The 55,227-nt window shown below is 67.0% G+C and carries 62 protein-coding genes (1 of these 62 only partly in view); 9 read left to right on the forward strand and 53 right to left on the reverse strand.

Translation table 11 applies throughout. The features are described 5' to 3' along the window. Positions 1-164: 164 nt before the first annotated feature. The 3 genes from D457_RS37660 to D457_RS0100020 all read right to left on the reverse strand — a co-directional run bounded on the left by D457_RS37660 (position 165) and on the right by D457_RS0100020 (position 5,996). Positions 165-1,094 carry an N-acetylmuramoyl-L-alanine amidase gene (locus D457_RS37660; protein ID WP_017578594.1) on the reverse strand — a complete coding sequence of 310 codons (930 nt, stop codon included), beginning with the start codon at positions 1,092-1,094 and terminating at the stop codon, positions 165-167. Between the two features lie 317 nt (positions 1,095-1,411). Beyond that, positions 1,412-2,419 carry a UDP-glucose 4-epimerase GalE gene (galE, locus tag D457_RS0100015; RefSeq protein WP_017578595.1) on the reverse strand — a complete coding sequence of 336 codons (1,008 nt, stop codon included), beginning with the start codon at positions 2,417-2,419 and terminating at the stop codon, positions 1,412-1,414. A 73-nt stretch (positions 2,420-2,492) separates the two neighbouring features. Then, positions 2,493-5,996 carry a bifunctional glycosyltransferase/CDP-glycerol:glycerophosphate glycerophosphotransferase gene (locus D457_RS0100020; RefSeq protein WP_017578596.1) on the reverse strand — a complete coding sequence of 1,168 codons (3,504 nt, stop codon included), beginning with the start codon at positions 5,994-5,996 and terminating at the stop codon, positions 2,493-2,495. Between the two features lie 510 nt (positions 5,997-6,506). Here D457_RS0100020 and D457_RS0100025 point away from each other — a divergent pair. Then, positions 6,507-7,907, forward strand: a complete 1,401-nt coding sequence (locus D457_RS0100025) for a polysaccharide pyruvyl transferase family protein (protein WP_017578597.1) — start codon at positions 6,507-6,509, stop codon at positions 7,905-7,907. 159 nt (positions 7,908-8,066) lie between these two features. Beyond that, positions 8,067-9,074, forward strand: coding sequence for an SGNH hydrolase domain-containing protein (locus D457_RS31630; protein WP_152514091.1), 1,008 nt, complete (start codon positions 8,067-8,069; stop codon positions 9,072-9,074). A 102-nt stretch (positions 9,075-9,176) separates the two neighbouring features. Here the strand turns inward: D457_RS31630 and D457_RS0100035 are convergent, their stop codons facing one another. From D457_RS0100035 to D457_RS0100055, 5 genes are read right to left on the reverse strand one after another with little or no spacing between them, the layout of a single operon-like run. Then, positions 9,177-10,850, reverse strand: coding sequence for a right-handed parallel beta-helix repeat-containing protein (locus tag D457_RS0100035; protein WP_017578599.1), 1,674 nt, complete (start codon positions 10,848-10,850; stop codon positions 9,177-9,179). After that, the gene (locus D457_RS0100040) at positions 10,850-12,016 is read right to left on the reverse strand and encodes a hypothetical protein (RefSeq protein WP_017578600.1); all 1,167 of its coding nucleotides are present in this window, start codon (positions 12,014-12,016) and stop codon (positions 10,850-10,852) included. The genes D457_RS0100035 and D457_RS0100040 overlap by 1 nt, the downstream gene beginning before the upstream one ends. A 1-nt stretch (position 12,017) precedes the next feature. After that, positions 12,018-13,001: a hypothetical protein gene (locus D457_RS0100045; RefSeq protein ID WP_017578601.1), complete on the reverse strand. Its 984-nt coding sequence runs from the start codon at positions 12,999-13,001 to the stop codon at positions 12,018-12,020. A gap of 54 nt (positions 13,002-13,055) precedes the next feature. Continuing rightward, entirely contained in the window at positions 13,056-13,919 is an 864-nt protein-coding gene (locus tag D457_RS0100050) for a phage distal tail protein (protein WP_017578602.1), read from the reverse strand. Next, on the reverse strand, positions 13,919-16,612 hold the full coding sequence (locus D457_RS0100055; protein WP_017578603.1) for a phage tail protein: 2,694 nt from the start codon (positions 16,610-16,612) through the stop codon (positions 13,919-13,921). Before D457_RS0100055 ends, D457_RS0100050 begins: the two co-directional genes overlap by 1 nt. A 797-nt stretch (positions 16,613-17,409) precedes the next feature. On the opposite strand from D457_RS0100055, the gene D457_RS0100060 reads away from it, so the two are divergent. Beyond that, a complete protein-coding gene (locus D457_RS0100060; protein ID WP_051072826.1) occupies positions 17,410-19,536 on the forward strand; it encodes an acyltransferase family protein in 2,127 nt (708 codons plus the stop codon). A 6-nt stretch (positions 19,537-19,542) separates the two neighbouring features. Here D457_RS0100060 and D457_RS0100065 read toward each other — a convergent pair whose 3' ends face one another. Beyond that, positions 19,543-20,133, reverse strand: coding sequence for a DUF6309 family protein (locus D457_RS0100065; RefSeq protein WP_338042963.1), 591 nt, complete (start codon positions 20,131-20,133; stop codon positions 19,543-19,545). Between the two features lie 251 nt (positions 20,134-20,384). Between D457_RS0100065 and D457_RS36090 the strand changes: the two genes are divergently transcribed. Then, on the forward strand, positions 20,385-20,546 hold the full coding sequence (locus tag D457_RS36090; RefSeq protein ID WP_160167381.1) for a hypothetical protein: 162 nt from the start codon (positions 20,385-20,387) through the stop codon (positions 20,544-20,546). Between the two features lie 216 nt (positions 20,547-20,762). Here the strand turns inward: D457_RS36090 and D457_RS0100075 are convergent, their stop codons facing one another. After that, on the reverse strand, positions 20,763-21,173 hold the full coding sequence (locus D457_RS0100075) for an ATP-binding protein (protein ID WP_017578607.1): 411 nt from the start codon (positions 21,171-21,173) through the stop codon (positions 20,763-20,765). A gap of 284 nt (positions 21,174-21,457) precedes the next feature. On the opposite strand from D457_RS0100075, the gene D457_RS0100080 reads away from it, so the two are divergent. Both D457_RS0100080 and D457_RS34360 read left to right on the forward strand, forming a co-directional pair. Then, positions 21,458-22,261, forward strand: a complete 804-nt coding sequence (locus D457_RS0100080) for a helix-turn-helix domain-containing protein (RefSeq protein ID WP_051072825.1) — start codon at positions 21,458-21,460, stop codon at positions 22,259-22,261. After that, positions 22,258-22,431 carry a DUF397 domain-containing protein gene (locus D457_RS34360; RefSeq protein WP_017578609.1) on the forward strand — a complete coding sequence of 58 codons (174 nt, stop codon included), beginning with the start codon at positions 22,258-22,260 and terminating at the stop codon, positions 22,429-22,431. The genes D457_RS0100080 and D457_RS34360 overlap by 4 nt, the downstream gene beginning before the upstream one ends. A gap of 101 nt (positions 22,432-22,532) precedes the next feature. Here the strand turns inward: D457_RS34360 and D457_RS0100090 are convergent, their stop codons facing one another. From D457_RS0100090 to D457_RS0100100, 3 genes are all read right to left on the reverse strand, one after another. Next, on the reverse strand, positions 22,533-23,627 hold the full coding sequence (locus tag D457_RS0100090) for a DUF6716 putative glycosyltransferase (RefSeq protein WP_017578610.1): 1,095 nt from the start codon (positions 23,625-23,627) through the stop codon (positions 22,533-22,535). Positions 23,628-23,753: 126 nt separating this feature from the next. Beyond that, a complete protein-coding gene (locus tag D457_RS0100095; RefSeq protein WP_017578611.1) occupies positions 23,754-24,518 on the reverse strand; it encodes a crotonase/enoyl-CoA hydratase family protein in 765 nt (254 codons plus the stop codon). 9 nt (positions 24,519-24,527) lie between these two features. Next, positions 24,528-25,301, reverse strand: coding sequence for an SDR family oxidoreductase (locus tag D457_RS0100100; protein ID WP_017578612.1), 774 nt, complete (start codon positions 25,299-25,301; stop codon positions 24,528-24,530). A gap of 202 nt (positions 25,302-25,503) precedes the next feature. Between D457_RS0100100 and D457_RS0100105 the strand changes: the two genes are divergently transcribed. After that, positions 25,504-26,085, forward strand: a complete 582-nt coding sequence (locus tag D457_RS0100105; protein ID WP_017578613.1) for a Uma2 family endonuclease — start codon at positions 25,504-25,506, stop codon at positions 26,083-26,085. A 107-nt stretch (positions 26,086-26,192) separates the two neighbouring features. Continuing rightward, positions 26,193-26,813: a Uma2 family endonuclease gene (locus tag D457_RS0100110; RefSeq protein WP_051072827.1), complete on the forward strand. Its 621-nt coding sequence runs from the start codon at positions 26,193-26,195 to the stop codon at positions 26,811-26,813. A 3-nt stretch (positions 26,814-26,816) separates the two neighbouring features. Here D457_RS0100110 and D457_RS0100115 read toward each other — a convergent pair whose 3' ends face one another. The 4 genes from D457_RS0100115 to rplM all read right to left on the reverse strand — a co-directional run bounded on the left by D457_RS0100115 (position 26,817) and on the right by rplM (position 30,503). Continuing rightward, complete coding sequence (locus tag D457_RS0100115; RefSeq protein WP_017578615.1) at positions 26,817-27,836, reverse strand: ROK family glucokinase; 1,020 nt, start codon at positions 27,834-27,836, stop codon at positions 26,817-26,819. Between the two features lie 168 nt (positions 27,837-28,004). Then, complete coding sequence (gene glmM / locus D457_RS0100120; protein WP_017578616.1) at positions 28,005-29,342, reverse strand: phosphoglucosamine mutase; 1,338 nt, start codon at positions 29,340-29,342, stop codon at positions 28,005-28,007. Between the two features lie 161 nt (positions 29,343-29,503). Beyond that, a complete protein-coding gene (rpsI, locus tag D457_RS0100125) occupies positions 29,504-30,016 on the reverse strand; it encodes a 30S ribosomal protein S9 (protein ID WP_017578617.1) in 513 nt (170 codons plus the stop codon). A 37-nt stretch (positions 30,017-30,053) separates the two neighbouring features. Next, complete coding sequence (gene rplM / locus D457_RS0100130) at positions 30,054-30,503, reverse strand: 50S ribosomal protein L13 (RefSeq protein WP_026116168.1); 450 nt, start codon at positions 30,501-30,503, stop codon at positions 30,054-30,056. A 1,141-nt stretch (positions 30,504-31,644) separates the two neighbouring features. On the opposite strand from rplM, the gene D457_RS0100140 reads away from it, so the two are divergent. Beyond that, positions 31,645-32,892, forward strand: coding sequence for a hypothetical protein (locus D457_RS0100140; RefSeq protein WP_239645970.1), 1,248 nt, complete (start codon positions 31,645-31,647; stop codon positions 32,890-32,892). A 155-nt stretch (positions 32,893-33,047) separates the two neighbouring features. Here the strand turns inward: D457_RS0100140 and truA are convergent, their stop codons facing one another. The 36 genes from truA to rpsL form a co-directional block, all read right to left on the reverse strand. Next, positions 33,048-33,923 (reverse strand): tRNA pseudouridine(38-40) synthase TruA, encoded by an 876-nt coding sequence (gene truA / locus D457_RS0100145; RefSeq protein ID WP_086002173.1) that lies wholly within the window; start codon positions 33,921-33,923, stop codon positions 33,048-33,050. A gap of 122 nt (positions 33,924-34,045) precedes the next feature. Beyond that, positions 34,046-34,564: a 50S ribosomal protein L17 gene (gene rplQ / locus D457_RS0100150; RefSeq protein WP_017578621.1), complete on the reverse strand. Its 519-nt coding sequence runs from the start codon at positions 34,562-34,564 to the stop codon at positions 34,046-34,048. 65 nt (positions 34,565-34,629) lie between these two features. Next, complete coding sequence (locus D457_RS0100155; RefSeq protein WP_017578622.1) at positions 34,630-35,652, reverse strand: DNA-directed RNA polymerase subunit alpha; 1,023 nt, start codon at positions 35,650-35,652, stop codon at positions 34,630-34,632. A gap of 178 nt (positions 35,653-35,830) precedes the next feature. Beyond that, complete coding sequence (gene rpsK, locus D457_RS0100160) at positions 35,831-36,235, reverse strand: 30S ribosomal protein S11 (protein ID WP_017542982.1); 405 nt, start codon at positions 36,233-36,235, stop codon at positions 35,831-35,833. 69 nt (positions 36,236-36,304) lie between these two features. Continuing rightward, positions 36,305-36,685, reverse strand: coding sequence for a 30S ribosomal protein S13 (rpsM, locus tag D457_RS0100165; protein WP_017542983.1), 381 nt, complete (start codon positions 36,683-36,685; stop codon positions 36,305-36,307). A gap of 218 nt (positions 36,686-36,903) precedes the next feature. Then, entirely contained in the window at positions 36,904-37,017 is a 114-nt protein-coding gene (gene rpmJ, locus D457_RS34365) for a 50S ribosomal protein L36 (protein ID WP_082206327.1), read from the reverse strand. A gap of 54 nt (positions 37,018-37,071) precedes the next feature. After that, complete coding sequence (gene infA, locus D457_RS0100170; protein WP_017578623.1) at positions 37,072-37,293, reverse strand: translation initiation factor IF-1; 222 nt, start codon at positions 37,291-37,293, stop codon at positions 37,072-37,074. A gap of 373 nt (positions 37,294-37,666) precedes the next feature. Beyond that, positions 37,667-38,110, reverse strand: coding sequence for a DUF1707 SHOCT-like domain-containing protein (locus D457_RS0100175; protein WP_017578624.1), 444 nt, complete (start codon positions 38,108-38,110; stop codon positions 37,667-37,669). A gap of 87 nt (positions 38,111-38,197) precedes the next feature. Continuing rightward, complete coding sequence (gene map, locus D457_RS0100180; RefSeq protein ID WP_017578625.1) at positions 38,198-39,022, reverse strand: type I methionyl aminopeptidase; 825 nt, start codon at positions 39,020-39,022, stop codon at positions 38,198-38,200. Continuing rightward, the gene (locus tag D457_RS0100185) at positions 39,022-39,681 is read right to left on the reverse strand and encodes an adenylate kinase (RefSeq protein WP_193374407.1); all 660 of its coding nucleotides are present in this window, start codon (positions 39,679-39,681) and stop codon (positions 39,022-39,024) included. The genes map and D457_RS0100185 overlap by 1 nt, the downstream gene beginning before the upstream one ends. Next, on the reverse strand, positions 39,682-40,995 hold the full coding sequence (secY, locus tag D457_RS0100190; protein ID WP_017578627.1) for a preprotein translocase subunit SecY: 1,314 nt from the start codon (positions 40,993-40,995) through the stop codon (positions 39,682-39,684). A gap of 293 nt (positions 40,996-41,288) precedes the next feature. Continuing rightward, positions 41,289-41,753 carry a 50S ribosomal protein L15 gene (gene rplO / locus D457_RS0100195; protein ID WP_017578628.1) on the reverse strand — a complete coding sequence of 155 codons (465 nt, stop codon included), beginning with the start codon at positions 41,751-41,753 and terminating at the stop codon, positions 41,289-41,291. Next, a complete protein-coding gene (gene rpmD, locus D457_RS0100200; protein ID WP_017578629.1) occupies positions 41,750-41,935 on the reverse strand; it encodes a 50S ribosomal protein L30 in 186 nt (61 codons plus the stop codon). The genes rplO and rpmD overlap by 4 nt, the downstream gene beginning before the upstream one ends. A gap of 2 nt (positions 41,936-41,937) precedes the next feature. Next, positions 41,938-42,540 carry a 30S ribosomal protein S5 gene (gene rpsE, locus D457_RS0100205; RefSeq protein ID WP_017578630.1) on the reverse strand — a complete coding sequence of 201 codons (603 nt, stop codon included), beginning with the start codon at positions 42,538-42,540 and terminating at the stop codon, positions 41,938-41,940. A 51-nt stretch (positions 42,541-42,591) separates the two neighbouring features. Further along, positions 42,592-42,972, reverse strand: a complete 381-nt coding sequence (rplR, locus tag D457_RS0100210) for a 50S ribosomal protein L18 (RefSeq protein WP_017578631.1) — start codon at positions 42,970-42,972, stop codon at positions 42,592-42,594. A gap of 2 nt (positions 42,973-42,974) precedes the next feature. Further along, positions 42,975-43,511 (reverse strand): 50S ribosomal protein L6, encoded by a 537-nt coding sequence (gene rplF, locus D457_RS0100215; protein WP_017578632.1) that lies wholly within the window; start codon positions 43,509-43,511, stop codon positions 42,975-42,977. 18 nt (positions 43,512-43,529) lie between these two features. Continuing rightward, positions 43,530-43,928: a 30S ribosomal protein S8 gene (gene rpsH / locus D457_RS0100220; protein WP_026116173.1), complete on the reverse strand. Its 399-nt coding sequence runs from the start codon at positions 43,926-43,928 to the stop codon at positions 43,530-43,532. Between the two features lie 271 nt (positions 43,929-44,199). Then, the gene (locus D457_RS31640) at positions 44,200-44,385 is read right to left on the reverse strand and encodes a type Z 30S ribosomal protein S14 (protein ID WP_017588433.1); all 186 of its coding nucleotides are present in this window, start codon (positions 44,383-44,385) and stop codon (positions 44,200-44,202) included. Positions 44,386-44,398: 13 nt separating this feature from the next. Next, positions 44,399-44,974, reverse strand: coding sequence for a 50S ribosomal protein L5 (gene rplE / locus D457_RS0100225; protein WP_017578634.1), 576 nt, complete (start codon positions 44,972-44,974; stop codon positions 44,399-44,401). Further along, positions 44,974-45,279 carry a 50S ribosomal protein L24 gene (rplX, locus tag D457_RS0100230; RefSeq protein WP_017578635.1) on the reverse strand — a complete coding sequence of 102 codons (306 nt, stop codon included), beginning with the start codon at positions 45,277-45,279 and terminating at the stop codon, positions 44,974-44,976. The genes rplE and rplX overlap by 1 nt, the downstream gene beginning before the upstream one ends. A 3-nt stretch (positions 45,280-45,282) precedes the next feature. Further along, entirely contained in the window at positions 45,283-45,651 is a 369-nt protein-coding gene (gene rplN / locus D457_RS0100235) for a 50S ribosomal protein L14 (RefSeq protein ID WP_013156121.1), read from the reverse strand. 104 nt (positions 45,652-45,755) lie between these two features. Continuing rightward, positions 45,756-46,028 (reverse strand): 30S ribosomal protein S17, encoded by a 273-nt coding sequence (gene rpsQ, locus D457_RS0100240; protein WP_017578636.1) that lies wholly within the window; start codon positions 46,026-46,028, stop codon positions 45,756-45,758. Beyond that, a complete protein-coding gene (gene rpmC / locus D457_RS0100245; RefSeq protein WP_017578637.1) occupies positions 46,025-46,279 on the reverse strand; it encodes a 50S ribosomal protein L29 in 255 nt (84 codons plus the stop codon). Before rpmC ends, rpsQ begins: the two co-directional genes overlap by 4 nt. Continuing rightward, positions 46,279-46,692, reverse strand: a complete 414-nt coding sequence (gene rplP, locus D457_RS0100250) for a 50S ribosomal protein L16 (RefSeq protein ID WP_017578638.1) — start codon at positions 46,690-46,692, stop codon at positions 46,279-46,281. Before rplP ends, rpmC begins: the two co-directional genes overlap by 1 nt. Positions 46,693-46,695: 3 nt before the next feature. Further along, positions 46,696-47,484 (reverse strand): 30S ribosomal protein S3, encoded by a 789-nt coding sequence (rpsC, locus tag D457_RS0100255; protein ID WP_017578639.1) that lies wholly within the window; start codon positions 47,482-47,484, stop codon positions 46,696-46,698. Continuing rightward, positions 47,484-47,852 (reverse strand): 50S ribosomal protein L22, encoded by a 369-nt coding sequence (rplV, locus tag D457_RS0100260; protein ID WP_017578640.1) that lies wholly within the window; start codon positions 47,850-47,852, stop codon positions 47,484-47,486. The genes rpsC and rplV overlap by 1 nt, the downstream gene beginning before the upstream one ends. A gap of 74 nt (positions 47,853-47,926) precedes the next feature. Then, complete coding sequence (gene rpsS, locus D457_RS0100265) at positions 47,927-48,205, reverse strand: 30S ribosomal protein S19 (RefSeq protein WP_017543003.1); 279 nt, start codon at positions 48,203-48,205, stop codon at positions 47,927-47,929. Between the two features lie 12 nt (positions 48,206-48,217). Further along, positions 48,218-49,057: a 50S ribosomal protein L2 gene (rplB, locus tag D457_RS0100270; RefSeq protein ID WP_017543004.1), complete on the reverse strand. Its 840-nt coding sequence runs from the start codon at positions 49,055-49,057 to the stop codon at positions 48,218-48,220. Positions 49,058-49,117: 60 nt separating this feature from the next. Then, a complete protein-coding gene (rplW, locus tag D457_RS0100275; protein WP_017578642.1) occupies positions 49,118-49,408 on the reverse strand; it encodes a 50S ribosomal protein L23 in 291 nt (96 codons plus the stop codon). Continuing rightward, positions 49,405-50,076, reverse strand: coding sequence for a 50S ribosomal protein L4 (gene rplD / locus D457_RS0100280; protein ID WP_017578643.1), 672 nt, complete (start codon positions 50,074-50,076; stop codon positions 49,405-49,407). Before rplD ends, rplW begins: the two co-directional genes overlap by 4 nt. A gap of 3 nt (positions 50,077-50,079) precedes the next feature. Then, the gene (gene rplC / locus D457_RS0100285) at positions 50,080-50,730 is read right to left on the reverse strand and encodes a 50S ribosomal protein L3 (protein ID WP_017543007.1); all 651 of its coding nucleotides are present in this window, start codon (positions 50,728-50,730) and stop codon (positions 50,080-50,082) included. Between the two features lie 12 nt (positions 50,731-50,742). Further along, positions 50,743-51,051, reverse strand: coding sequence for a 30S ribosomal protein S10 (gene rpsJ, locus D457_RS0100290; protein WP_013156110.1), 309 nt, complete (start codon positions 51,049-51,051; stop codon positions 50,743-50,745). Between the two features lie 257 nt (positions 51,052-51,308). Further along, positions 51,309-52,502, reverse strand: a complete 1,194-nt coding sequence (gene tuf, locus D457_RS0100295) for an elongation factor Tu (RefSeq protein WP_017578644.1) — start codon at positions 52,500-52,502, stop codon at positions 51,309-51,311. Positions 52,503-52,585: 83 nt separating this feature from the next. After that, the gene (fusA, locus tag D457_RS0100300) at positions 52,586-54,697 is read right to left on the reverse strand and encodes an elongation factor G (protein ID WP_026116174.1); all 2,112 of its coding nucleotides are present in this window, start codon (positions 54,695-54,697) and stop codon (positions 52,586-52,588) included. Positions 54,698-54,742: 45 nt separating this feature from the next. Further along, positions 54,743-55,213: a 30S ribosomal protein S7 gene (gene rpsG, locus D457_RS0100305; RefSeq protein ID WP_017543010.1), complete on the reverse strand. Its 471-nt coding sequence runs from the start codon at positions 55,211-55,213 to the stop codon at positions 54,743-54,745. Between the two features lie 2 nt (positions 55,214-55,215). Then, positions 55,216-55,227: the 3' portion of a 30S ribosomal protein S12 gene (gene rpsL, locus D457_RS0100310; protein WP_014912437.1), read on the reverse strand. Its footprint extends 360 nt past the window's final position; only the last 12 of its 372 coding nucleotides appear in the window; its start codon lies off the right edge, out of view; it ends in the stop codon at positions 55,216-55,218.

Raw genomic sequence — 55,227 nt, forward strand, 5'->3', positions numbered from 1 at the left:
ATCCGCGTACGCCCACACACTCGCGTTAGCCGTGTTACCCATACTGAACAGATCCCTTCACTGGGTGATCTTCGTGATCTCTTTTTGAAAAGCCCGGGGTTTCAGGCCCCGGACATAGGAAAAGCCCGGTCGATGCCGGGCTTGGTCTTTGTCTTCTTCCTGGTTCAGATCTGCCAGCGCAGCGACTCGGCGCGCGCGAAGGCGATGGTGACCTCGTCCGACGGGGTGTCCGGGAGGAGCACCTCGACGCGGACCTCGGAGCCCGCTGTCAGGTGCCCGTTCCAGGTGTGCATGATGTGGTCGTCCGGTCCGGGGCGGAAGGACTCGACCGGCATGGCGGTCCAGCGCTCGGTCCCCCCGCCCGAGGCGGGCCGGTGGTAGGCCAGCCGGACACGAAGTTCGGCGCCGGGGTCGATGCCCTGCACCCGGAGCGCGACCGAGGTGTTGTACATCGCCGCTCCGAACAGGCAGCCGGGTTCGGCGGGTCGGAGCTGCCAGGCCGAGCCCGTGTGGTGGCGGTTGAAGGTGACCTCGGTCCACTGACCGGGGATCAGTGCCTGCTGGTGTGCGGCGGTGGTGGAGTAGAGGATTCGGTTGGGTACGCTTCCGGCCGCCGGAGGGATGATGTCGGTGGACATACCGCCCTGGGTCCAGGTCCGCAGGTCGATGCCCGGGCAGAGCGTCGACTGCCCGGGCAGGCCGCTGTGCCAGGTCTGGGCGAGGAGGCGCCCGGCCCGGTGGCAGGCGTCGACGTACAGGTCGCGGATGGCGGTCTTGGCGGCCGGGGTGGCGTCACCGTCACTGCCGATGAAGCAGACGCCGATGTGCGAGGTGTTGTTCGGGGCCGCGTGCGCGCCGACGACCAGCCAGCCGCGGCCTTCATAGATGGTTCCTTCCTGGTCGACCAGGAAGTTGTAACCGATGTCGTCCCACCCGCGGTCATCCATGTGGAAGTCCTGGATCTGACGGGGGGTCTGGCTCGGTGGGCCCGCGGAATAGTGCACCGTGAAACCGATGCGCTCGGACCAGTCCGTTGTCGTGGTCGACCTGGGGGAACGGGCTCCCCAGCCGGATCGGCTGACAATGGTGGGCATGTAAGGAAATCTCCTAGGCATGACGAATAGCCGGCCTGTCGAGCCGGTGCGAGAGGAAGAGAAGAGCCGCGGCCGAGGGAATCGGGGCGGCACTGGTTTCCGGGAAACGTCACCGGAAACAGAAAAACCCGGCAGGGCCGGGTTGAGAGCACAACTGTGGTGCTGGAGAAAAGCGTGCCACACTGGCGGCGGTTGGCGCAAGCTCATCCGCGAAAATCATCGAAGAAAAGTGGTTTCCGCAGATCACGCGGGTGCGGAACGGTTGTCTCAGCGGTCCGGGCAGGCCTGTCCGGACCGCTGAGACGCCCCGAAGGGGGTCAGGCGTAGCCGTCGGGGTTGGCCGACTGCCAGCGCCAGGCGTCCGCGCAGGCCTGGGCCACGGTGTGTTCGGCCCGCCAGCCCAACTGGCGGTTGGCCTTCCCGGGGTCGGCGAAGCAGGTGGCGATGTCACCGTCACGACGCGGTCCGACCCGGTAGGGGATGGGATGCCCGCAGGCCTCCTCGAAGTGCCGGACGGCCTCCAGCACCGAGGTACCGGTACCGGTGCCCAGGTTGAAGACCTCCAGGCCCTCCTGGTCGCCCAGGTGGTCGAGCGCGGCCACGTGCCCCCGGGCCAGGTCGACCACGTGCAGGTAGTCCCGCACTCCGGTGCCGTCGGGGGTGTCGTAGTCGTCGCCGAAGACGTTGAGCTCAGGGAGTCTCCCCGCGGCGACCTTGGAGATGTAGGGGAAGAGGTTGTTGGGGATGTCGTTGGGGTCCTCCCCGATCAGCCCGCTGGGGTGGGCCCCGACCGGGTTGAAGTAACGCAGGAGGGTGATCCGCCAGTCCGGGGAGGCGGCCGTCAGGTCCTCCAGGATGCGTTCCCCGAAGAGCTTGGTCGCGCCGTAGGGGTTGGTCACCCGCAGGGCGCTGGGCTCGGCGATCGGCACCGTCTCCGGGTCCCCGTAGACCGTCGCCGAGGAGCTGAACACCAGGTCGCGCACCCCGGCCGCGTCCATGGCCTCGGCGAGGGTGAGCAGGGCGTCCAGGTTGTTGCGGTAGTAGCGCAGGGGCTGGCTCACGGACTCCCCCACGGCCTTGAGCCCGGCGAAGTGCACGACCGCCTCGATGTCGTGTTCGGCGAAGACCCGTTCCACGACCTCGCGGTCGGTGCAGTCCCCCACCACCAGCGGGACCTGCTGGCCGGTGATCTTCTCGACCCGGCGCACCGCCTCGACGCTACTGTTGACCAGGTTGTCGAGGACGACCACCCGGTGTCCTCTGTCCAGCAGTTCCACGGCCGTGTGCGAGCCGATGTACCCGGCCCCGCCAGTCAGCAGAAGCACTGTGTCCGTCCCCTTCTCCGCGGGGCCGGCGCACCGGCGCCGACCCCTCTGATTCGTTCGACCCCGACCCGGGTCAGAGCAGCTTGCCGAAGACCTTCTCCACGACCCGCGCGGCGGCCTTGCCGTCGTCCAGCGGGCAGAACTGCTTGACGAACGCGTCGTAGCGCTCCGCGTGCTCGGCCCGGACCCCGTCGATGCCGCGGATCGACTCGATCACCTCGTCCGAGGTCCGCAGCAGCGGGCCGGGCGCGGTGGTCTCGAAGTCGAAGTAGAACCCGCGCAGGTTGTCCCGGTACTCCTCCAGGTCATAGGTGAAGAAGAGCATCGGACGGCCCGTGTTCGCGAAGTCGAACATCAGCGACGAGTAGTCCGTGACCAGGATGTCCGTCACCAGGAACAGTTCCTGGATCTCCGGATAGGACGAGACGTCGTAGACGAAGTCCTTGCCCACCGTGGGCACCCGGTCCACGATGTTGGGGTGGCGGCGCACCAGCAGTACGTGGTCGTCTCCCAGTTCCTCGTACAGCCGCTGCAGATCCAGGTTCAGGTCCAGCTTGTACTTGCCGGGCCCGTAGAACTTGTTGTCCCGCCAGGTGGGCGCGTACAGCACGACCTTCTTGCCCTCGGGCAGCCCCAACCGCCCCCGCACCCGCTCGGTGAGCGCCTCGCGCTCGGGCCGGTGGAAGATGTCGTTACGGGGGTAGCCGGTCTCCAGGATCTCGCCCTCGAAGCCGAACGCGCTGCGCAGGATCGGTGTCGCCCACGGGCTCGGCGAGACCAGGTAGTCCCACTGGTTCGTCTCGCGCTTGAGCCGCTCGTGGTAGTCCCGGTTGCCGAACTGGACGTCGCTGATGTCGAAGCCGATCCGCTTCAGCATCGATCCGTGCCAGGTCTGCACGATGGTCTGCCCGGGCCGCTTGTCGAACCACACCGGCAGGTGGGCATTGGAGACGATGAACTCGCTCCGGGCCAGTGCCTCGTAGTACTCCCGGCTCGAGACCCGAACCGTGTTCAGCCCCTCGGGCAGCGGCACCTGCAGGTCCCGGACGAGCCAGGACAGGGGCGCGTCCACCCCTCGCTCCCGAAGCTCCTCGCTCATCCCACGGGGGCTGTCGGAGTACTGCTTGCCGGAGTAGGAGTCGAAGAGCACGCCGGGTGTGACGGGCTTGCCGCGCAGCGAAGGATAGGTCTTCTCCCGCAGGAGCTGCTGTGCGTAGGCCCCCTTCTCCTGGGGACGCAGGAACCATCCCACCCGAAGCCAGGGATGCCCCTGGGGGTTGGCCTCGACACTGATATCGAAGTCGTCACCGGGCATGTCCACCGGGATCTGAGACAGCAGGGTGGCGTCCAGGCGCAGGGAGACGTCCTTGAACCGCCCCTGTTCCTCTTCGTTGCGCATGCAGAACTTGTAGCTGCCCGGAGACAGCGGCAGGAGGTTCCCGAAGGTCGGCAGGTCAGCAGGGGAGAACCTCACCTGGAAGCCGGATCCCTGGAACTCGACCGGGAAGAGGTACTCCTCCACCCTTCCCTTCGCGGACAGGAGGAAGGTGGTGCCCTCGGTCTCCCCGTAGTGTTCACCGGACAGGACGAGTTCCCGGTTGTTCCAGGCAACCTCGGTGATCACCGACGGCTGCCGCTCGACCCGCAGGGACAGCTCCCGGTTGTACTCCGTGCTGAGGAGCACGGCGAGGCCGTCGAAGCGGTGGTAGTCAGTGGGGAGGACGCCGCTGTTGGTGATCTCCTTGGTCTTGTCCCCGGCCACGATCTGGGCCCGCCAGCTCTCGGCCTCGATGGCTCCGGGGATCAAGGCACGATCGACGTACCCCTCGGTGATGACGGAAAGGTCGACCTCGGCTTCGAAGGTGCGCCCCCGCACCGACAACGGAAGGGAGATCTCGACGTCACCCGGGGACCGAAGCAGGCGCAGCCTCGCCTCGACTCCCTCCATCGCAGCGGGCAGCTCACCGGTGATGGAGAGCGTGCCGCCGTCGAACCCGTGGCGGGTGAGGCGGACGGGGTCGTGGTCCACGGACAGCTGGAAGGTATGCCCGTCGATCCAGCGGGGACGGACCCACACGTTCGGTTCCACCTCGGCCGGGCCCACGCGCCGCACCTTGGACAGACCGGGGGCTGCGAGGCGCGCGGTCCTACGGTAACCGCGGTTGAACACCGCCAGCTCGATCTGCCAGTCGGAGTCCTGACCGGCGCTGGTCCAGCCGAGGGCCTTGGGGTCGACCGTGATCTCATACCCTCCCCAGTCCTGGCGGGAGGTCGTGGTGCGTGCCGGAAGCCGGAACTCGTTGGCCAGATGGCTGCTGATCGGCAGCCGGACCCGGCGCCCGGTGCGGGTATTCACCGCGACGGCGCGCACGTGCTGCTGAAGCCGTTTGTTGGGGCGGAGGAACTTGAGGCAGACCCGGCCCCGGATAACCAGGCGCCCCTCGGACCAGGTGAGGTCCTCCACCTTCTGGCGCAGCTGGAGCTCGCGGTCGAGCCTGTAGACCGAGCGCGGGACCTTGTGCTCGGGGTCGTCCTTGAAAAGGTAGTCGCCGTAGAAGCGCACCCCGTGGCGCACCGTGCGGGACTGCCGGAACTGCGGGCTCTTGCTGAAGGCGACGGCCTGTTGGAGCAGTTTCCCCTGGCCCTGCCTGATGAAGTGCCACTTGAGCCGTTCGATCGCGGAGAGCTCCCGGAAGACCCGGCCGTCAACGGTTTCCAGGTAGTTCGAGGCGAGCTTCAGGAAACGCTCCACGAACTCGTCGTCGGCCTTGTCCAGGACCTGCACGAAGGCCCGCAGGTCCTGACCAAGAGCCACAGCGTCCCAGTCCCGCTTGTCCTGCGCGCGCATGTTCTCGGTGACGAAGTCGCTGACCGAGGTCACCGCGGTGAAACGGTCCTCCATGGCGTTGGGCCGGAAGCGGTCCTGGGTGATGGACTTGTCGTCGCTGGGACGCTGCCGCCACAGGTAGACGGGCTGGGAGAGGATGTCCACGGATTCGGCGAGGAAGTGCAGCGGAATGGCGACTGCTTCGTCCTCGTAGAGTACGCCCACGGGGAATGACAGCCCGTGCTTGTCCCAGAAGTCCTTGCGCCAGACCTTGTTGGTGGCCAGCCGGTCCACGAGAAGGCTCTTGTCGCGGGTGACGTGGGTCTTCGACCGGCTTTCCCGGAAGATGTCCCGGTGCATGGGTGACTGGCTGATGGACAGCTCGGTCAGCAGGTGCACGTTTCCGCTGGAGAAGTCGGAGCCGCTCTGCCTAAGGCTGTTCATGTGGTAGCCGAAGGCGTAGGGCGGAATGATGTCGTCGCTGTCCACGAAGGTCAGGAACTCACCCCGCGCATGTCTCGTACCCGTGTTGCGGGCGGCGCCCAGGCCGCCGTTCTCCTGCTGGACCAGGCGGAACCGGGGGTCCTGCTCCACGTACCGCGCGGCGATGTCGGCGCTGCTGTCCTTGGAGCCGTCATCCACCATCACGACTTCGAGGTCGGTCCACGACTGCACCTGCAGTGAGCGCAGGCAGGCATCGAGATACCGCTCGACGTTGTAGACGGGGACGATGACGGTGAGGGCTACCACAGACGACTCCAAGGCTTGGCACGTCTACACACACTCAAGGCACAGCGCTGCCGAGGGCACACAACTAGGCCGAGGTGGGAAGGAGATGACGAGTCAGGGATCCCAAGCCTGCTGGTCCGCAGACAACGGACAAACGAAAGGCTAGGACAAGGTATACAAAGTTACTACTGAGGTTAACCCATGACATTGAGGGGCCACACACCTCAGTCCCAACAGAAGCCGCGAACCACGCAAAGCACCGAAGCCGACGCGGATAGAAGCACAAGGTTCACGTGGGATCGATCAAAAATTTCGGCAAAAGATCACACGGATAGAGATCGGGAATTCCCCCGAACGCAAGCCCCCTCCTGGAAAGCCCCGAGCCCCAGACAACACTTTCCGTCACAAGGGAGTGACACCTTGCATTCGCCGAGGTGATGGGGCTACGCGGCTATCATCGTTCCGACTTGTTCCCTTGGCGGCATCGACCTCCTCCAGACACTTTCCCATCCTCCAGCCACCGGAGTCCCCGTGACGAGAATCCTCCTGCGCTCCAGCAAGACGCCCTTCGAGGCGGCGACCACCGAGGAAACGCTCCAACAGAAAATGGGCGGCAAGAACCTCGGCAACCTGGTCTTCAGTGACTCCGCTTACAAGATGCTCCATCTCCCGGGCACCGAGATCGACACGACGGGGTTCCGTACCGCCGTTCCCGAGCCGGAGCAGATCAACGAGGAGTACGACTACTTCGTTCTGCCCTTCGCCAACGCCTTCTCCCCCGGCTTCCACAAGCAGCTCGACTACTGGACCAGCGTCATCGAGAAGGTGACCATTCCGATCATGGTCCTGAGTGTGGGGGCCCAGTCCTCCCTGGACTACGACCTCGACCGCATGCGCCCCCTGGACGAATCGGTCAAGCGCTTCGCCTCGGCCGTCCTGGACAAGGCCCCCTCCATCGGTGTGCGCGGCGAGTTCACCCAGCGCTACCTGAACCACCTCGGTTTCAAGGACGTCGAGGTCATCGGCTGCCCCTCGATGTTCCGCTACGGACGTTCCCTGTCCGTGGAGAAGAAGACCCCGGCCCTGAACACCGACGCCCGCATCGGTATCTCCACCACCAACGGCACCATGGGCGACCTCGGTCAGATCGTCATGGACAACTACGAGCGGTACCCCAACCTGAGGTACATCGCCCAGGACATCCCCGACCTGGAGACCCTCTACTGGGGGGACACTTCCCGGGCCGCGGGCAGGCACAAGGCCATGCCCGCCCTGCGCAGCCACCCCCTCTTCGAGGAGAACCGGGTCCGTCTCCACCTGGACCCCATCACCTGGATGCGTGAACTGCGCGAGTACGACTTCGTCTTCGGTACCCGCATCCACGGCAACATCGTCTCCCTCCTGGCCGGCACCCCCTCGGTCGTGATGTGCCACGACTCACGCACCCTCGAACTCAGCAAGTACTTCGAGATCCCGCACCGCCTGATGACCGAGCCCTCCGAAGAGTTCGACGCCGCCAAGCTCTACGAGCAGGCCGACTACTCGGCACTGGTCAAGGGGCACGATGAGCGCTTCGACCGCATGATGGGTTACGTCGAGAAGCACGGCGTCCCGCACATCTTCCAGCCCGACCAGGACGGCGGTGCCGCGTTCGAGGAGCGCATCAACAGCATCGAGTTCACCCCACCGGTCGAGGCCTGGTCCGACGAGGACGGCGGGATCGGCTACCGCATCGGATGGCTCAAAGAGAGCGTCCGTGACCTCAACCAGCAGTACAAGAAGGCCCAGCGCCAACAGGCTTCGCTCGAGAAGAAGATCGCCCAGATGAACAAGCGCCTGGTCGCCTTGGAGAAAGGGTCCAAGATGAGCGCGTACCGGCGTGTGCGCCGCACCGGTGGGCGTGCCCTGCGCCGTCTCGGCCTGCGCAAGTAGGCCCTGAGCGCCGTCGAGCAAGAGAAGCGTTTCGTCTTCCCGCCCCGGGTCGGGCACGTGACACGTGCCTGGCCCGGGGCAGCTTTGCGGCCGTCCACCCACACCGTGTTCTCCAAGACCCGAGGCCCTTTCTGTGGCCTTGTGCCCATCCAGGGCCCCGTGCGCGACGTGATTCGCAGCCCGGTGATCCCCACCGGCAAGAAACGCCGCGACGACATCGAGGGACTGCGTGCGGTCGCGACACTGCTCATCGCGGGCTCCCTCTGGAGCGGCGTCATCGAACGCGACCGGCAGCGACAGCTCAAGCTGATAGCGGACTTGACGGCTTGCCCGGGAGCCGTGGTCCATCTCAGCACAGAACTGACCGACGCCCTGCCGGACCTGCCGGTCCGACCCGACACAGCCACCACCATGAAGGACACGGTGGTGCTGACGCGTGACTGCAACGCCGTCGCCGTGGACACCGAGCTGTTCAGGTGCGACCGCGGGTCCCCCGATGCCGAACACACGATCGCCCTGGTGGGCAGCTCACACGCGCGGCACTGGTACCACGCCCTGGAGGCCCTGAGCGAGAAGCACGGTTGGCACCTGGTCACCATGACCAAGAACGCCTGCCAGTTCAGTGCGGAGGACCACCTACGGGTGAACGGCAACCCGTTCTGGGAATGCGACGAGTGGAACGCCGAGGCCATGGCGGAGATCGTGGATCTCCAACCCGACGCCGTGTTCACTCTGGGCACCCTCACCAGGGCGGAAGACGACACCTCGGAGCGCGTGCCGGACGGGTTCGTGGAACGGTGGCGGGAGCTCGATGCACTGGGCATCGACGTGATCGCGGTACGCGACACGCCCCGGTTCTCCTTCTCGGTCCCCGCCTGTGCGGACCAGAACGAACCCGACACGTGCACCGAGGAGAAGGCGAAGTCGATGTCGGAGACCCCGCCCTACGCCGAACGCTCCAACCAGCCGGGCAACACGGCCTTCCTCGACATGACCGACTACCTGTGCCCGGACGGTGTCTGCTCCGGGGTCATCGGAAACCAGCTGGTCTTCTATGACTCAAGTCATTTCACCTACACCTTCTCGGAGTCCCTGGCCGTCCCCATGGAGCCCCACCTCCTGGAGGCCCTGGGACTCCCGCCGGGTGAGACCGTCACCGGGCGGTGACGGCACACACGAAAACGGCTCCGCGCCCCTGTGGGACGCGGAGCCGTTCCGGTGTGTTCATGCCTGCTCAACGTGCTCGCGGTGCCTGCGGCGTCCGCCGGATCAGACCAGGTCGCCGGGGTCCGTGACGGAGTCGGGGGAGGCGTCGTCCAGACCGTCCGAGCCGCGCAGGTCGTTGCCGTGGCGCACGACCTCCCGGCAGGTGTTGGTGATGGAGAGCCCTTCCGAACCGCTGACCACGCGGTTTCCCGTGAAGGAGAAGCCGGTGGTCCCCGTGCTGACCCGCACGCCGTAGTGGTCGGCCCCGCCGACCTGGTTGTCACTGACCTTGATCCGTCGGCCTGACTGCACGTGCAGGCCGTTGTGGCCGATCCCACGCAGGGAGTTCGCGGACACCACGGCGTCCTCGGCCCCGATCAGGTACAGGCCGGTGCTGCCGGTGTCGACGAACGTGTTCGCGCTCACGGACATGCCCGCGACCCCCTCGACGCGGACCGCGGACAGGGAGGTCCCGGTCAGCAGGTTGGCCGAGCAGACCAGACCCCGTACCCGGCGGCCCTCGAACCCGTAGGAGGTGCTGCCGTTGACAGTGTTTCCGGTGAGGCTGACGTTGTCGATCCAGCCCCCGTTCGGATACCCCTCGAGCCGCACCGCCGAGTGTGACCCGGCCCCGGTGAAGGTGTTCCCGCTGATGGTGACGTCCGAGACCGGCTGGGAGCGCCCGGTCGGATCGCCCCACCCCGGCGGGCGGGTGTCGTTGGCCTTGGTGTCGATGATGGCGGCCACCGCGACCCCGCCAGAGCAGTTCAGGAAGGTGTTTCCCTGAACCGTCACCCGGTCCCAGACGTAGGCGTGTACCCCCTCCCTTGTGCAGTCCTCGAAGTGACAACCCAGGATCCGCACGTCGCTGTGGGTGCGGCCCAGGGTGGCGGCGTGGGAGCCGATCCCGCGCGGCCAGGGGCCAACGCCCGGAGTGTCGGATCCGGTGAAGGAACAGCCGGAGAACGTCACGTCGGCACAGGGGGTGTCGTCGTAGGGCCCGAACTCCCCGAAGTAGGCGCTGGCCTTGGCCAGGTCCAGCTGGACCCCCTCCGTGAAGGAGCGGCTGCCCTCCGGATCGGCGACACCGGCGCAGCGCAGGTTCACCACCCGGGCGTGCCGGACCGCGTTGAGTTCGAGCGCGTGGTAACCGGGGACATCACGGATCACCGTGTCGCGCACGGTGATCCCGGTGGCGTGCCCGAAGGAGAGGATGTTGTTGTACCTGGGCACCCCGACCGCGTTGCCGTCCCACACACCTCCTTCCACCAGGATGTTCCCGTGCCCGCTGTAGCCGGGCAGGTTCTGGCCCTGATCCCCGTTGGTGAGCAGGGTGCGTCCCCCGTCGCGGCGCACGACCGCGTCCGGGGCCAGCACCAGCCGGGTGTTCCGGTAGATCCGCAACGGCGGGTTCTGCACCGAGTAGGTGCCGCCCGGCAGGTAGACGGTTCCCCCGCCGTTGTCCCGCGCGTGGGACAGGGCGGCCTGGAGGGCCGCCGTGTCGTCACTGGTCCCGTCGCCGACGGCACCGAAGGAGCGCACGTCGTGAACCCCGGTGAGCACGCTCTCCGAGGGCATGAAGTGCGCGGGCAGCCTCCCGTCCTCGTCGAGTCGGGCCAGACTGCCGGGTCGGGTCAGGGGACCGCGCCGTTGGGACGAGGTGTAGGTGGCCCGTACTTTTCTGCGCAGACCGGCCCACTCAGTGGCCAGGTCGGGTGGGTAGCTGGGTAGCGGCATCAGTCCGTGCCCTCCGTTCCGGGTTCGGTGTCGGTGGGTTCCTCAAAGATCAGCGTCGCCGTGTCCTGCCCCTGGCCGCGGGTGGCCGGGGTGACCTCCACCCCGATCACCCGCCAGCTGTTCGAGAAGGTGGGGCGCCCGTTGACCAGCGGAAACCAGTCGTTGACCAGGGTGAGCCGGGCCCGGTCCCCCAGGTGGTCCGGGGTGAACGTGCTCTGCTCGTCCAGTCGGACCGTCACCTGCGGGAACCGCACCGCGCCCGAGGAACGGCGGGCCCACCAGCGGGCGTGGTCGTCCAGGGTGTCCCGGTCGGTGATCCCCGGAGCGTCCACTGTGCGGTCCAGGAGCGGCCAGCCGTTCTCGGCGAAGCGGGGGTCGGCCCAGATCCGCGACAGGACCTGCTCCGCCTCCTCCTCGGGGTCGGTTTCGGGCGCGTCTCCGCGAGCCTGCCAGGAGGTCGCCGCGTCCGTGGCGTCGGCCGGGTAACTCCAGCCCAGGACGTTGCCGGGCTGGGTGAACACGTGCTCGGTCTGGGTACTTCCCAGCCGCTGCGCGACCACGAACTCACGGATCCGTTCGCCCCCGCGCACCACCGTGCGCACCATCCACTCGGGCCCCTCCTCGTGTGAGGACAGGTCCTCCAGGGCGTCCCCGTAGGTGAGTGCCTCCGAGGCGAGGTAGACGGCGTCGCGCACCACCCCTGAGTTCCGGGCGTCGGCGGGGACCAGACCGATCGGCCGGGACGCCTCCATCCGCTGAACCAGGGTGCGCGCGATCCGTAGCTGATCGACGCCGGCGAAGCTGGTGTCGGAGCGGATCTCGCGGTGGTGCAGGTAGCTCTCCAGGGAGGCGCCGTTCAGGTCCACGGTGACCCTGCCCTGGGCGTCGGCCTTGGGCTCGGCGGACCAGATCAGGTAGGTGCCCCAGATGCGGTCGCCCCGCCAGACGTGCACGACGGTGCGACCCGGCCCGCTGGTCAGGTCGTTGTCGCGGCGACCGGCCACCTTGGCGACCTTGTCGGCCACCTCGGGGCTGGTGACCGGGACCGAACCGCTGAACGCGCCCGCCTGGCAGATCCTGCGGTCGAAGCGGACCCCGCCGAGGTCGAGTTCGGCGATGGGGCGGTCGGTGACCAGGTCGCAGAACTGGTAGCGGTAGAAGGACATGTCAGGTCCCCACCGCCGTCCAGGTCACCGTGTGCGTGCCAGTGTCCGAGCGTGCGCTGTAGATGGTGAACCCCTCGTCGCTGTCGTCCAGGAAGGAGGCGATCATGGCCGTTCCCGGGTACGCCGAACGAACGGCAACGGTGATGGTCGGCGTACTGGAGAAGAACCCGGAGGGGAAGGTCACCCGTTGGGTACCGCGCCGGAACACGCCGTTGTACAGCCGGTGCGTATGGTCCACGTCATGTGTGATCCTCACCCCGCCGTGCAGGATCTTCGGCACCCCGAGCGGCTCGTAGCGGTTGTCCAGGGCCGCGTCGGCCGCGGGCCCGGCGACCGGACGCCAGTCCCCCGCGTCCCGTATGTACAGGTCACGGGTGGCGCCGACGTGCACGATGGTGCCGTCGCGGACGTCGCCCATCCGGTTGCGCGCGGACACGCTCGGCACACTGACCACTCCGCCCGCCGAGGATGTGTAGTCGCGCAGGTCCCGGATGTTGCCGGGGAGTGAGGCACCCGGCTGACTGGGCCAGTTGATCCCGTCGGTGCCCGTACTGGCGCCCTGGGACACGACGATCTCGAACAGGGGCAGGTAGGTCTCGTCCTCCTCGGTGTCGACCACCCGGATCTCGGCCAGCACCTCGTCGGAGTCGTCGTAGAGGTCGTCCTTGACCACGACGCCGACCACATCGGTGCGGCTGCCCGAGGTCGGGCCGTCCTCCAGCCGGATGTCGACGTCCTCGGTGCTGACCACCAGGTAGCTGCCCTGGAGCGGGGAGGAGCGGCCGGTCACGGCCGCGGAGAAGGGTCTGATGGTCGCCGTCATCCCGGAGCCGCTCAGGTCGGCGGCTCCGGGGGCGTACATGAGGCCGCCGCGCCGGTGCAGGGGCCAGGGGTCGTCGGCCGCCCCGAGCAGCGAGCCGATGAGCAGTCGGTGGTCCTCCGCCGAGGTCTCCCCGGAGCGGAGGGCGAGGGTGCGAACGGACATGGTTCTCCTTCGGTGATGGTGTTCGTGGATGCGGAGTCGGGGTGCGCCCCCGGATCAGATGTGGGCGTCGTTCCAGACGACGCTGGCGCCCGCGCCGTGCCCCGAGGTCTCGGGGCGGAAGTGGACCGGGTTGGAGCCGGGCTCCAGGGTCCAGTGCTCGGGCGGGACCGACACTGTGCTCAGGGTGTGGAAACCGTCGTTGCTGTTGACGGTGACCGTGCCCCGCTCGCAGTCGACGACCAGGGTGTCGGTCTCGGCCAGGGCCAGGTGGAACTCCAGGGTCCGGCCGGTGTTCCGGTTGATCAGCCGGGGTCGGGCGCAGGGGCCGGTGATCGTGACGACCGGGTGGGTGGCGGTGTCGCCGCCGTTGGTGAGGACCGCCGACCCTCCCCGCGCCGGTTCTCCGTAGTCGAGCGGGTACTCCAGCGGATACTCCAGGCCGTCATCGCTGGGGCGGGGCGCGTTGATCTGGGTGGCCCGGCCGCGCCCGTACCGGCGGGGATCGGGACAGGTCCACTGCACGACCACGGTGGGCCGGGCCGCCTGGTAACCGGGGCCGCCGGGGATGGACCTGGCGCTGACCTGCCCGTGGGCGGTGAGCGTCTGCCCGCCGACCCGGATGCTGAGCGGGTGTTGCCGGGCGTCCCCGGACAGGGTCAGGGCCCGGCGCAACGGGGTGAGCACGGCGGACATCGCTTGGAGGTTCCGTGCACTGGTCAGTACCCCGGTGGCGGTGACGAACCGCTGTCCCGCCAGGGCCCGGCCGGGCCAGGCGCCGTGGCGTGAGGGGCGCTCGACGTTCCCGCTCTCCACCTCGGGCAGGTCGTCCCAGCCCTGGAGGTCGACCAGGGCCAGGTCACGGCCGTCGAACAGCAGGCGGTCCCGCCAGCGGATCTGGCCTTCGGTCAGGTCACTCATCACATACCTCTCGATCGCATCAGGAACATCAGTCGCTCCCCCACCTCGTGCGGGGACATCCGTTCGGTCGCCTCGAAGTGCTCGATGTGCACCGCGGGGGTTCCCGGCGAGAGGGGGGACGTCGACCGGGAGACCGCGTGGCGGCGGACCTCCGGGGAGGGCGGGACGATGCGGCTGCTGATCTCGCCGGTGACGTTCCCGAGCTGTCCGCGCAGGTTGGGCAGCTTGTCGTCGATACCGCCCATCAGGCCGTCCATGATCATCCGACCCGCCGGGGTCAACAGGCGCCGGTCCACCCGACGCGGCCCCTTCCAGTCCGGAATCATCCCGGTGACCTTGGAGAACTGGTCCTTGAGCGAACCGATCATGTTCTTCACACCGTCGATCAGACCGGTGATGATGTTCTTACCGGCCTGGAGCAGGAAGGTCTTGGCGTTGGAGAACGCCTCCTTGACCTTGTTCGGGATGTCCTTGATCGTGCTCATCAGACCGTCGATCCGGTCCCGCACCCGGTCCCGCATGGCCGAGAACGCCTCCACCGCCCGATCACGGGCACCCGTGAAGGTGCTCACGATCCGCTCCCGGATCGCGGTCACGATCGCCACCGCCCGATCACGCAAAGCGCTCACGATCGCCACAACCCGCTCCCGGACCGCCGTGAAGATCTCCTGAGCACGCGTGCGCACCGCCGTGAAGATCTCCACCACCCGGTCACGGAACGAGGCGACCCGGTCCACCACCCACTGCACGGCCGAACCCACCAGAGCCAGGATCGAGTCCCAGGCCCCCGAGATCAGGTCCGTCACCCACGTCCAGGCGGCCTCGACCGCCGAGGTGATGGAATCCCAGATCCCACTCAGGAAGTCCGCGATCCCCTGCGCCCCCCCGGTGATCGTCTCGATGATCGAGTCCCACACCTGAGTGGTCTTCCCCACCAGCCAGTCCCAGACCTGCCCGATGACCTCCTTGATCTCGTCCCAGTAGGTGAACAGGATGACGAACGGGTGGTGGGCGATGATCGCCTTGATCCACTCCCAGGCGGTCTCGATCAGACCGACCAGACCGTCCCAGAACTCCTGGGCCTTCTCCTTCAGCGCCTCCCACATCCCGGGAAGGGTCTCGGTGAAGAAGCCCATGACGTCCTCGGCGATGTCCTTGACGAAGGAGAACACCGCGTCCACGACCTCCCGGAACGTCTCACTGTTGTTGTAGGCGTAGACCAGACCCGCGGCCAGAGCGGCCAGGGCTGTCACGATCAACCCGATCGGGTTGGCGCGCATCACCGTGTTCAGCACCTTCTGGGCGGCGGCCAGGCCCTTCTTGCCCACCGCGGCGACTTTGCTCGCCGCGCCGGCCATCGTGAGGTTCCGGGAGAACCCGGAGGCGCTGGAGCCCGCCGAGCGGAACCCGGAGGCCATGTTGCGCAGGGCGTCGGTCCCCGCGGAGAAGCCCTTGGAGACCACCGGACCGGCCGTGTCCACCAGCTTCCCGGCCAGGGCGCGGCCGATCTGCTCACCCGCGTCCGGCAGCGTGGCGCTCAGGGTCTCGCCCACCTGGGAGCCGAACTGCTGTACCGCCGGGGGCATGTTGGAGAGCCCCGACTCGATCATCTCGTTGGCCTTGCTGGCCAGTTTCTCGCCGCCCTGGCGGCCGGCGTCGGCCGCGCCCTCGGTGACCTTGTCGACCAGGAGCTTTCCGGCCTTGCCCCCCAGGTTGTCCACGATGTCGGGCAGGGCGTCCAGGCCGTCGCCGATCAGTCCCATCGCGGTGTCGCTGAGCTTGGAACCCAGCTCGGAGCCACCGCTGAGCCCGATCGAGGGCATCTCACCCTTGAACAGACTGCCCATGGTGGAAGTAACCCCGTCGATGATCCCCGGCAGACCCTCCACACCGCTCTCGATCAGCGACACGGCACCGTCGGCGACCTTGGAGCCCAGCTCCTCACCGGCCTTGGCCCCGTACCCGGGCAGGGTCTCACTGAGGAAGTCCCCCGCCCGCTGCCCCAGAGCCTGAACCGAAGGAGGCATCCCCGACAGGCCCTGCGTGATCAGGTCATTGGCACCATCAGCCAGCTTGGTGCCCAGCTCACGACCCGCGTCAGCACCGGCCTCCGGCAGCTTCTCCTGCAGAATCTGCCCCGCCTGGTCCCCCAGGTTCGACACCACACCGGGCAACTGCTGCATCCCCGACTCGAACAGCCCGGTGGCGGCGCTGCTCAACCGCGAGCCCAGCTCCTGCCCGGCCTGCGCACCGGCCTGGGGCAGCGTGGTGGTCAGGAAGTTCGCGGCCTGGGAGGCCGCTTCCGAACCGGCCTGGGGCAGCGTGCTCGTCAGGAAACCGGCGGCCTGGGAGGCGGCACCGCTCGCGGCCGAGGGCAGCCCGTTGAACATCGCCTGCACGCTCGGCGAGACCCCGTTGATCAGCGTCGAGCCCAGCTCGGCGCCCACCCGCTCGCCCGCCCCCACGATCGAGGAGCTCAGTGTGGACCCGACCTGGTCTCCCAGGGCCTGCACCGCGGGCGGGGTGCCTGATAACGCCGAGGAGATCTGCCCGGTCACCGCGTTCGCGAACTGTGTACTGACCTCGTTGCCCGCCTGCTGGCCCACCTTGGGCAGCGTGGCCAGATCCTTCTCCACCTCCTTGCGGATCTGGTTACCGATGCTCTGAAACTCCGGAATAAGGTCAACACGCACAGAAACAGCACCGGACATCACTCACCTCTTCTTCGCTGTAGACATGGCTGGGCCCTGTGACCAGGAAGAAGGCAGAAACGACGCGAAAGCCGCCGGTCAGCACCGAAGAGAACGTCTCAGACGTCGAGGGGTGATCGGGGCAGGCGAGCGCGGGGCCCTGTGGGGTGGCTCAAGCCACCCGTGAGCGCGGCGCTACAGCGTCGGACTGGGGTGACAGGGCCCCGGAAACACGAAAACCCGGCTCTGGGCCGGGTTGAACACACCTGTGGTGCTGTGAGAGAGCGTGCCACAGGTTGAGGGTGCTGCGCAAGCCCCTCCCAGAATCACCTCGAAGACCGGCCGCGCTGCGATTCGGGCCCGCGCCTGAGGCTACGCACTGACCGAAAAGAAGAAAAGCCGAAAATGAAAACCCAGGTCTATTTTGGATGGGTAACTCCACAAATATTTCCCGACCCTCGATGATCTTCAACAAGACAAAAACCGTCAAACGCCACAAGGCACCCTGGAGAGACTCTCACCAGGGACAACTCATATTGTGACGCAAGACACTTCAACCCTCCGGTATTGCTACATATCCACACAGATTTCATCTCGACTCGACAACATGGGCGCTGCTCGGAGTGGAGCGGTGGCCCTGTTGCCGATACTGGACCAGCAGGGTGCCCTCTGAGGCGTCGCCACACCCTTCCGGCGCACAGCACGAGCCGCTCGATCCGGTCGGCCCCTGCCTTCACCTCCTCCGAGCCCGAGGCTGACCTGTGCCCGTTCCTGCCCTGAACCGTGTCTCCGACGCCGTCATGCCGTCCGTGACCGCACCGAAGAACCGTCGCCGTCCCGACATCGAAGGGCTGCGTGCCGTCGCCGCCCTGCTGATCGCCGTCTACCACATCTGGTTCGGCACGGTCTCCGGTGGCGTCGACGTCTTCCTGCTGCTCACCGGATTCCTCATCACCGGGTCCCTGGTCCGGGCGATGGAGCGCGAGGGGCGCATCGACTTCGCGGCGTTCTGGACCAAGCTCGTCAAACGGCTGTTCCCGGCGGGCGCGGTCGTGCTCGGCGCCGTCCTGGTGATGACCTACCTGTTCTTCCCCCGTTCGCAGTGGATGGCGGTCATCGACGACGTGCGGGCGTCGGTGCTCTACTACGGGAACTGGCACCTGGCGCTGGGGGCGGTCGACTACATGGCGGAGAACGCCGCGGCCAGCCCCGTCCAGCACTTCTGGTCCCTGGCCGTCCAGGGGCAGTTCTACCTGCTGTGGCCGATCCTGATCACCGTCACCGGGTTGGTCGCCGTCTGGCTGGGAGCGCGAGTGCGCCGCGCCGCGCTGGTGTCCGTGGGCTCGGTGTTCACGGTCTCCTTCGGCTACTCGCTGTGGATCACCTCCACCGACCCGGTGTGGGCCTACTTCGACACCGGTGCCCGCCTGTGGGAACTGGCCCTGGGCGGTCTGCTCGCGCTGGTCGTGCACCGGGTGAACCTGCCGGGCCGGCTGCGTCTGGCCGCCGGGTGGATCGGTCTGGTGGCGCTGATCATGTGCGGGTTCGTGATCGGCGACTCCCTGCCCTATCCGGGGTACGCCTCGCTGTGGCCGACCCTGGCCGCCCTGCTGATCATCCTCGCGGGCGCGGGCGAGGCGGAGAACAGCCGCTTCTCCGCGAACCGCCTCCTGGGCCTGCGCCCACTGACCTGGCTGGGCGGGCACGCCTACACGCTGTTCCTGTGGCACTGGCCGGTGCTGATCGTCTACCTGGAGCTGACCGACCGGGTCAAGCCGTCGCTGAGCGGCGGTTTCCTGGTGCTGGGCGCCTCGTTCGCGGCGGCTCTGGGCACCAGCTGGGTGATCGACGGCGGGGTCGACAGGGTCACCCGCAGACTGCGTACCCCCAGCTGGTCGCTGGCGGCCGGGATCATCTTCATCATCCCCGTGCTGGTGGCGGGCGCCCTGTGGGGCCAGTCCATCGAGCGCGACCGGCAGCTGCGCACCGAGCTCAGCTCCAACCCGCTCGCCTACCCGGGCGCCGCCGTCCACCTGGACCAGGACCTGGCCGAGAATCTGCCCGCCCTGCCGGTCTACCCGGACACGACCACGGCCGCCCGGGACACCGTCGACCAGACCCGCGAGTGCAATGCGCTGGTCGATCAGTCCGAAGTCATCACCTGTGAGTTCGGGGACCTCGAATCGGACTACACGATCGCTCTGGTGGGCAGCTCACACGTGCGGCACTGGTTTCAGGCGCTCGAGACCCTGGCCGACCAACACGGGTGGCGCCTGGTCACGATGACCAAGAACGCCTGCCAGTTCAGTCCCGAGACCCAGTACACGCGTAACGGCAACGAGTTCGCGTCGTGCTCAGCCTGGAACGAGAAGGTGATGGAGGAACTCACCGAACTGCGCCCCGACACGGTCTTCGGTCTCGCCACACTCACCAGGAAGGGCTCGGGCGCCGAGGAATACGTCCCCGAGGGGTTCGTGGAGCGCTGGCACCAGCTCGACGAAATGGGCATCGACGTCGTCGCGGTCCGGGATACCCCCCGGTTCTCCTTCAACGTCCCCGAGTGCACCGACCGCAACGCCCCCGAGGAGTGCTCGGAAGCGCAGGCCAACTCGATGGCGGAGCGGGCCCCTTTCAAGGACCTCACCGACCTCCCGCACAACACCCGGTTCCTGGACCTGACCGACTACCTGTGCCAGGACGACGTCTGCCACGGTGTGATCGGGAACCAACTGGTCTTCTACGACAACAACCACTTCTCCTACGCGTTCTCCCAGTCCCTGGCCATGGTCATGGAGCCCTACCTGCTGGAAGCGATCGGGCACACCCTGCCCGAGGACGATCTCACCCTGTTCGACATCGCGATGTCCGGCCAGGAGAACGAGCTGGTCCCTGCCGCCTCCGAGGAGAGGGACGACTCCACTCTCTGATCCGGCTCAGTAGAGGTTCAGGCCGACGACGTAGGCGTCCAGCCGGCGAAAGCGCGGCAGCCGCCCCCACAGCCCCCAGGCCAGCATCCGGTGCAGCCCGTCCAGGTGGGTGAGGGAGTCACGCTCCCGCATTTCCGCGTAGTGGGGGTGGTCCAGTGCCCCGGCGCTCAGGATCAGCGGAGAGATGTCGGCGGTGGAGTTCCTGTGCAGCTTCTCCCAGCACAGGGGGTTGGCCGTGGGGTATTCGTCGCCCCAGTCGCTCAGCTTGGTCAACGTCTCCTGAACCGTCGCTCCTGTCGGGGGGACGAGTTCGAGCTCGCCCCTCTCCCCGCGGTGCCAGGGGAGCACCACCGACAGAACCTCCTTACGGCTCAGGCGCACCCGGTGCCACGGCTCCCCGTACTGCTCCACCGCCAAGAGCATCATCTTCTCCGCGTAGGATTCCGCCTCCCGCGCGGAGAGGTCCTCATGCGGAGGATCGGTGAGCTGGAAGGTCTCGAGTACCTCTTCCGTGGTCACCGGTTCAACGATCTTCACGAGTGGGGGCTCAGCTTTCTTCGGGGGACAAAAGCCACCAGGCAAAGATAATGGATGCACCCGGGCTGAACTGCCGCGAAGAACCTCCGCACCATGGGCGTATCCGCTCTGTGATCACCCGGGTGGCCCGGCACGGAACAGGACGGACCACCGCCCCTCGGGCTGGCGGCTCGACGGCGATGGCCAACCACCTGCTCGGCCGCTCTTCTCCTGATCTCCATTGACCTCACTTCCGGACCACGTAGGGCCGAACCAGGGCACCCGCCGTCTCATCCGGGTCAACCCACTCGGTCATCGGATCCGCCTCCCTGGTGACGCTGGTCAGCTCCAACCGTCGAGGGGCCGGAGCAAGCGCGACCCGAATCGGTGCGGTTCTGGTCGGGGCCCCGATCACCTGGCACAACGTCCACGCCACCGCCGACGCGAACACCCACCACAGCTGCGAGGTCATCGAAGCCCGAGGCCGCCGGTGACGGCCACCGCTAGAGTTCTCCATGGTCGATCCCCTGCTTTCATCAGGTGGTTGATCAGCCCGGGCCGGTGTTGGCCGCACCGGCCCGGGCGCACTGCGTTGTTCTTGGGGGTGCGTCGATCGCCGAGAGCGTGCGCGCGGGTGTCAATGGCCCCTGTGCACCGAGGCTGCGCTTCCCGCCGCGCTGGGCTCAACCGCGATCCGCACCCGTGTTCCTCTAAACGTCCAAGTCGGGTCCCCGGTCGAGGCGGATCATCGCCCGCATGTACAGCGGCTGGTCCGGCTGGCCTTCCCACCACCAGTACTCAGCGATCTGATCCACCAGCCACAGCCCGCGCCCGCCCGGGCTCATCTCGCCGGGCTCCCGTTCGATCACTCGCGGCTTCAGCCGTGGCCCGCCCCACTTGCGCCCCTGGTCCAGCACCCCCAGCAGCACGGTCGTGTGCCCCAGGAACTCCAGCGAGACCCCGATCCGCCCGTACTTCTCACAGCTCGCGGTGTGCCGCACCGCGTTGGTGGCCAGCTCGCTGCCCACCAGCGCCACCCAGAACCCGCGGTCCCCCCGCAGCCGCTCGTCCCGAGTCAGCCACGAACGCACCCGCGGCACCACCTGCTCGTTCCCGTCCATGTAGCAAAACGCCGCCGACGACAACCCCACCCCACCACCAGGTCGCCGAGGCCCCACTTTCCGACCAGCACCCATAACGCCCTCCTCCATCAATCTCCGGCAGGCGACACATCGCTCCGCCGCCTGAAAAACCAGGCTTCCACCTGCACAAACTCCACACCAGCGCCGTTGGAACAGGGGTGAGCGAAGCTATAGCTCCCCAGAAACGGTTGGAGACAATTGGAGTTGGTTAGGTTTCTTAGGAACGCCCACGAAGCATCGGAATCCATGCCAGAGTTGACCTCATGGACAAGGTGTCGCCAGAAGTGAAGAAACGGTGGGGGCTAGCACTCAAAAAGCTGCGTGATGAGAGAAACCTGACCCAGGCCGCCCTCGGGAGGCGCCTAGGGCTGAAGGGAACCGTGATCTCCAACCTGGAGTGCGGTGTAACCAAACCCTCGAAGACCCTGCTCCGCCAGCTGGACCAGACTTTGGAGACCGGAGGAGAGCTGGAGCGCCTCTGGAAGTCCATGACGGACGACGGCCAGCTACCTTGGCTCGGTCGCATCGCCGAACTGGAGCAGGAGGCCCTCTCCATCCTCGAATTCCAGCCCCTGCTGATCCCTTCTCTCCTGCAAACCGAGTCCTACGCCGAAGCAGTCATGCGCGCGGTGACGCCTTGGGAATCGGATTCGTTGATTCAGGAGAGTTTGCGCGAGCGAATGGAACGCGCACGCCGCTTCCAGTCAAACAGCGCTCCCATCATGGTGGTCGTACTAGGCGCGGCCGCGCTCGACAATCTCATCGGCAACCACGCGGTCATGGCTGAACAGATCAAACAGCTGTACTCCTTGGCATCCGAGGAGCGCATCACCCTTCAAGTACTCACTTGCAACAGACATCCTGGTTTGGTGGGTTCGTTCAAGGTGATCGCCCCGAGCAGCGGACCCGAGGTGGTCTACGCGGACTCCGCCATCCGCGGCCAGTTCCTGGACACTCAGGCCGAAGTGGGGCAGTTCAAGCTAAGGTTTGGTCGGCTACAGGCCATGGCCCAGCCGCCCGACCAGTCGCTGGTCCTACTGGAAGAGAAGATCGAGGGATTCGAATGAACACCGTCCGTTGGCACAAGAGCAGCTACAGCGGTGGTACTCACCAGGACTGCGTCGAGGTCGCTGAGAGTGAGTTCGTTCTCGTCAGAGACACCCAGAACCGCGACCTGGGACACCTCACCTTCCACCGTCAAGAGTGGGCCAACCTCCTGAACACGCTTCAGCGCTGACACGAGCGGGAGCTCTGACCGCTCCAGCACGCACGACTACCGAAAGGGCGGTCACGATCCCAGGGGTTCGTGACCGCCCTCCTCACGTTCATCGGCGGGGGTCAGGAAAGCTCTCCGCGCAGGGCTCGGGCGTGGAGGTTGTGGAGGCGCTCCACCCAGTCCTCGTGGGCGGGCGGGTGGAAGTGGTTGCGCTCGCCCCAGTCGCGGTTGGGCCTGCGGAAACGGGCGGCGCGGACGTCGGCCAGGGTGCCGAAGAGGCCGCTGTCCTCGAAGACGGCGTTGCCCTGGCGCGGGCCCACCCCGAACTCGGTGAGGACCAGGGCGGGCACCCGGTGGGTGAGTGCTTCGAGGACGGCCGTCGAACCCGCGGCGACCAGGCCGCGGGCCCGGTTCAGTTGGTCGGCCAGTGGGCCCGAGCGGAAGTTCGGGGCGCGGTCGCCGACCTTCCCTTCGGCCAGCAGCGTGTGCCAGGTCGCCATGAGCTCCGGGCTGGCGTTCTTCTCCCGGCCCAGGTGTACGACCACTTCGAGGTCGGGGCGCTTCGCGGCGAGTTCGCTGAGGGCCAGCAGGAGGTGCCTGCGACCCTGTTCCGTGTCCGGGGTCCCGGGGTGGGCCGCGTACACCACCCGGTTCCGGCCGGCTCCCTGGTCTGCCTCTCGGGCTCCGAGGGGCAGGCTCGACAGGCCGACCTCGCCCCTGGTGCCGAGTTTCTCACCCAGGGCCCTGTAGTCGGCGACCTCACGGTGGCTGTGCGCCACGACCAGGTCGACCCGGGAGCGGTGCAGCCATTCCCCCTCGACCGCGGGTACCGACAGGGCGGGCAGGGCGGAGGCCACCACCGGGCGGTAACGGCGGAACACCGATCTCAGGGACCAGGAGAGGCTTTCCACGAGCGGGCCGGAGCAGTTGAGCAGCACGGCGTCGGGGCGGCGGCGCCGGACCAGTCGGCGGGTCTGCCTCGTGGTCAGGACCGGAACGCGTAGACCGGCCTGCCCGGTGCCCTCGGTTTCCTCCCGGATACGGGCGGGGGAAGGGGTGCTGCCAGTACGGACGACGACCAGTCCCACGGTGGTCCCGGGCCAGCTGAGGCGGTCGAGCATGGCGACGCTGAGCCGGACCCGTTCCACGGAGTCGGCGACCGCCAGAACCGTGAGAGCGCCGGGGCCGGGGCGCCTCCGTGTGGAAATGAGCGTCACGAAGCCGTCTCCTTGGCGTTCGGGGTGAAGGGTCCCAGGCTACACACGGTCTGTGAACGCTACGGAACTCCCGGAACGCCGACGGCGGCCGCCCCGGAGGACGGCCGCCGTTGGGGGTGGGGAGGGCTACTCGCCCTTCCAGACGGGGGCGCGCTTCTCGGCGAAGGCGATTGCCCCCTCCATCGCGTCCTGGCTGACGAACACGGGGCCCGCCAGCTCGTTCTGCTTGTCCCACATCTGGTCGCTGGACCAGTCGTCCGAGACCTGGATGATCTCCTTGGAGACCTTCAGGGCCAGCGGACCGTTGGGGGTGATGCGGGCGGCCAAGGCCTTGGCGCCTTCGAGGGCGCCGCCGCTCGCGGTGATCTGGTTGACCAGACCGAGGTCGGCCAGGCGCTGGGCGTCGACGAAGTCGCCGGTGAGGGCGAACTCCATCGCGATGTTGCGCGGGATGCGGTGCTGCAGGCGCAGCAGGCCGCCCGCTCCGGCGACCAGGCCGCGCTTGACCTCGGGGATGCCGAACTTGGCGTCGTCCGCGGCCACGACCAGGTCGCAGGCGAGCACCGCCTCGAAACCACCGGCCAGGGCGTACCCCTCGACCGCGGCGATCAGCGGCTTCTTCGGGCCGCGCTCGGCGAAACCGCCGAAGCCACGCCCCTCGACGACCGGGACCTCGCCCTTCATGAAGGCTTTGAGGTCCATCCCGGCGCAGAAGGTGCCGCCCGCGCCGGTGATGATCGCTACGTTGACGTCCTTGCGGGCGTCCACGTCGTCCAGCGCCTCGGCGATCTGGGCGGCGACCGCGGCGTTCACCGCGTTCTTGGCCTTGGGGCGGTTGATGGTGATGACGGCGACGCCGTCATCGGCGGTGTAGAGAACCTCGTCGGACACGGTGTCCTCCTACTTCGGGGGCATGCGCAGGCCGCCGTCGATGCGGACGACCTCGCCGTTGATGTAGCTGACCTCGAGCAGGGTCCGGGCGAGCTTGCCGAACTCGGCGGCGGTGCCCAGGCGCTTGGGGAAGGGCACCGGGGCGGCGAGCTTCTGCTTGAACTCCTCCGAGCCCGGGCCGTCGCCGTAGATGGGCGTCTCGAGGATGCCCGGGGCGATGGTGTTCACGGTGACGCCGATGGCGGCGAGGTCGCGCGCGGCCGGGAGGGTCATGCCGATCACGCCGCCCTTGGAGGACGAGTAGGCGATCTGGCCGATCTGGCCCTCGATGCCCGCGAGGGAGGCGGTGTTGAGGATGGAGCCGCGCTCGCCGTCCTCGTTGATCGGCTCGGTTTTGGCGATCTCGGCTGCCGCCAGACGGAGCACGTTGAACGTACCGATCAGGTTGACCTGGATGACCTTCTGGTAGCTGTCCAGGTCGTGGGGGTTGCCGTTCCGGTCCACCGTGCGGGTGGCCCAGCCGATCCCGGCGCAGGACACCGCTACGCGGAAGGGCTTGCCGGTGTCGGCGGCGGCTTGGACCGCGGCCTTGACCTGGTCCTCCTGGGAGACGTCGGTGGAGACGAAGACGCCACCGATCTCCTTGGCGACAGCCTCGCCGCGCTCGGCGTTGAGGTCGGCGACGACGACGGTGGCACCGGCAGCGGCGAGTTCCTTGGCGGTGGCCTCACCGAGGCCACTCGCGCCGCCCGAGACGAGGGCGGAGATTCCGTTGAGATCCATGTGCCGCACTCTACCGAGGATGTGACCCACGCACTAGAACCGGGTTCGGTTAATCGCGGATAGTCCCGTGACCAGCAGCGATCGAAGCGCGAAAACGGGTATGACCAAAGCACCCCGCTCTGTCGTCACACAGCGCTACCTTCCTGTCATGCGAAGAACAGCGACACTAGAGTGGGCTCAGGAATCGACCCAGGAGGATTCGATGGCCGAGCCGCTCCCCGACTGGTTCATGCCCCCGGCTGAGGGTTGGACCGCCGACGACATGGACCACCTCCCTCCGGAAGCCCCCCGGATGGAGCTCATCGACGGAGCGCCCATCGTGATGTCCCCCCAGACCATGTTCCACAGCGACGCGATGTGGGAACTGGTGCACCTGCTCAAGCAGGCCGCCCCCTCCGGTGTTCGGGTGTCCATGGAAATGACCACCAAGCTGGGAACACACCAGCGTCCGGAACCTGACGTCGTCGTCTACCGAGACTCCGGTGAGTCGTCCGGACAACGGCGCAAGCGCACTCACATCCCACCCGAGGACATCCTTCTGGTGGTGGAGATCGTCTCCCCCGAGTCCCGTTTCCGGGACCTCAACGTCAAGCCACAGAAGTACGCGGAGGCCGGCATCCCGCACTTCTGGCGCGTCGAGGACGAGGACGGAACGACGGCCATCCACGTCCACGAGTTGGATGAGACCGGCAAGAGCTACGTCCCGACAACCATCGCTCGGGAGATCCTCAACGTGGGGCGCCCCTTCCCGGTCAAGATCGACGTGCAGACACTGGTCGACTAGACCCAGGAAGTCAGCTCCGGAACGAAAGCTGCTTCCAAGTCGGATCCCGAGAACCGGATATGAGCAGAGCACCCCGCTCTGTCGTCACACAGCGCTACGTTCTTGACATGACCAACCCGCCTCAGGGCGATGCTCCCGCCGAGCACCCGCTACCCGACTGGTTCCGCACCCCGCCCGGTGGCTGGACCGCCGACGACATGGATCATCTCCCTCCGGAAGCCCCTCGGATGGAGCTCATCGACGGATCGCTGGTCCTGTTCTCCCCCGGGCCCAGATTTCACTCGCGGGTGAAGGCCCGGCTCGCCCAGGAGATCGAGAGCTCTGTTCCGACAGGGGTCGATGTCCTGACGGGGATGACGATGAAGCTGGGTAAGCACCAGCGTCCCGAAGCCGACCTGGTCGTCTACCGCTTCGATCCCGAGTCCGACGCGGACTGGTGGTCCGATACCCACATCCCCCCGGAGGACGTTCTTCTCGTGGGCGAGGTCGTCTCACCGCAGACCCAGGACCGGGACCGCACCACCAAGCCGATGAAGTACGCGGCCGCCGGTATCCCGCACTTCTGGCGGATCGAGCGTGAGGAGAGCGGCCCCGCGATCCACGTGTTCGAGCTCGACGGCACGAAGGACCCCAGGTACGTGCCGATCACCATCGCTCGGGAGCGGCTCAAACTGAATGTGCCCTTCCCCATCGACATTGACGTGAAAGCTCTAACCGGTCGGCGCTGACGCTCACCAGCGGGCTCTTCCCAGACGCTGCTGTCGGCGGCGGCTGCGGCCCCTCGGGAGGGCTTCGCGGGCGAGGTCGGCGGCGCCGATCATGCCCGCCTCGTTTCCCAGGGCGGCGGCGACCACACGGGCCTCCGGGCGGTAGCCGCGGCCGGTCAGGCCCTTCTCGAAGGCGCTGCGGGCCGGGCCGAGTAGCAGCTCCCCCACTTCGGAGACCCCGCCGCCGATCACGAACAGCTCCGGGTCGAAGGCGGCCGCCAGGTTGGCCAGGCCCACGCCCAGCCAGCCTCCCGCGTCTTCGAGGAGTTCGCGGCAGGCACGGTCGCCCTTGCGGGCCAGTTCGCTGACCAGCGGTCCGGTGATGAGTTCGGGGTCGCCGCCCACGGCCTGGCGCAGCACCTCGGCCACCGGAGATTCCGACGCCACCAGTTCGCGCGCCTCGCGGGTGAGCGCGTTGCCGCTGGCGTACTGCTCCCAGCAGCCGCGGTTGCCGCACTCGCAGCGGTGCCCGCCCGGGACCACGGTCATGTGCCCGAACTCGCCCGCCAGGCCGTAGCGGCCGCGGTGCAGAGCGCCGTCCAGGACGATCGCGCCGCCGATCCCGGTGCCCAGGTTCACCACCACGACGTCGTCCACGCCCCTGGCCGCACCCGCCCGGACCTCGGCCCAGGCGGAGGCGTTGGCGTCGTTCTCCACCACCACCGGCAGGCCCAGGCGGACCGACAGCGCGTCCCGGAGCGGTTCCTCGCGCCAGGACAGGTGCGGGGCGAACAGCACCCGGGAGCGGCGTTCGTCGACGAACCCGGCCGCGCCCACCCCCACGGCCCGCACCCGGTACTCCTGGCGCAGCTCGGACACGACCGCGACGATCGTGTCCTCCACCACCGAGGGGCTCTTGCTTCTCTCCGGGGTCTCGGTGCGCAAGCGCGCCAGCACCCGGCCGCCGGAGGTGACCACACCGGCGGCCACCTTGGTCCCGCCGATGTCCACCCCGATGGTCAGGGAGTGCCCATACGTCATCATGTCCGCTCCACTCCGCCGCCCCGAGGGGTTCGGTCCCGGGCCTTCGACCCTAGGCAGGGCCCTCCCCGAGGGGTGCCCCACCACACCGTTCACACACGAAAACGCGCACCCGGGCTGCTCGGTGCGAAAGTGCACGGCATGCCCGGGTGCGCGTGAAAAGCCTCGGTTCTAGCCGAGCGCGGAGCGGACCACCCCGGCCAGGCGCTCGGCCACGGCGGTGGCCTGCTCCTGCTCGGGGGCCTCCACCATGACGCGGACCTTGGGCTCGGTCCCGCTGGGGCGGATCAGCACCCGGCCGGTCTCGCCCAGTTCGGCCTCGGCCTCGCGCACGGCCGCGGCCAGCTCCTCGGACTCCGCGGCGCGCGCCTTGTCCACGTCGGGGACGTTAATCAGGATCTGCGGCAGGCGGGTCATCACCTTGGCCAGCTCGGCCAGGCCCTGTTTGCGGTGGGCCATCGCGGCCAGCAGGTGCAGGCCGGTGAGCAAGCCGTCGCCGGTGGTGGCGTGGTCCAGCAGGATCACGTGACCGGACTGCTCGCCGCCCAGGCCGAACCCGCCGCGCTTCATCTCCTCCAACACGTACCGGTCACCGACCGCGGTCTCCACCACGGTGATGCCCTCGCGCGCCATCGCGAGCTTGAGGCCCAGGTTGGACATGACCGTCACCACGAGGGTGTCCTCGACCAGGCGCCCGGCGTCCTTGGCCTCGGTGGCCAGGATCGCGAGGATCTGATCGCCGTCCACCACGTTGCCTTCGGCGTCCACCGCCAGGCAGCGGTCGGCGTCGCCGTCGTTGGCGATACCGGCGTCCGCGCCGTGCAGGCGCACCGCCTCCTGGAGGGTGCCCAGGCTGGTGGAACCGCAGCCCTGGTTGATGTTGTGACCGTCGGGCCGGTCACCGATCGCGATGACCTCCGCGCCCGCCCGGCGCAGCGCTTCGGGGGCGACCGTGCTGGCCGCGCCGTTGGCGCAGTCCATGACGACCTTGAGGCCCTTGAGGCTGTGCGAGAGGGAGTCCAGGACGTGCTTGGTGTAGAGCTCGGCGCCGTCGTGGGACTCGGTAACCCGACCGACCGCCTCGCCCACGGCGGGGGTCGAGGGGACGCCGAGCATGCCCTCGATCTCCTCTTCCAGGGCGTCCTCGAGCTTCTGCCCGCCCTTGGCGAAGAACTTGATGCCGTTGTCCGGGGCCGGGTTGTGGCTCGCCGAGAGCATCACGCCGAAGTCGGCGCCCAGAACACCGGTCAGGTACGCCACGGCCGGGGTGGGCAGCACACCGACCTTCACGACGTCCACGCCGGTACTGGCCAGACCCGCGACGACCGCGGACTCCAGGAACTCACCGGACGCGCGCGGATCGCGGCCCACGACCGCAAGCGGACGCCGGTCCTCATCGGCGGAGGCCAGGACCCGCGCCGCCGCGATGGACAGTTCCAGGGTGAGCGAAGCGGTCAGGTCTCGTCCCGCGAGACCGCGTACGCCGTCGGTTCCGAACAGCCGAGCCACAGGCGACAGCCCCTTTCGAAAGCGGCGCCGGGGAACGGCGCCGGTGAAGTTCAGCGTGGCGGAGAGAGCCACCGTGAAAAACCAAAAGCCCGTACGCCGCCCCGACAGCGGGGACGACGCACGGGCGAAAGCTCAGCCGAGCAGATGCCGGCGCATGAGCATTAGCGCTTGGAGAACTGCGGAGCCTTGCGCGCCTTCTTGAGACCGGCCTTCTTCCGCTCGACCTCGCGGTCGTCACGGGTGAGGAAACCGGCCTTCTTCAGGGTCGGGCGGTTGTTCTCGGCGTCCAGGGTCGCCAGCGCACGGGCGATGCCGTGACGCAGGGCGCCGGCCTGGCCGCTGGTGCCGCCGCCGTCCAGACGGGCGAAGACGTCGTAGGCGCCGTCGAACCCGAGGGAGACGAACGGGTCCTTGACGGTCTGCTGGTGGACCTTGTCCGGGAAGTAGACGTCAAGCGGCTTGCCGTTGATCTTCCACTCGCCCGAACCGGGGGCGATGCGGACGCGGGCGACAGCCTGCTTGCGACGACCGGTGCCGGCGCTGGGGCCGGAGGCGGTGGGGACGTAGGCGGCGTCAGTCGCCTCGTCCGACTCGCTGGTGTACTCGGAGGGGAACTCCTCCGGGTTGTCGGCGATTTCCTGCTCGACGTTCTCGATGCCGGTGGGCTCGACCACGGTGATCCTCGTGCTTCCTGTAAAAGTCTGCGAACGCCTAGGCGGGCTGCGCGATCGTCTTCATTTCGAACGGAACCGGCTGCTGGGCCTGGTGCGGGTGCTCCGCGCCGGCGTACACCTTGAGCTTCTTGGCCATCTGGCGGCCGAGGGAGCCCTTGGGGAGCATGCCCTTGACGGCCTTCTCGATGGCCCGCTCGGGGTTCTTCTCCAGCAGGTCGGCGTACGCGATCGAACGCAGACCACCGGGGTAACCGGAGTGCCGGTAAGCGCGCTTCTGGTCGAGCTTCTTACCGGTCAGCGCGACCTTCTCGGCGTTCACGACGATGACGAAGTCGCCGGTGTCGATGTGGGGCGCGTAGTAGGGCTTGTGCTTGCCCCGAAGCAGCGTGGCGATCTGGCTCGACATACGCCCGAGCACGAGATCGGTCGCGTCAACAACGTGCCACTGACGCTGGACATCGCTTGGTTTGGGGCTGTATGTGCGCACGATCGTTTGCCTTCGCTCTTCAGTCGGCTGCCCCATCCCGAACGGGATGGTGGACTCGTATTACGGAACACCCCAACGGGTGCGGGGCCGGGAACAGCCGTCGCGGGTGCGGGGCTGCTACTTGGCCGGATGTCCCATGTCCAATCAGGACGACCCGGTCGTGAGTGCGCAGACGATGGTGCGTGGATCGGCACCCAGCTTCGGGAGTTTGGGGCCCACGGCAACTCAACGCACAACGACGAAATATCCTACCTGTCTACCCTAACGCAGGTCAAAGCGCGCCGGGTCGACCGGTGGGATTTCGTCTGGCGGGAAAGCGCCGGGACGGGTTCACATCCGTGACCTCTCCGCCTTTTATTATGCCTGTTGCCGGGAGTGCTTCGTCCTGCTCCCGCCCGCGCGTTGGTTACCCTTGCACCGAAAGGCCACGCTCCGCCCGGTATCACGGGCGATGACGTGAACTTTGGAGACGCCCGTCACGGTCGCCGGAACACGCCGATCCAACACGGACGCCACCGCGCGGACACAGGCCACGGGCCCGGCGCACCGCGGCCCAGTCCCACCCTCAGAGCCTTCGGAGACTCCCATCAGCACCCATCCGAACCCGCCTCAGTACGGCCCAGACGGACGACCTCTCCAGCCGGAGGGCGGCGAAGGTCCGGACCTGCTCGGGTCGCCCTCCCAGCCTGAGGGCCAGCCTCCCACACCGGGCCCGCAGCAGCCGTTCGGCACGCCCGGTGCGCCAGGGTTTCCCAGCGCGGGTCCCTCCGGACCGCAGTTCCCTCCGCACGCCGGACCGAGCGGCCCGCAGGCGCCGCAACCCCCGCAGGGCTTCCCGCCACCCGGCCAGTTCCCGCAGGCCCCCCAGGGCGGGCAGGGTCCCCAAAGTGGCCCCGGCCCCCAGGGAGGCCAGAATCCCCAGGGAGGCCAGAATCCCCAGGGAGGACTGGGCCCGCAGGGCTTCCGGGGCCCACAGGGCCACCCGACGGCACCGAGCGGACCGCAGTTCCCTCCGCATGCCGGACCGAGCGGCCCGCAGGCGCCGCTGCCGCCCAACACCCCCCAGGCACCCCAGAACGCCCCCCGGCCGGGCGGCCCCCTCCCGGGCCCTCCCAGCGGCCCGACCGGCGGCCACCCCGGCATGGGACATCTCACCCAGAGCGGACCGAACATCCCGCCCGGCGCGCCCCAGGGTCCCCCGCCCGGCGCCCCGAGGCCGGGGCTCGCGCAGGGCGCCCCGGTCCCGCCGCACATGCAGGGCCGTCCGCCGCAGGCGCCCCCCAGCCAGTTCCCGGGCCACCCCGGACCGCCCCAGGGCCCCCCGCCCGGCGGCCCGCAGGGCATGCCCACCGGCGGTCAGCCGCCGATGCACCAGCAGATCCCGCCCCCACCGAACTCCCTCCCGCCCGGCGGTCCCGGCGCGCCCGGAATGCCGCCGCACGGAGCGCCTGCCGGAGCCCTGCCTCCCGCGGCCCCCGGCCACCAGCCTCCGCCGCCCGCGCCGCCCCGGCCCGCGGAGGAGCCGGTCTTCCCGCCCGACGCCATGGGCGCGACCCAGAGCCTGAACGCGGTCCCCGCCGCCCCTTCCGGACCCGCCGCGCGTCCGCTGTACCGCGACGAGGTGCCCGAGGACGCGGGCGCCGACACCGCACAGTTCGACGTCCAGCGCGTCCAGGACGACTACGACGACTATGACGATTACGACGACTACGACGACGGCTACCCGCAGCGGCCGTCGAAGAAGCGCGGCATCCTCATGGGCACGGCCTTCGTCGCCCTGCTCCTGATCGCGGGCGGCGGCGCCTTCTACTTCGCCAGCGGCGGCTTCGGCTCCGGCGGCGGGGCCAACGCCGTCACCGTCGCGGACGAGGGCAGCGACCCGGGCACGCTCTCCCCGGACAGCCTGTTCCCGGAGTCGATCGAGATCGAGGGCCAGGGCACGTTCAGCCGCGTGGCCGTCGACGACAGCGAGGACTGCTCCGAGGGCACCCACGGCGAGTACGGCCAGATCCTGGCCGACAACGACTGCCGCCAGCTGGTCCGCGCCTCCTACCTGAGCGAGGACCAGAACCACGCCGTCACGGTGGGAATCGCGGCCATGCCCAGCGATGACGAGGCCGAGACAGCCATGGGCTCACAGGACCTGGTCGGAGCCCAGTGGTTCGCCGGGCTCCCCGGCGAGGAGGGCACCCCCGCCGAGCGCCTGGGCTACTCCGGCGGCCACGGCAGTAGCGGCCAGTGGGGCCGCTACCTCCTCTTCGCACTGTCCGCCAACAGCGACGGCAGCGGCGACGCGGAGGAGGACGGCGCCAACGCCACCGAGCTGCGCGACATCGGTGAGGGCTTCATCGACACCGCCTACGACACCCTCGCCGACGACCGGGCCTGACCCCGGCCCGGGCACCCCGCGGCAACACACGAAAACGGCGCCACCCCGGTTGTCCACAGGCTGTGGGCAACCGGGGTGGCGCCGTCTCGCGTACTGACCTCTCACCGACCTCGGGAGCCTCGGTCTCCGCCCGCATGCCCCTACGCGTCGGGCCCCTACTCGCTGTGCCCCTTGCAGGGCAGCTCCCGTACCCGTCGCGTCAGGTTGGCCCGCTCCGCCAGCTCCTCGTCCGCCGGATACCGGACCTCCTCCAGGCTCAGCCCCTGCGGACCGACCACGTGCACCGACGAATCACGCACAGCCGCCCCCAGAACCCGGCCGGGCCACTCAACCTCGCGCCGCCCGTCCCCCACCGCCAGGAGGGCGCCCACAAGCGCACGCACCATGTTGTGGCAGAAGGCGTCCGCCTGGATGGTCCCGGCGATCAGGTACTCGCTCTCCCGGATCCACTCCAGCCGCAGCAGTTCGCGAATGGTCGTGGCACCCTCCCGCTTCTTGCAGAAGGCCGCGAAGTCGTGCTCCCCGACCAGCAGCGCGGCGGCCTCGTTCATCCGGTCCACGTCGACCGGGTGCCGGTGCCACAGCACGTCCCGGCGGCGCAGCGGGTCCACGCCGTGGGGCGCGTCGCTGATCCGGTACACGTAGCGGCGGAACAGCGGCGAGAAGCGCGCGTCGAAACCCGGCGGAGCCAGCCGCACCCCGTTCACCCGCACGTCCTTGGGGAGCACCCCGGCGAGCCTGCGCAGTACCCGCTCCCCCTCGCTCTCCCACGTGGTGAGCGGGATGTCCGCCTGGGCCACCTGGCCGCGGGCGTGCACCCCCGCGTCGGTACGCCCGGCGCATGTCACCGAGACCTCGGGCAGCCGTAGCACCTTGGCCAGGGCCGACTCCAGCTCACCCTGCACCGTGCGCCGGGTCGGCTGAGTGGCCCACCCGGAGAAGTCGGTGCCGTCGTAGGCGATCTCCATCCGCAGCCGGACAGTCGTCTCCTTCTCGAGCGTCTCGCTCTCGGCCGTAGCTTTCTCGTCCATTCCCACCTCGTCCATTCGCGCCCCCGTTCAGACCCACCCGCAAAAAGAAGAGTGCCCGACCCCCGCAGGGTCGGGCACTCCATGAGCGTGTCGCGCGGGCCGGGGCCCTGGGCGCGTCAGCGCTACTTGCTCTCGGTCTCCGAGCTCTCAGCCTTCTCAGCGGCCTTCTCCTCGGCAGCCTCGGGGGCCTCAGCGGCCTCCTCGGTCTTGACCTCGGTGGCCTCGGCCTCGACCGGCTCCTCGACGGGAGCGGCAGCCGCAGCGGCCGGAGCGGCGGGGGCGCTCAGCGCCTCGACCAGCTCGATGACCGCCATCGGGGCGTTGTCGCCCTTGCGCGGACCGATCTTGGTGATACGCGTGTAACCACCGGAACGGTTCTCGTAGCGCGGACCGATCTCGGTGAAGAGCTCGTGCACCACGGACTTGTCCGTGATCTTGGTCAGCACCTGACGACGGGCGTGCAGGTCACCGCGCTTGCCGAGAGTGATGAGCTTCTCGGCGTACGGACGCAGGCGCTTGGCCTTGGCCTCCGTGGTGCGGATCCGGCCGTGCTGGAACAGCGAGGTGGCGAGGTTCGCCAGGATGTGCCGCTCGTGAGCGGGCCCGGAACCCAGACGGGCGCCCTTGGTAGGCGTGGGCATGGTGTCGTTCTCCTAGTGATGCGGTCCACGGCCGCACTCGGCCGGGGACCTTGGGGCGACGAAGGTTAGTACTGCTCCGTCTCGACGAAGGACTCACCCTCGTCGTCCTCGGAGCCGTAGGAGTCGGCCGCGGTGCTGGGGTCGAATCCGGGCGGGGAGTCCTTCAGGGACAGGCCCATGTCGATGAGCTTCTGCTTGACCTCATCGATGGACTTGGCACCGAAGTTGCGGATGTCCAACAGGTCCTGCTCAGAGCGGGCAACCAGCTCACCAACGCTGTGGATGCCCTCACGCTTGAGGCAGTTGTAGGACCGGACCGTGAGGTTGAGGTCCTCGATCGGCAGCGCCAGGTCCGCCGCGAGCGCGGCGTCCGTCGGCGACGGGCCCATGTCGATGCCCTCGGCATCGACGTTGAGCTCACGCGCCAGACCGAACAGCTCGACCAGGGTCTTGCCCGCGCTGGCCACGGCGTCACGGGGACGGATGGCCGGCTTGGTCTCGATGTCGACGATCAGGCGGTCGAAGTCGGTGCGCTGCTCGACTCGGGTGGCCTCGACCTTGTAGGTCACACGCAGCACCGGCGAGTAGATGGAGTCGATCGGGATCCGACCGATCTCCTGGCCCTGCTGCTTGTTCTGCGTCGCCGAGACGTAACCGCGGCCGCGCTCGACCGTCAGCTCCATCTCCAGCTTGCCCTTGCCGTTCAGCGTGGCGATGTGCAGGTCGGGGTTGTGCACCTCGACACCGGCCGGCGGAGCGATGTCCGCGGCGGTCACCACACCGGGGCCCTGCTTACGCAGGTACATCAGAACCGGCTCGTCGTGCTCGGAGCTGACGACCAGGCCCTTGAGGTTGAGGATCATCTCGGTGACGTCCTCCTTGACCCCGGGCACGGTGGTGAACTCGTGCTCGACGCCCTCGATGCGGATGCTGGTCACAGCCGCACCGGGGATGGAGGACAGCAGGGTACGCCGAAGCGAGTTACCGATGGTGTAGCCGAAGCCCGGCTCCAGCGGCTCGATAACAAACCTCGAGCGCAGGTCCGAGACGACTTCCTCGGCGAGCGTGGGACGCTGTGCGATCAACATGGTCCGTGTCTTCCCTTCCACATGGCCGCCCGCTATTTGACGGCCACCGGATGGGCACCTCCGGATCGGCGGTGCCCTCTACTCGGATTCCTACCCTGCCCGCGCGGCCCCAGACAGGGGCCGCGGCGGGCGCACCACGGGGCACCCGCGCGGTAGGAGGCGCGGGTGCCGGTGCCGATCAGACGCGGCGGCGCTTCGGCGGGCGGCAGCCGTTGTGCGGGACCGGGGTGACGTCCTGGATGGAGCCAACCTCAAGACCGGTCGCCTGCAGCGAACGGATGGCGGTCTCCCGGCCGGAACCCGGGCCCTTCACGAAGACGTCGACCTTGCGGACGCCGTGCTCCTGGGCGCGGCGGGCAGCGGCCTCAGCGGCCATCTGCGCGGCGTAGGGGGTGCTCTTACGCGACCCCTTGAAGCCGACCTGACCCGAGCTGGCCCACGCGATCACCGCACCGGTGGGGTCGGTGATGCTCACGATCGTGTTGTTGAACGTGCTCTTGATGTGAGCGTGCCCGTGGGCAATGTTCTTCTTTTCCTTGCGGCGCACCTTGCGCGCGGCACCCTGACGGCCCTTAGGCGGCATGAGCGAAACTCCCAGAGATCATCGGTCCGTGTGTGTCTTCTCGGACGCGGTTGACAGGTCCGAGGCGGACTACTTCTTGCCGGCCTTCTTCTTGCCAGCCACGGTCTTCTTCTTGCCCTTGCGGGTACGGGCGTTGGTCTGCGTACGCTGACCGCGGACCGGAAGGCCACGACGGTGGCGGATGCCCTGGTAGCTTCCGATCTCCATCTTGCGACGGATGTCGGCCTGGACCTCGCGTCGCAGGTCACCCTCGACCTGGTAGTTGGCGTCGATCCACTCGCGCAGCTTGACCAGGTCCTCTTCGGACAGCTGGTAGACGCGGGTGTTCCCGTCGACACCGGTGTTCTTCAGGGTTTCGAGGGCGCGAGTACGGCCAACCCCGAAAACGTAAGTGAGAGCGATCTCCACCCGCTTGTCGCGGGGGAGGTCAACGCCGGCAATACGTGCCATGTGGGCGAGACTCCATCCATGCATTATGCGGAGGTCTGACCCGTTCCATCCTCTCGTCGCCCAATCGACGAGGCCCCGGCCTCCGACCGGGGGTTCTCCCCCACCACCAGCGGGCGGGAGATCGGAACAGGTTTTTCGTTGTTTCACGTGCCCGGTGGGGAAGAACTCCCCCTACCGGGTCTTCGCTGTGCGGAAGCCGCGGTCAGCGAGCCGGGGTACTAGCCCTGGCGCTGCTTGTGGCGCGGGTCCGAGCAAATGACCATGATCCGACGGTTACGACGGATCACGCGGCACTTCGCGCAGATCTTCTTCACGCTCGGCTTGACCTTCATGGTGACTCCGAACTCATCACATCACCAGTCTTGGGCCGTGCGGCCCCTGACGGGCTACTTGTAGCGGTAAACGATGCGCCCGCGCGTGAGGTCGTACGGGCTCAGCTCCACGACGACGCGGTCGTCGGGGAGAATACGGATGTAGTTCATCCGCATCTTGCCGCTGATGTGGGCAAGGACCGTGTGCTTGTTGTCGAGTTCTACCTTGAACATAGCGTTGGGTAGCGACTCGACAACGGAACCCTCGATCTCGATGGCGCCGTCTTTCTTCGCCATGTCCTCCACGCCTCGCTCATCAATTGGTTGATCATGACAACCCGACGCGACCCCAGTGGTCTCGCATGACACGAAGACTCGGACGACCCCGGTGAAACCGGATCGCCAAAGCCGAAACACACTGGAAGCTCGGGCCAACTGCGAGAAGAGCGTACGTCTCTTGAAGGACGTGGCACAAAGAAGGCAGACTGACCCAACAGCCCGCGTATGGGCAATGACAGTCTATCCCCTTCGGACAAGTACTCCTAACCGAAGGGCAGAGAACTCTACACCGTCTGTCCAGTAGGACAAACTGGTCGAAAAGTCCCGTTGTTCTCCAGTCCGCACGCCGCGGACCCGCGGAACCACCGGGCGCCTCTGCCCTGGTCCTCGACTAGTCCTCGCCCTGGCCGCGATGGGCGGCGAGCACCCCGAAGGTGACGACCGACATCAGGATCCCCCACGGACCGAGCACCCACAGGAACCACGGGTAGGCCGCCCCGGTGGTGAAGTAGAGGATCAGCCAGATGGAGAAACACAGGGCGTTCACGCCCCCGTAGAGCACCCACGGCACCATCAGGGCCGGGTCGCGCAACCGCAGGGGCGGAACCGCGCTGTCGGGGACCGCGATCCGGCCGACGTCGGCCAGGTCCCGCTCGGGCAGGTCGGTGGTGACCTTCGCCAGTTCGTCCACCGTCTTGGCCTTGTAGACCTGACTGAGGCGTTCGGTGAACTCCTCGTGGTCCAGGCGGCCCTGGGCAAAGTGCTCCTGGAGCAGCTGCGCGACACGGTCCCGCTCGGAATCGGTCGAACGCATGGACGGCGCCGAGTCGGACACTGCGTACCTCGCCTCTACACCTGTGAGTGGTCGCCACCCCCACTGCTTCAGCGGATTCCCGGCTGAGGCCGGGGACGGGGACCTCCGTCACCAGGTCGGCTGGACGAGCCCCATCTGTGTGATTTTATCGCGGTTCGACTCACGTGCGGTCAGAACCATCGGGCCGTCCGCGGTGATCGCCACGGTGTGCTCGAAGTGGGCGGCACGCCCGCCGTCACGGGTCACGACGGTCCAGCCGTCGTCGAGCTCCTCGACGTCGTGCTTGCCGATCGTGGTCATGGGCTCGATCGCCAGGCACATGCCCTCGACCAGCCGCATGCCGCGACCCTTCTTGCCGTAGTTCAGCACGTGCGGGTCCATGTGCATCTCGGTGCCGATGCCGTGGCCGCCGTACTCGCGCACGTTGCCGTAGCCGCCGTTGGCCGAGATGTGGCCGCCGATCGCGTACCCGATGTCACCCAGGCGCTTGCCCGGGCGCATCTGGGCGATCCCCTGCCACATGGACTCCTCGCACGTCTCCATCATCGCGAGGTCCTCGGGCCGGCCCTGGCCGACCGCGATGGTCACCGCGGAGTCGCCGTGCCAGCCGTCGAGAATGGCACCGCAGTCGACAGAGATGATGTCGCCCTCGGCCAGAACGCGCTCGGAAGTAGGGATCCCGTGCACGACCTCCTCGTTCACCGAGGCGCAAATCGAACCGGGGAAGCCGTGGTAGCCCTTGAAGGAGGGGACCGCCCCGGCGTCCCGGATGACCTTCTCCGCGACCGAGTCAAGCTCGAGGGTGGACACCCCGGGCCGCACCGCGGCCCGGAGGGTGTCCAGGGCGCGGGCCACGACCTGGCCCGCCGCCCTCATCTTGGCGATCTGTTCCGGCGTCTTGATCTGCACGCCCGGATCCGCCTTTCGAAACATCAGACCGCCGACCGCTTCTCCTCGATGGCGGCCTTCGCGCGGGCCGTCACCTCCGCCACGGCACCCGTGGCGGCGATGGTGGCCAGCAGGCCCTCACCGGAGTAGAACTCGACCAGCGGAGCCGTCTGGTCGCGGTAGACCTTCAGGCGGTGCCGGATGGTCTCCTCGCGGTCGTCCTCGCGCTGGTACAGCTCGGCACCCTCGTTGTCGCACTTGCCCGCCTCACGGGGGGCGTCGTACTCGACGTGGTACACACGGCCGCACTCAGGGCAGGAGCGACGGCCGGAGAGACGCTTGACGACCTCCTCCTCGTCGACCCTCAGCTCCAGGACGACGTCCAGGTGGGAGCCGAGGTCGGCGAGCATGCCCTTGAGGGTCTCGGCCTGGGGGACGTTGCGGGGGAACCCGTCCAGCAGGAAACCACCCGCCGCGTCGTCCTGGGCCAGCCGGTCCTTGACCATGGCGTTCGTGACCTCGTCGGGGACGAGGTCACCACGGTCCATGAACTCCTTGGCCTTCTTGCCGAGTTCGGTACCACCGCTGACGTTGGCCCGGAAGATGTCGCCAGTGGACACCTTCGGGATCGACAGCTCTTCCGCGAGGATCTGGGCCTGGGTGCCTTTACCGGCCCCAGGCGGCCCCACCAATACTGCACGCATTTATCGCAGAAAACCTTCGTAGTTCCTCTGCTGGAGGTGACTCTCGATCTGCTTCACCGTGTCCAGCCCGACACCCACCATGATCAGGATGCTCGTCCCGCCGAACGGGAAGTTCATGCTGGCGCCGGTGGCACCGAGAGCGACCATCGGCAGGAGAGCGATCACACCCAGGTACAGAGAGCCGGGGGTCGTCAGACGAGTGAGGACGTAGTCCAAGTACTCGGCGGTCGGACGCCCTGGTCGGATACCCGGGATGAACCCACCGTACTTCTTCATGTTGTCGGCGACTTCAGTGGGGTTGAACGTAATGGCCACATAGAAGAACGCGAATCCGACGATCATGACGAAGAACGTCGCCATGTAGATGGGGTGGGTCCCCGTGAGGAAGTAGGTCTGGAAGAACTGGGCCACCGGATGGGTGGAGTCCTGCCCGAGCAGACCGACGACGAGCTGCGGAAGGTACAGCAGGGAGGAGGCGAAGATCACGGGGATGATGCCCGCCTGGTTGACCTTCAGCGGAATGTAGGTCGAGCTGCCGCCGTACATGCGGCGACCCACCATGCGCTTCGCGTACTGCACCGGGATACGGCGCTGGGCCTGCTCCATGAACACCACGGCGGTGATCAGGGCCAGGCCGGCGATGCAGATGATGGTGAAGATCCAGACCGACCGCTCCTCGTACAAGCCCATGATCGAGGCCGGGAACATCGCGATGACCTGTGTGAAGATCAGCAGCGACATACCGTTGCCGACACCGCGCTCGGTGATCAGCTCACCCATCCACATGATGATCGCGGTACCCGCGGTCATCACGAAGACGATCGTCACCATGGTGAGGATGTCCTGGTTGGGCATGTAGACGGTCGAGGGGATGGAGTTCTGGAAGAGGGCGCCGGTGCGGGCCATGGCCACGATGGAGGTGGCCTGGAGCACGGCGAGCATGAGGGTCAGATAGCGGGTGTACTGGGTGATCTTGCTCTGTCCGGCTTGGCCCTCCTTCTTGAGGGCCTCCAGACGCGGGATCACCACCGTGAGCAGGTTGATGATGATGCTCGCGGTGATGTACGGCATGACCCCGAGCGCGAACACCGCAAGTTGCAGCAGCGCGCCGCCGCTGAACAGGTTCACCAACGCGTAGACACCGGACTGGTCCTGCGCGGTGATGAAATCCATCTGCTCCCTGATCGCCGCGGAGTCGATGCCCGGAGCGGGAATCACCGAACCCAGCCGGAAGAGCGTCAGGATGAACAGTGTGAACAGCAGCTTATTGCGCAGGTCGGGCGTGCGGAATGCACGAACGAACGCACCTAGCACGTCTCCTCCTGCGCGGCTTCGGCGGCGGAACGGGTTCCAGACATCGCGGCCGATCCTGAATCGTCGTAGAACGTCAGCACCGGGCCTGTCGCCCGGTGCTCGGAAGTACTCACATTACGTCAAGCGGGGAGCTCAAACAGATGGCACTGTAACAGCCATCACCTGACGGAAGGGTTCGTGAGGCATAACGATCAACACTCACAACAACCCGCACAATGCGTGAGGGCGCCCGCCAGCAGGACCTTATCGGACCTGCCGGGCGGGCGCCCCCAATACGCATCGTAGGGAAACCCCTACAGCTCGGTGACAGTGCCACCGGCGGCGGTGATCTTCTCCTTCGCAGCACCGGAGAACGCGTTAACGCTCACCTGCACGGCGACGGTGATCTCACCCGTACCCAGCACCTTGACGAGCTGGTTCTTGCGAACCGCACCCTTGGCGACCAGGCCCTCGACGGTGACCTCGCCACCCTCGGGGTAGAGCTCGCTCAGCTTGTCCAGGTTGACGACCTGGTAGGTCGTCTTGAACCGGGCGTTGCTGAAGCCCTTGAGCTTCGGGATCCGGCGGATGAGGGGCATCTGCCCACCCTCGAAACCGGGACGAACAGTGTTACGAGCCTTGGTGCCCTTGGTACCGCGACCAGCGGTCTTACCCTTGGAAGCCTCGCCGCGACCCTTGCGGATCTTGGCCTTGTTGCTACCCGGGGCGGGACGCAGGTGGTGCAGCTTGAGCAGCTCGTCGGGGTTGTAGTCGCTCATTCTGCGACCTCCTCGACAGAAACGAGGTGCGAGACGATCGTGATCTGCCCGCGAACCTCAGGGCGGTCCTCGCGGACAGTGGACTTACCGATCCGGCCCAGACCGAGCGACTGGAGAGCAGCGTGCTGCTTCACCTTGCCACCGATCTTGGAGCGGGTCTGCGTGATCTTGATCTTGGCCATGATCAGGCTCCTGCCTTCGCCTCAGAGCGAGCGCGCAGCATGGCAGCCGGGGCCACATCCTCGATCGGCAGACCACGGCGGGCCGCGATCTCCTCGGGCTGGTTGAGACCCTTGAGCGCCGCCACCGTGGCGTGCACGATGTTCAGCGGGTTGGACGAACCGAGCGACTTGCTCAGGATGTCGTGGATACCGGCGCACTCCAGGACGGCGCGCACGGGGCCACCGGCGATAACACCGGTACCCGGGGCGGCCGGACGGAGCAGGACGACGCCAGCGGCTTCCTCGCCCTGGACCCGGTGCACGATGGTGCCCTGGATCCGCGGGACGCGGAAGAAGTTCCGCTTGGCGGCCTCGACGCCCTTGGCGATCGCGGCCGGAACTTCCTTGGCCTTGCCGTAACCGACACCCACCATGCCGTTGCCGTCACCGACGACGACGAGCGCGGTGAAGGAGAAGCGACGGCCGCCCTTGACGACCTTCGCGACCCGGTTGATGGTCACGACCTTCTCGATGTAGGAGACACCCTTGTCTGCGGCGCCGCCGCGGCGATCGTCACGGCGATCACGCCGTTCGCCACCGGCGCCGCGCCGCGGTGCTGCAGCCATCAGTGATTCCTCTTCTCGTGGTTGCTCTTGGCCTTTACAGAGGTCATGGAACTAGAACTCCAGCCCACCCTCGCGCGCCGCGTCGGCGAGCTTGGCGATACGACCGGCGTAGCGGTTACCACCGCGGTCGAAGACGACCTGGGTGATACCGGCGTCCTTCGCGCGCTGCGCGACGAGCTCACCGACCTTGACGGACTTGTCGGACTTGGTGCCGTCGGCGCCACGCACGTCGGTCTCCACGCTGGAGGCGGCGACCAGGGTGTGACCCTTGGTGTCGTCGATCACCTGCGCGACGATGTGCTTGGAGGAGCGGAACACGGCCAGACGCGGACGCTCGCTCGTGCCCACGACCTTCTTGCGGACCCGGAACTGCCGGCGCTTGCGCGAGGTGGTGGCCTTGGCGGTGCGCTTACGGCTCACGGTGATGCCCATGCCTACTTACCAGCCTTTCCGGCCTTGCGGCGGATGTGCTCACCCTTGTACCGCACGCCCTTGGCCTTGTACGGGTCAGGCTTGCGCAGACTACGGATGTTCGCGGCGACCTGGCCCACCAGCTGCTTGTCGATGCCCTCGACGTGGAGGATCGTCGGCTTCTCCACGCGGAAGGTGATGCCCTCGGGGGGCTCGATGACCACGGGGTGGCTGAAGCCCAGCGAGAACTCCAGGTTGGAGCCGCGGGCCTGGACGCGGTAACCCACACCGTGGATTTCCAGCGTCTTCGCGTAACCCTTGGAGACACCCTCGACGAGGTTGGCGATCAGCGCACGGGTCAGACCGTGCAGCGACCGGTTCTCCGGCTTGTCATCGGGACGCGCCACCGTGACGACCCCGTCCTCGAAAGAGGCGGTGATCGGCTCGGTGATCGTGTGCTTCAGTTCGCCCTTCGGCCCCTTGACAGTGACGTCTTGCCCGTTAATCGTGACTTCGACGCCCTTGGGGACCGAGAGCGGCAGTCGACCGATTCGCGACATGCTTCAGTCTCTCCCTAGTTACCAGACGTAAGCGAGGACTTCGCCGCCCACGCCACGCTTCTTGGCCTGCTTGTCAGTCATCAGGCCACCGGACGTCGAAATGATCGCCACACCGAGGCCACCCAGCACACGCGGAAGGTTCTCCTTCTTCGCGTACACGCGGAGGCCGGGCTTGGAGACCCGGCGGATACCCGCGATGGAACGCTCACGGGTGGGGCCGTACTTCAGGTCGAGGACGAGGCTCTGGCCCACAGGGGCCTCCTCGGCACGCCAGCCCTGAATAAAGCCCTCCTGCTGGAGGATCTCGGCGATGTGCGCCTTGATCTTGGAATACGGCATCGTCACGGTGTCGTGGTATGCCGAATTCGCGTTACGCAGACGTGTCAGCATGTCTGCGATCGGGTCGGTCATCGTCATGGCCGACTGGCCCTTCCTCACCGCGGTTTCCGAGTGCGGGCTTTCCCAGAGCCTGCCTCCCTGCGGGGTCGCCCCCGGGGAGTGCACAAACAGGACCTACGGCGTGGTCGTGGGCACCGCGGTCCCTCGCGGGACTGCCGTGCCCTGATGAATGGATGTTGCTGACCCGCGGACCGCTATGGAGCGGTCACGGGCACCGCTATAAGCAACCAAACGGATGGCGCTTCGGGGGGCCGACCGCGCTAGCGCGCATGGTCGGCCCCACCGGAAACTACCAGCTCGACTTGGTGATACCGGGCAGCTCACCCTTGTGAGCCATCTCGCGGAAGCAGATACGGCACAGGCCGAACTTCCGGAAGACGGCGCGGGGGCGGCCGCACCTGGAGCATCGAGTATACGCACGAACGCCGAACTTCGGCTTCCGCTGCGACTTCGCGATCAGGGACTTCTTAGCCATCTGTGGTAACCCCTCAGGCTTCCTTGAACGGGAAACCGAGCCGCTTGAGCAGACTGCGGCCCTGTTCGTTGGTGGTCGCCGTCGTGACAACCGTGATGTCCATCCCACGCTGGCGGTCGACCTTGTCCGGGTCAACCTCGTGGAACATGACCTGCTCGGTCAGACCGAACGTGTAGTTGCCGTTCCCGTCGAACTGCTTCGGGGAAAGACCACGGAAGTCCCGGATCCGAGGCAGGGCCAGCGAGAGCAGCCGGTCAAGGAACTCCCACATGCGGTCGCCGCGCAGCGTCACAGTGACGCCGATCGGCTGACCCTCGCGCAGCTTGAACTGCGCGATGGAGTTCTTGGCCCGGTTGACCTTGGGCTTCTGACCGGTGATCGCCGTGATGTCGGCGATAGCACCCTGGATCAGCTTCGCGTCACGAGCCGCCTCGCCCACGCCCATGTTGACCACGATCTTCGTGAGACCGGGGATCTGCATGACGTTGGCGATGTCGAACTCGTCCTTGAGGCCCGCAGCGATCTCGTTGCGGTACTTCTCCTTGAGTCGCGGCATCGGAGGGGCGGTGATGTCGTTCGTAACCGTCATCAGATGTCCTTACCGGTGCGACGGGAGACGCGAACCTTGGTTCCGTCTTCCTCGAAGCGGTAGCCGACCCGGGTGGCCTTGCCGTCCTCCGCGAGCGCAACATTGCTCACGTGGAGGGGGGCCTCCTTGGTGACGACCTCGCCCTGCTGGCCGCCGGCCGGGTTGGCCTTCCTGTGCTTCTTGACCAGGTTGACGCCCTCGACGATGACACGGTCTTCCTTGGGCAGGGCCTTGACGACCTTGCCGGTGGCACCCTTGTCCTTGCCGGCGAGAACGATGACCTCGTCGCCAGATTTGATCTTCATCGCTTAGAGCACCTCCGGCGCCAGCGAAATAATGCGCATGTACTTCTTGTCACGCAGCTCACGGCCGACCGGGCCGAAGATGCGGGTGCCTCGCGGGTCCCCACCGTCCTTGATGAGCACGGCAGCGTTCTCATCGAAGCGGATGTAGGAGCCGTCGGGCCGGCGGCGCTCCTTGACGGTGCGCACGACAACGGCCTTGACGACGTCGCCCTTCTTGACTCCAGCGCCAGGCAGGGCGTCCTTCACCGTGGCGACGATGGTGTCACCAATACCGGCGTAGCGCCGACCCGAGCCACCGAGAACACGGATGGTAAGGATCTCCTTGGCACCCGTGTTGTCAGCGACCTTGAGTCGCGACTCCTGCTGAATCACGTCTGCTCCTGATGTGATGCGTGCGGTCCACTGCCGCACGGCTAGGTGGTCTCACCCCTCGCGTCGGCGGCCGACAACTCGTGCCGGCCGCCAACAGGCTGGGGTTACTTAGCCTTCTCCAGGATCTCCACGACGCGCCAACGCTTCGTCGCGGAGAGCGGCCGGGTCTCCATCATGCGGACCCGGTCGCCGACGCCAGCGGAGTTCGCCTCGTCATGCGCCTTGTACTTGGTCGTCCGACGGATGACCTTTCCGTACAGGGCGTGCTTGACGCGGTCCTCAACCTCGACAACGACGGTCTTGTCCATCTTGTCGCTGACGACGTAGCCCTCGCGCACCTTGCGGTAGTTGCGCGTGTCAGTCTGGTTCTCACTCATTCGGCTGCTTCCTTCGTCTCCTCAGCCGACTCACCAGACAGCTGGACGATGCCCAGCTCGTGCTCGCGCAGCACCGTGTAGATCCGCGCGATCTCGCGCTTGACGGTACGAAGACGGCTGTGGTTGTCGAGCTGGCCGGTAGCGGCCTGGAAGCGGAGGTTGAAGAGCTCTTCCTTGGCTTCCTTGAGCTTGGTGACCAGGTCCTCGACGGACTGGTCGCGCAGCTCATGGGCAGTCACGGACTTCGCCATCACTCCCCCTCCCGCTTAACAAACTTGCACTTCATCGGGAGCTTGTGCATCGCACGGCGCATCGCTTCCTTCGCGATGGCCTCGGGCACGCCCGACAGCTCGAACATCACACGACCCGGCTTGACCGGAGCGACCCACCACTCGGGCGAACCCTTACCGGAGCCCATGCGGACCTCGGCAGGCTTCTTCGTCAGCGGACGGTCCGGGAAGATGTTGATCCACACCTTGCCGCCACGCTTGATGTGACGCGTCATGGCGATACGAGCGGACTCGATCTGACGGTTCGTCACGTAGGCCGACTCCAGCGCCTGGATACCGAACTCGCCGAAGGCGACCGTGGTACCGCGCTGGGCCTTGCCGCGAAGGTCCGGGTGGTGCTGCTTCCGGTACTTCACCTTACGAGGAATAAGCATCGGTTAGCTCCCCTCGGTCTTCGGGGCCTCGGCCGAAGCACCAGCCTTGGCGTCGGTGTTCGGGGCGCCAGCGGCACCGCCACGACGGCGGCGCTGCGGACGCTCACGACGCTGACCGCCACCGGCGGTGCGCGCGGCGGCCTGAGCGGCCTCGCGCTCGGCGCGGGTCACAGGGGCGTCGCCCTTGTAGATCCACACCTTGACGCCGATGCGACCGAACGTCGTACGAGCCTCGAAGAAGCCGTAGTCGATGTCGGCACGCAGCGTGTGCAGCGGGACACGACCCTCGCGGTAGAACTCCGAGCGGGACATCTCAGCCCCACCCAGACGACCACCACACTGGATACGAATACCCTTGGCGCCACTCTTCATGGCGCTCTGCATGGCCTTGCGCATCGCGCGGCGGAAAGCCACGCGGCTGCTCAGCTGCTCAGCGACGCCCTGGGCGACAAGCTGCGCGTCGATCTCGGGGTTCTTGACCTCGAAGACGTTCAGCTGCACCTGCTTGCCGGTGAGCTTTTCCAGGTCCGTACGGATCCGGTCAGCCTCAACGCCGCGGCGGCCGATGACAATGCCCGGCCGGGCGGTGTAGACGTCCACGCGAACACGGTCACGGGTACGCTCGATCTCGACCTTGGAGATGCCCGCGCGCTCCATGCCACGGGTCAGCATCCGACGGATCGCGACGTCTTCCTTGACGTAGTCCTTGTAGGACTTGTCGGCGTACCAACGGCTCTTGAAGTCGGTGGTGATGCCGAGGCGGAACCCGTGCGGGTTTACCTTCTGCCCCACTATCGGGTCCTTTCCTTCGTCTTGGACGAGGCGCCCGAGTTCTCAGCGACGACCACAGTGATGTGGCTCGTGCGCTTCGTGACTCGGAAAGCCCGGCCGAAGCCTCGGGGGCGAATGCGCTTCAGGGTCGGACCCTCGTCCACCCACACGCGCTCGACCACCAGGGACTCACGGTCCAGCTTGTCGTTGTGCTCAGCGTTGGCGATGGCGCTAGCCAGCACCTTGCCAACGGGCTCGCTCGCCGACTGGGGCGCGAACCGGAGCACCGCCTGTGCCTCGTCAGCGGGCAACCCGCGAATAAGGTCCGCCACCCGGCGAGCCTTTCGGGGCGTAACGCGGACGAACCGCGCCTGTGCCCTCGTTCCCATCGCTTTTCCCTCGCTCACGGAAATTCCTTCCCCACTCACCGTGGAGAAAATGGTTCTTACAACTGCTGCAACCGCTAGCGGCGGCTGCGGCGGTCGTCCTTGACGTGGCTACGGAAAGTACGCGTGGGAGCGAACTCACCGAGCTTGTGGCCGACCATCGACTCCGACACGAACACCGGAACGTGCTTGCGGCCGTCGTGGACGGCGATCGTGTGACCGATCATCTCCGGGACAATCATGGATCGCCGGGACCACGTCTTGATGACGTTCTTGGTCCCCTTCTCGTTCTGAACTTCCACCTTCTTGATGAGGTGGTCGTCGACGAAGGGACCCTTCTTAAGGCTACGTGGCATCAGACGTGCTCCTTACCGCTTCTTCTTACCGCTACGCCGACGCCGCACGATCAGCTTGTCGCTGGCCTTGTTCTTGGCCCGGGTCCGGCCTTCCTTCTTGCCCCAGGGGCTGACCGGGTGACGACCACCGGAGGTCTTGCCCTCACCACCACCGTGCGGGTGGTCGACCGGGTTCATGACCACACCACGGACGGTCGGGCGCTTGCCCTTCCACCGCGAGCGGCCGGCCTTGCCCCAGTTGATGTTGGACTGCTCGGCATTGCCGACCTGACCAACCGTGGCGCGGCACGAGATCTCGACCATGCGCATCTCGCCGGAGGGCATACGCAGCGTGGCGTAACGGCCTTCCTTGGCGAGGAGCTGGATCTGCGACCCCGCGGAACGACCCAGCTTGGCACCGCCACCGGGCTTCAGCTCGACCGCGTGCACGAACGTACCCGTGGGGATGTTGCGCAGCGGGAGGCAGTTGCCCGGCTTGATGTCGGACTGGGGGCCGTTCTCGATCTTGTCGCCCTGCTTGAGGCCGGCGGGCGCCAGAATGTAGCGCTTCTCACCGTCCACGTAGTGCAGCAGAGCAATGCGAGCGGTGCGGTTGGGGTCGTACTCGATGTGAGCGACCTTGGCCGGAACGCCGTCCTTGTCGTGACGACGGAAGTCGATCACGCGGTAGGCGCGCTTGTGGCCACCACCCTGGTGACGAGCGGTGATCCGGCCGTGGCCGTTACGACCGCCCTTGGAGTGAAGCGGACGGACCAGGGACTTCTCCGGCTCCGAGCGCGTGATCTCGACGAAGTCGCTCACGCTGGAGCCGCGACGACCCGGCGTCGTCGGCTTGTACTTACGAATGCCCATCTTCTTCGCGCATTCCTTTACGTGTTGCTTGACATGTAGCGGTCAGACCTCGGAAAGGTCCTAGACACCGAAGATGTCGATCCGCTGGCCCTCGGCCACGCTGACGATCGCGCGCTTGGTGTCGGGACGCTTCCCGAAACCGAAACGGGTGCGCTTGCGCTTACCCTTCCGGTTGATCGTGTTCACGCTCGTGACCTTCACCTCGAAGATCTTCTCGATCGCGATCTTGATCTGGGTCTTGTTGGCGTCCGGGCGAACGATGAACGTGTACTTGTTCTCGTCCATGAGCCCGTAGCTCTTCTCGGAGATCACCGGCTCGACGATGATGTCCCGGTGGTCGGCGATCCTCACTGGTCGTCCTCCTCGGACTCAGCGGCCTTCGAGGTACCGGCCGCGTGGGCCAGGAACTCGGCGTAGCCCGCCTCGGTGAAGACCACGTCGTCCGAGTACAGGACGTCGTAGGTGTTCACCTGGTCCGCGTCGAGGATGTGGACCTCTTCGAGGTTGCGCAGGGCGCGCCGGTTGTGCTCGTCCTCGCGGGCCAGGACGACGAGAACCTTGTCGGACTCGGTGACCTGACGCAGCGACTTCAGAGCGGTCTGCGTGAACTTGCTCTCCGCGTCCTCAGCGATGAACGTGCTGATGACGTGGATGCGGCCGTGGTTCGCCCGGTCGGAGAGGGCACCGCGCAGGGCGGCGGCCTTCATCTTCTTGGGGGTCCGCTGGCTGTAGTCACGCGGCTGGGGACCGTGAACGGTGCCACCGCCGGTGTACTGCGGGGCGCGGATCGAGCCCTGACGGGCGCGACCGGTTCCCTTCTGGCGGTAGGGCTTCTTGCCACCGCCGCGAACCTCGCCGCGGGTCTTGGTGGCGTGCGTGCCCTGCCGGCCGGCGGCCAGCTGGCCGTTCACGACCTGGTGGATCAGCGGAATGCTGACCTGCTGGGCGAAGACGGACTCGGGGAGCTCAACGCTGCCCTTGGAGCCGCCCTCGGGGTTCTTGACCTCGATCTGGGCCATGACTTACTTGTCCCCCTTCACAGCGGTGCGGACGAGCACCAGACCGCCGTTGGGACCGGGGACAGCACCCTTGACCAGGATGAGGCCCTTCTCCGCGTCCACAGAGTGAACGGTCAGGTTCTGGACGGTCTTGCGCACGTTGCCCATGCGCCCGGCCATCCGCATGCCCTTGAAAACGCGGCCGGGTGTGGCGCAGCCGCCGATGGAACCGGGCGAGCGGTGCTTACGCTGGGTGCCGTGCGAGGCGGAGAGACCACGGAAACCGTGGCGCTTCATCACACCGGCGAAACCCTTGCCCTTGCTCTTGCCCGTGACATCGACCTTCTGGCCGATCTCGAACGCGGCGGCGTCGACCTCCTGGCCGAGCGTGTACTCGGAGGCGTCGGTGGTGCGCACCTCGACGTAGTGCCGGCGCGGGGTCAGGTCGTTCGCGCGAAGGTAGTCGCCCAGGGGCTTGTTCACCTTGCGCGGGTTGATCTGCCCGTAGCCGAGCTGGATGGCGGAGTAGCCATCGGTGTCCGGAGTCCGGATGCGGCTCACGACGCACGGACCGGCCTTCAGGACGGTCACGGGCACCATCTTGCCCGCGTCGTCGAAGACCTGGGTCATGCCGAGCTTTTCGCCCAGAACTCCCTTGATCTGCTTGGTGGCCATGTCAGTGCGTCCTTAAAGCTTGATCTCGATGTCAACGCCAGCCGGGAGGTCGAGTCGCATGAGCGAGTCGACCGTCTTCGGCGTGGGGTCGATGATGTCGATCAGCCGCTTGTGGGTGCGCATCTCGAAGTGCTCGCGCGAGTCCTTGTACTTGTGCGGCGATCGGATAACGCAGTAAACGTTCTTTTCCGTCGGCAGCGGCACCGGGCCCGCGACCTGTGCGCCAGTTCGCGTCACAGTCTCAACGATCTTGCGCGCCGAGCTGTCGATGACCTCGTGGTCATAGGCCTTTAGCCGAATGCGGATCTTCTGTCCCGCCATGTGGCCTGTTCGTCCTTCGCTTCAGTGTCCGTAACGGTGAGCTGTCCGGGCACAGACGCCCAGGCCCGTCGGCGAAATCCGCCGGCGTGTTGGCCGTGAGCCCCTATTCCCTTGAGAAACCGCAACAGGGCTTGCCCCTGCGGTGCGTCACCGTCACAGAGCCCGATGACGTCTTGAGTGTGGGTGGGTGGGCCGCCTTGAAGCGGCCCACCCACCGCGCTGGAGCGGCTCCGAATGGGGCCACCCCAACTTGTGTGCTACTTGAGGATCTTCGTGACGCGACCCGCGCCCACGGTCCGGCCACCCTCACGGATGGCGAACTTGAGGCCCTCTTCCATCGCGACCGGCTGGATCAGGTTGACGGTCATCTCGGTGTTGTCACCGGGCATGACCATCTCCGTGCCCTCCGGCAGCGTCACGACGCCGGTGACGTCGGTGGTGCGGAAGTAGAACTGCGGGCGGTAGTTGTTGAAGAACGGCGTGTGGCGGCCGCCCTCGTCCTTGGACAGGATGACAACCTGGCCCTCGAACTCGGTGTGCGGGGTGGTCGTGCCGGGCTTGATCACGACCTGGCCGCGCTCGACGTCCTCGCGCTTGATGCCGCGCAGGAGCAGACCGACGTTGTCGCCGGCCTGACCGTTGTCGAGCAGCTTGCGGAACATCTCAACACCGGTGACGGTGGTGGTCTGCTTCTCTTCCTTGATGCCGACAATGTCAACGGTCTCGTTGACGTTGACGATGCCGCGCTCGATACGGCCGGTGACGACGGTGCCGCGACCGGTGATCGAGAAGACGTCCTCGATCGGCATGAGGAAGGGCTTCTCGGTGTCACGCTCGGGCTCCGGAATGAAGCTGTCGACCGTGCCCATGAGCTCCAGGACGGACTTGCCCCACTCGGCGTCGCCCTCGAGCGCCTTGAGCGCCGAGACCTTGGTGACCGGGACGTCGTCGCCGGGGAACTCGTACTCGCTGAGGAGCTCACGCACCTCGAGCTCGACGAGCTCGAAGATCTCCTCGTCGTCCACCATGTCGGCCTTGTTCAGGGCGACGACGATGGCGGGGACGCCGACCTGGCGAGCAAGGAGGACGTGCTCCTTGGTCTGCGGCATCGGGCCGTCGGTGGCGGCCACGACCAGGATCGCGCCGTCCATCTGCGCGGCACCCGTGATCATGTTCTTCACGTAGTCAGCGTGACCGGGGCAGTCGACGTGAGCGTAGTGACGCGCCTCGGTCTGGTACTCGACGTGAGCGACGGAGATGGTGATACCGCGCTCGCGCTCCTCAGGAGCGTTGTCGATGTCCTCGAACGGGGTGAACGGGTTCAGCTCCGGGTACGCGTCGTGCAGAACCTTGGTGATGGCTGCCGTCAGCGTGGTCTTGCCGTGGTCAATGTGACCGATGGTGCCGATGTTGACGTGCGGCTTAGTCCGCTCGAATTTTGCCTTCGCCACTGGAAATCTCCTAGACGTACAGATCTATCTGGCTGTGGTCCAACCCCGTGGGCACGGGGAACAGCCGGGTTTCGTGTTCGCGGCTATTCGCCGCGAACCTTCGCCACGATTTCGGTGGCGACAGCGGACGGAACCTCCGCATAGGAGTCGAACACCATCGAGTAGTTGGCTCGACCCTGCGTACGGCTGCGCAGGTCACCCACGTAGCCGAACATTTCCGAAAGGGGCACCTGGGCCTTGACGACCCGGACCCCGGAACGCTCGTCCATGGACTGGATCTGTCCACGACGGGAGTTCAGGTCACCGATCACGTCACCCATGTACTCCTCGGGCGTCGTGACCTCAACGGCCATGACCGGCTCGAGCAGCGTGGGCTTCGCGAGCTTGACGGCCTCCTTGAAGGCCATCGAACCAGCGGTCTTGAACGCCATCTCCGAGGAGTCGACGTCGTGGTACTGACCGTCCTGCAGCGTCACCTTGATGCCGACGAGCGGGTAGTGCGCGAGCACACCCAGCTCAGCGGCCTCCTGACAGCCGGCGTCGACCGACGGGATGTACTCCCGCGGGATGCGGCCACCGGTGACGGAGTTGACGAACTCGTACCCGGACGCGTCGCCCTCTTCGACCACGAGCGGCTCAAGGTCGATCTTGACCTTGGCGAACTGGCCCGACCCACCGGTCTGCTTCTTGTGGGTGTAGACGTGGCCTTCGACCTTCTTGCGAATGGTCTCCCGGTAGGCCACCTGGGGCTTACCGATGTTCGCCTCGACCTTGAACTCGTCGCGCATACGGTTGACCAGCACCTCGAGGTGCAGCTCACCCATACCGGAGATCACGGTCTGACCGGTCTGCTCGTCCGAGGCCACCTGGAAGGAGGGGTCCTCGTCGGCCAGACGCTGGATCGCGATGCCCAGCTTCTCCTGGTCGCTCTTGGTCTTCGGCTCGATGGCCACCTCGATGACCGGAGCCGGGAAGGTCATGGACTCCAGGACGATCGGAGCCGACTGGTCGCAGAGCGTCTCGCCGGTCGTGGTGTCCTTCAGACCCATGACCGCGACGATGTCGCCCGCGCCCGCCTCGGAGATCTCCTCACGCTTGTTGGAGTGCATGCGGTAGATCTTGCCGATGCGCTCCTTGCGGCCCTTCAGGCTGTTCAGAACCTGGGTACCGGTGTTGAGAACACCCGAGTAGATGCGCAGGTAGGTCAGGCGACCCAGGTGCGGGTCGCTCATGATCTTGAAGACCAGCGCGGACATCGGCTCGTCGACGCTCGGCTTGCGCTCGAGCTTCGTCTCCTCGGTCTCGTCCTTGGGGTCGTGGCCCTCAATGGCGTCCACGTCCAGGGGCGAGGGAAGGTAAGCGGTGACCGCGTCGAGCAGGGGCTGAACGCCCTTGTTCTTGAACGCGGTGCCACAGACGATCGGGATCGCGGTACCGGCGATGGTGGCGCGACGGATCGCGGGCACCAGCTGCTCCTCGGTGGGCTCCTTGCCCTCGAGGTACAGCTCCATGATCTCGTCGTCGGCCTCGGCCAGCGTCTCGATGAACTGGTCGCGAGCCTCGCGGGCGGCGTCCACGTGAGTCTCGGGGATGTCGACGGTGTCGTACATCTCGCCGAGCGCGGCCTCGTCGTTCCAGACGTAGGCCTTCATCTTCACGAGGTCGATGACGCCCTTGAAGTCGCTCTCGGCACCGATGTTCAGCTGGATCGGCATGGCGTTCGCGCCGAGGCGCTCACGGAACATGTCGACACAACGCTGGAACTCGGCGCCGATCTTGTCCATCTTGTTGACGAAGCAGATCCGCGGGACCTTGTAACGGTCGGCCTGACGCCAGACCTGCTCCGACTGGGGCTCCACGCCTTCCTTGGCGTCGAACACCGCGACGGCACCGTCGAGCACACGCAGCGACCGCTCGACCTCGACCGTGAAGTCGACGTGGCCGGGCGTGTCGATGATGTTGATGGTGTGGTCGTCCCAGTGGGTGGTGGTAGCAGCCGAGGTAATGGTGATACCCCGCTCCTGCTCCTCCTTCATCCAGTCCATGGTGGCAGCGCCATCGTGGACCTCGCCCACCTTGTGGGTCACACCGGTGTAGTAGAGGATCCGCTCGGTCGTCGTCGTCTTGCCCGCGTCGATGTGGGCCATGATGCCGATGTTGCGGACCTTGGCCAGGTCAAGCAAAGTCTTAGCCATGAGGCTCGTCTTCCCTAGGTCTCAAGGAATCGATTCGCCGCGGGATTACCAGCGGTAGTGGGCGAAGGCCTTGTTCGACTCGGCCATCTTGTGCGTGTCCTCACGCTTCTTGACAGCCGCGCCCAGACCGTTGCTGGCGTCAACCAGCTCGTTCATCAGACGCTCGGTCATGGTCTTTTCACGACGCTGACGCGAGTAGGAGACCAGCCAGCGCAGGGCCAGCGTGGTGGACCGGGAGGCGCGAACCTCGACCGGCACCTGGTAGGTCGCGCCACCAACACGGCGGCTGCGGACCTCCAGCGCGGGCTTGACGTTGTCCAGGGCTCGCTTGAGAACGACGAGCGGGTCCTGACCGGACTTCTCACGGGCGCCCTCGAGGGCGTCGTACACGACCGCCTGAGCGATGGAACGCTTGCCGTCGAGAAGCACCTTGTTGATCAGTGCGGTGACGAGCGGCGAGCCGTAGACCGGGTCGGTGATGAGCTGGCGCTTCGGCGCCGGGCCCTTGCGCGGCATGCTTACTTCTCCTT

This window comes from Nocardiopsis valliformis DSM 45023 (assembly GCF_000340985.1).
GTDB classification, from domain to species: domain Bacteria; phylum Actinomycetota; class Actinomycetes; order Streptosporangiales; family Streptosporangiaceae; genus Nocardiopsis; species Nocardiopsis exhalans.

What these genes read in the sequence shown, in the direction of transcription:
- D457_RS37660 (WP_017578594.1), bottom strand. Translation starts at nt 1,094, where the DNA reads ATGCCCACCATTGTCAGCCGATCCGGCTGGGGAGCCCGTTCCCCCAGG.
- D457_RS0100035 (WP_017578599.1), bottom strand. Translation starts at nt 10,850, where the DNA reads ATGCCGCTACCCAGCTACCCACCCGACCTGGCCACTGAGTGGGCCGGT.
- D457_RS0100040 (WP_017578600.1), bottom strand. Translation starts at nt 12,016, where the DNA reads ATGTCCTTCTACCGCTACCAGTTCTGCGACCTGGTCACCGACCGCCCC.
- D457_RS0100045 (WP_017578601.1), bottom strand. Translation starts at nt 13,001, where the DNA reads ATGTCCGTTCGCACCCTCGCCCTCCGCTCCGGGGAGACCTCGGCGGAG.
- D457_RS0100050 (WP_017578602.1), bottom strand. Translation starts at nt 13,919, where the DNA reads ATGAGTGACCTGACCGAAGGCCAGATCCGCTGGCGGGACCGCCTGCTG.
- D457_RS0100060 (WP_051072826.1), top strand. Translation starts at nt 17,410, where the DNA reads ATGCCGTCCGTGACCGCACCGAAGAACCGTCGCCGTCCCGACATCGAA.
- D457_RS0100075 (WP_017578607.1), bottom strand. Translation starts at nt 21,173, where the DNA reads ATGGACGGGAACGAGCAGGTGGTGCCGCGGGTGCGTTCGTGGCTGACT.
- D457_RS0100080 (WP_051072825.1), top strand. Translation starts at nt 21,458, where the DNA reads ATGGACAAGGTGTCGCCAGAAGTGAAGAAACGGTGGGGGCTAGCACTC.
- D457_RS34360 (WP_017578609.1), top strand. Translation starts at nt 22,258, where the DNA reads ATGAACACCGTCCGTTGGCACAAGAGCAGCTACAGCGGTGGTACTCAC.
- D457_RS0100100 (WP_017578612.1), bottom strand. Translation starts at nt 25,301, where the DNA reads ATGGATCTCAACGGAATCTCCGCCCTCGTCTCGGGCGGCGCGAGTGGC.
- D457_RS0100105 (WP_017578613.1), top strand. Translation starts at nt 25,504, where the DNA reads ATGGCCGAGCCGCTCCCCGACTGGTTCATGCCCCCGGCTGAGGGTTGG.
- D457_RS0100110 (WP_051072827.1), top strand. Translation starts at nt 26,193, where the DNA reads ATGACCAACCCGCCTCAGGGCGATGCTCCCGCCGAGCACCCGCTACCC.
- D457_RS0100115 (WP_017578615.1), bottom strand. Translation starts at nt 27,836, where the DNA reads ATGATGACGTATGGGCACTCCCTGACCATCGGGGTGGACATCGGCGGG.
- D457_RS0100140 (WP_239645970.1), top strand. Translation starts at nt 31,645, where the DNA reads ATGGGACATCTCACCCAGAGCGGACCGAACATCCCGCCCGGCGCGCCC.
- truA (WP_086002173.1), bottom strand. Translation starts at nt 33,923, where the DNA reads ATGGACGAGAAAGCTACGGCCGAGAGCGAGACGCTCGAGAAGGAGACG.
- rplQ (WP_017578621.1), bottom strand. Translation starts at nt 34,564, where the DNA reads ATGCCCACGCCTACCAAGGGCGCCCGTCTGGGTTCCGGGCCCGCTCAC.
- D457_RS0100155 (WP_017578622.1), bottom strand. Translation starts at nt 35,652, where the DNA reads ATGTTGATCGCACAGCGTCCCACGCTCGCCGAGGAAGTCGTCTCGGAC.
- rpsK (WP_017542982.1), bottom strand. Translation starts at nt 36,235, where the DNA reads ATGCCGCCTAAGGGCCGTCAGGGTGCCGCGCGCAAGGTGCGCCGCAAG.
- rpsM (WP_017542983.1), bottom strand. Translation starts at nt 36,685, where the DNA reads ATGGCACGTATTGCCGGCGTTGACCTCCCCCGCGACAAGCGGGTGGAG.
- rpmJ (WP_082206327.1), bottom strand. Translation starts at nt 37,017, where the DNA reads ATGAAGGTCAAGCCGAGCGTGAAGAAGATCTGCGCGAAGTGCCGCGTG.
- infA (WP_017578623.1), bottom strand. Translation starts at nt 37,293, where the DNA reads ATGGCGAAGAAAGACGGCGCCATCGAGATCGAGGGTTCCGTTGTCGAG.
- map (WP_017578625.1), bottom strand. Translation starts at nt 39,022, where the DNA reads ATGTTTCGAAAGGCGGATCCGGGCGTGCAGATCAAGACGCCGGAACAG.
- D457_RS0100185 (WP_193374407.1), bottom strand. Translation starts at nt 39,681, where the DNA reads ATGCGTGCAGTATTGGTGGGGCCGCCTGGGGCCGGTAAAGGCACCCAG.
- rplO (WP_017578628.1), bottom strand. Translation starts at nt 41,753, where the DNA reads ATGAGCGACTACAACCCCGACGAGCTGCTCAAGCTGCACCACCTGCGT.
- rpmD (WP_017578629.1), bottom strand. Translation starts at nt 41,935, where the DNA reads ATGGCCAAGATCAAGATCACGCAGACCCGCTCCAAGATCGGTGGCAAG.
- rpsE (WP_017578630.1), bottom strand. Translation starts at nt 42,540, where the DNA reads ATGGCTGCAGCACCGCGGCGCGGCGCCGGTGGCGAACGGCGTGATCGC.
- rplR (WP_017578631.1), bottom strand. Translation starts at nt 42,972, where the DNA reads ATGGGCATCACCGTGAGCCGTAAGCGCACCGCCAAGGCCACCACCTCG.
- rplF (WP_017578632.1), bottom strand. Translation starts at nt 43,511, where the DNA reads ATGTCGCGAATCGGTCGACTGCCGCTCTCGGTCCCCAAGGGCGTCGAA.
- rpsH (WP_026116173.1), bottom strand. Translation starts at nt 43,928, where the DNA reads ATGACGATGACCGACCCGATCGCAGACATGCTGACACGTCTGCGTAAC.
- D457_RS31640 (WP_017588433.1), bottom strand. Translation starts at nt 44,385, where the DNA reads ATGGCTAAGAAGTCCCTGATCGCGAAGTCGCAGCGGAAGCCGAAGTTC.
- rplE (WP_017578634.1), bottom strand. Translation starts at nt 44,974, where the DNA reads ATGACGGTTACGAACGACATCACCGCCCCTCCGATGCCGCGACTCAAG.
- rplX (WP_017578635.1), bottom strand. Translation starts at nt 45,279, where the DNA reads ATGAAGATCAAATCTGGCGACGAGGTCATCGTTCTCGCCGGCAAGGAC.
- rpsQ (WP_017578636.1), bottom strand. Translation starts at nt 46,028, where the DNA reads ATGAGTGAGAACCAGACTGACACGCGCAACTACCGCAAGGTGCGCGAG.
- rpmC (WP_017578637.1), bottom strand. Translation starts at nt 46,279, where the DNA reads ATGGCGAAGTCCGTGACTGCCCATGAGCTGCGCGACCAGTCCGTCGAG.
- rplP (WP_017578638.1), bottom strand. Translation starts at nt 46,692, where the DNA reads ATGCTTATTCCTCGTAAGGTGAAGTACCGGAAGCAGCACCACCCGGAC.
- rplV (WP_017578640.1), bottom strand. Translation starts at nt 47,852, where the DNA reads ATGGGAACGAGGGCACAGGCGCGGTTCGTCCGCGTTACGCCCCGAAAG.
- rpsS (WP_017543003.1), bottom strand. Translation starts at nt 48,205, where the DNA reads ATGCCACGTAGCCTTAAGAAGGGTCCCTTCGTCGACGACCACCTCATC.
- rplB (WP_017543004.1), bottom strand. Translation starts at nt 49,057, where the DNA reads ATGGGCATTCGTAAGTACAAGCCGACGACGCCGGGTCGTCGCGGCTCC.
- rplD (WP_017578643.1), bottom strand. Translation starts at nt 50,076, where the DNA reads ATGGCCCAGATCGAGGTCAAGAACCCCGAGGGCGGCTCCAAGGGCAGC.
- rplC (WP_017543007.1), bottom strand. Translation starts at nt 50,730, where the DNA reads ATGGCCACCAAGCAGATCAAGGGAGTTCTGGGCGAAAAGCTCGGCATG.
- rpsJ (WP_013156110.1), bottom strand. Translation starts at nt 51,051, where the DNA reads ATGGCGGGACAGAAGATCCGCATTCGGCTAAAGGCCTATGACCACGAG.
- fusA (WP_026116174.1), bottom strand. Translation starts at nt 54,697, where the DNA reads ATGGCTAAGACTTTGCTTGACCTGGCCAAGGTCCGCAACATCGGCATC.
- rpsG (WP_017543010.1), bottom strand. Translation starts at nt 55,213, where the DNA reads ATGCCGCGCAAGGGCCCGGCGCCGAAGCGCCAGCTCATCACCGACCCG.